We start from the raw sequence: 57,671 nt of genomic DNA on the forward strand, positions 1-57,671 counted from the left end.
CTGGAAAAAAACGAACGTCGGCACGAACAATCAGACTATTGAATTGGGAGAATTGTCGGCCGGAATTTATTTCCTCAAAGTGAAATTCGAAAAAGGTTCGAAAACGTTCAAATTGATACGACAATAAACGATTCAGATTTGTTTTAAAAGAAAGCGTCCGTTTGAAAATGGGCGCTTTTCGTTTTTGGAAAATTCGCATCGGCCAGGAAAAGAACTTTTATTCCTTTTCTTTACCTTTATCGAATCACAACAAAAGCTATGACGGAAATAACAATGTGGTCGATTTTGACTTTACTGGTTTTTGCGACCTTTTTGGCAATGTTGGTTCTCGGCTTCAAAAACAAAAACCGAAAAGTCATTAAAGTAGCGTTTTTGGCGCTTTTTTGTTCCCTTTCCTGCGCAATTTGGACGATCCATTTGAATGCGATCAAATCGTACAGCCAATTATCCAATGTTTTCACGCCGAGAACCGGAGACGAAATTTACAATGCGATGTTTGGGCAGCTCCGTTTCGATTGCGTAAAAGTTCTGAACTATCAGGATCGGGTGATACCGATGATCGACTCTGAAATCAAATTGCATTTCAAAACTTGCCCGCAAGAGATCAAAAAGATCCTGATTCCAAACACTTTCAAGGCAAAAATCATGGTTGCAAGCGAACTGGCACCTGGCGACGGATGGTTCAGACCGGAAACGTTGGGCGAAAGCATCCTGTTTTTTGAGGCCAAAGACAAAAAGGGAAACACGGTAAATATTTACGCTTCCCGAGACTGCACCAACTGTTTTGCCAGGATATTCTAGACGGACAGCAATCCTAAATTTATTGACATTTTTAAAGTGGGAAAGCTACTCTGTATTTTCGTACTGATTTTCATCGGATGCCAAAAATCGAAAACCGTCGAACGAATCGAAGTGCTCTCCTATTTCAACAACGCCAAAGATTTCAAAATTTACGCCACGTCCGACAAAATGGGCAAAACCGAAGTGCTGTTCAAATCGAAGACATCAGATTCGGTCGACAATTTCCACATGAAAATCGCGAAGACAGTTTGGGATTCGGTCGTCCATGAATCTGAAAATTGGAACCCTCAAAAATCCAAATTCGCAAATCCTGACAAATTCTGGTATTGCGGCGATCGGCATGGCATTGCAATCACCTATTCCGACGGGCAAAAACTGTACTTTCAATATCCGTTCGTCGACAAACACAACAAACAATTCAAGGCATTTCAACGCATTTTCAACCAAATTCAACGCGATTCGGCGAAAGCGCAAAGATGGAATTTTGCTAGCGTCGGAAAAATCCATCTCGAACAGAAGGAAATGTCGGCTCATTTTTTTAAAGTCGATTCCACACGGATTTCAGCCGTTGAAAAAGCCGGACTTTCCAAAAAACATTAATCGAATTCCGACAGATTTTACGCCCTGATGCAACCATCGGATTCAAAAACGAGTCTGTTCAATAAATCAGATCAACACAAACACAAATGCCAAAAGTCCTCAAATTGATTTTTCTGCTGTCGATCTGCGTATCGTGTCACGCCCAAAAGTTGACTGCAAAAGACAGTATTTCTATATTTTACGACAGATTTTTCTCGGTTTTAAAAACGGAGTATCTGTTAAAAAACGCAATCGATTGGAAAACAATAGAGTCCGAAACGAGGCAAAATATCTCGAAACACGAAACCTTCAAAAGTGCGCTGCAAGAAACCAGGATCGTGTTTGACAAGATTGGCGGCACGCATTGCAAAGTGATGTTCCAAAACGAGAATTATGGTGCGAAGATCGACATTCCGGCGCTCGAGAATTTCAGCGAACAATGGAAAGCCAAAAACGCCACAAAGCCCAGTTTCGAAGTCAAGGTGCTCGACGGTAAATACGGCTACATCTTATTGCCGTCCCTAAAATACAACGACTTCAGTCCGGCTTACACGCACAAGATCGCCCAGCCTTTGTACGACAAGATTCACGAGATCAAAACCAAGCACAAAATCGAAGGTTGGATACTTGACCTGCGTTTCAATCTGGGCGGAAACGACGCACCGATGCTGCTTGCACTTTACGATTTTCTGGGCGACAACGCTGTGTGGGGAACGCTCGACAGCGACAAAAAACCGTACGCAAAAACGCGATTGTCGAAAGGCAGATACTTCAGCGATTCCTACAAAGTCTCGCACATCAATCCAAAAGGTGAATCACTCGAAAAAGCGAAAGTGGCAGTTATCACCGGACTTTTGACAGCGAGTTCGGGTGAAGTCACGGCTTTGGCGTTCAAGGGCCGACCGAATTCGATTTTCATAGGCGAACCGACTTTGGGAATGACGACGGCAAATGTCGTAAAACCGATGCCCTTCGATGCGCTATTGGTTGTGAGCATCGCCTACGATTGCGATCGAAACGGCACTTATTACGAGAAGATCACGCCCGATATCGCCATTTCCAAAAAGGACAATTTCGACGATTTGCTGTTGGACGAAAACATTTTGCAAGCCATAAAATTCGTTTCCGGTACCTAAATCCAAACGCTTTTTCGATTTCTACAAATTCTTGGGTTCTTGGGCTTTACAACGCTAGGACGATTTCTCCAATTCGAAATAAGTTACGATATTCGGAAGGAAATCGCGTTTCAAAAAATGCGACACAACCAAAAAACAGCAGGCAAATGAAAAAACTACTACTCTTACTTGTGTTGATTTCGGCCAAATCGATCGGCCAGACAACGACTCGCTCCTTCCCGCTTCCGGCTTCTTCGACGAACTATTCGTTCGGAAGTTCGGCACCCATAAAACCTACGCCAGACGGCGGCTATCTGCTCAATTACAGTTATTCCTATCCAAATTGGGACGTCGCTCCGGGCTATCAATCTACCGTGATCAAGACCGATTCGAACTTCAATCCTTTGTGGAAGTCGCGACTTCCGGGCGGAAACGGCAAAAACACGATCTTGCTCGACGACGGCTCGTCCCTCTTTTTTACCGATTCGGGAAATTTGGTGAAACTCGCCGCAAACGGACAAACGATTTTCTCGATCGGAAATTTCGTGACCTATCCGGATCGCGTCAATATCACTGGAGCCGAACTTATCGGAACGACCATAAAAGCAGTCGGCAGCAAGGATACTTACAACGGTTTCGGCTATGTCACGACTTCGGTTCCCGTACTTATCGATTTTGATTCCGATGGAAATGTGGCAACGACTTTCACGTTGACCGGATCGCCCGCATTTGGCCGTCCGGCGAATATCACCAGTGACGCTTCCGGAAATTTTTACATTACGGGATACGTCGATGGCGGAAATTACATCTGCAAGATCGACGCTTCCAACAACGTGCAATGGTGCAGGAAATTCAAGGCTTCAAACAATGATAACAGTTCGCTTGGGGTAAACGCCATGACGATTTTACCAAACGGCGAAGTCTTGCTGGCCGGACGTTTCTACAATTACTCGACCTCTGCCGGGGCGCTTTTCATCTACCGACTTTCTGCCGACGGAAACCAGATCTCGGCCAAGACTATCGACACATACGAAAGCGGGATCACCAGTGTTTCTCGTTTGCCAAACTCCGAAATCGTTGCGACAGGAAGCCTGCGGGAAGATGTCGGTTCGATTGACCGAATGTTCAGTATGAAATTGAATTCCAACTGCGAATTCCTGTGGTTGAAGCGCTATAATTACGGCTTCGGCATGAGCGCGCCTTTCCAGAAAACCGATTCTAATTGGTACTATGCCGCATTTCACAACAATTACGCCTTCGACAACAATCCGATTCTGTTCAGCACTGACAGCGATGGCCAAACCGACTGCGACTATTCGAGCTTGAATTTGAATTTTGTCGATTTGCCGCTGTTTTTCAGCACGCTGAATCTAACCCTCACCGCGAATCCGACTTTGCTCGGGCCGCCTTCAACGATAAATCCGTTCGCTTCGGAAAACCAAACTTTCACTGATGCGTGCATTTCGCTTGGCGCGGATGAATTCCCGAGGAATGACAAACTTTCGGTTTTCCCGAATCCTTCAAAACGCGAAATCAACGTCGTTTGTGAATCTCAGATCAAGTCGATTGAAGTCTTCAACGCTTTGGGACAAAAAGTGAAAAACTACGATATCAATGCTCTTGAAACCTTGATTTCGATTGAAAAAGCCGGCGTTTATCTGCTTCAGGTCACGACCCAAAACGGCGTCAGGAACGCGAAGGTCGTCATCTCCGAATAAGACAGTCAAACCCAAATAAAATGAAACGGTATTTTGTCGCGATTTCGATAGTGTTGACACTTTTGTCATGTCAGAAACCAGAAAAACCGACCAAGCTTTTGTCGAATCGCGCGTTTTTGTCCCAAGTGAACGACAGTACGAAAACTACCAAAGCAATCCTAGATTCGATCTTGCCGAGCGTCCTCGAACTGTCAAAATCTGACACGGCAACTTTCTTTTTCGGACACGACGAATTCCTCGATGAGGAGCCATTTCGCGAAATCTTGATCGGAAGGTTTCTCGACAGATCGCAAGTGCTTGCCACCGAGGTTCATTTCAGGGATTCGACAATCAACTTTTACGCTTTGGCAGACCGAAAGTGGAACAAGACCGGAAGCGAAAAAACCGATTTTGCCATTTTCAGCATAGACTTCGACGATCTCGACAACGACGGCAAACCCGAAATCCTGACATCGAGCTCTCCAAACATGAACGGCAATCGCTGGCTGAACATCTATCGCTTCTCGAACAAGACCAAAACGATCAAGTACGCAGGCGCTTTCAACACAGATTACAAGATCAAAAAAAATGCGAAACAAATCGAGGAAACCTACGAAGGCAGCGCTTACATGGACAGTTGGAAAACGCTGTACGAATGGCGAGACGAGATGTTGGTTCCCGTAAAAAAAGTCGTTTTGGCTCACGAATTCCCGGTTAAAAACGACGATGAAAAACTGTTTTTCGACTATTACGAAAATGCTTCGAATGGCATTGATGGACTCGAACTCAAAAGGCGCGAAGTTTATGATGGAAATGAAAAGCAATCAGCGATTTGGGATACTTTTTTCACCGATAAATGATTCCGAAACGATATTGGTGTAACTTATCGGATTCAAACCACAAACATTTCCAAGTGCGCCAAAAAATCCAAACTTATCTCACCATCCTTTTCCTGATCCTGAATCTTGCCCCACTTTATTCACAGGATTTCTACGGAAGCGAAACCCGCCAAAATTGGCTCGCTGTCGCGGACGCTAACAAGCCCAAACTAGTCGAAACCGTAAAACGTGCAACGTCAATTGTTTCGATTTCACCCGATGCATCGGCGTTTCAAGGCTTCAAAGCGATCCAGACAGGAAAAACCGAAACCATATTTTCAGGATCGTTCAAGAAACAAAGCGGCGCCGTTCTGGATTTTGGCGAACATTGTACCGGATATTTTACGTTCGAAGTCAAAACGATCAACAGCGTGGCCGACGCGCCTTTGCGTTTCAAATTCACTTTTGGCGAAGTTGCGTCAGAAGTTGCCGTGCCTTTCGATCCTTACACCGGCGGATTGAGTCGGGCGTGGTTGCAGGACGAGATCGTTACGGTGATGGAACTTCCGGCCAAAATAACGATTCCGAGACGACTCGCTTTCCGATACGTCAAAATCGAGCTTTTGGGTAGTTCGCCTTATTTTGATTTTGCGCTTTCCGATGCTTTCGTGACCGCGACGACTTCGGCAATGCAAAAACCGGCTGACCTGAATTCCGATACCTCGAAAATCATTTCCGAAATCGACAAAATCGGGCTGGCAACGCTCAAAGAATGCATGCAGACGGTTTTCGAAGACGGCCCAAAACGCGACCGCAGGCTTTGGATTGGCGATGTTTATCTGCAAGCACAGGCAAGTACGTATTCGTTCAGGCAACACGATTTGACCAAACGCTGTCTTTATCTGTTAGCCGCGCTTTCGCAAAAAGACGGCTTTCTGCATTCGAACGTCTTTGAATCGCCACAGCCGCACGCCCAGGAAGGTTCGCCGTTTTTATTCGATTATGCGCTTTTGTACAACGTGCTTTTGAAAGATTATCTGGAGGCGACGCGCGACACCAAAACCGCTCAGGATTTGTGGCCTGTCGCCAAACGCCAAATGGACAACATCGAAAAATATCTCGATCGCAACGGACTTTTCGACGCGGACAAGGCAGCCAAAAACGGTTGGTGGCTATTCATCGACTGGAACGACAAGCTCGATCGTCAGGCGTCGCTTCAAGGTGTGATGATTTTCAGCATGAAACAAACGCTCGAATTGGCGAAATCGCTGCACAAGGAAAATGAGGTGAAACAACTTTCGGAATTGATTTCCAAGATGAATAAAGCGGCTATCTCGAAACTTTACGACAAAAAAAGCGGTCTTTTCAAAAGCGGATCGTCGAAGCAAATTTCGTACGCATCCCAATCTTGGCTTGTGCTCGCAAAAATTTTGCCGACAAAAGACGCCCAGAAAACATTACTGAATCTGCAAAAGGAAAAAAATGCCATAAAACCTGGCGGCCCGTATCTTTACCATTATTACGTCCAAGCGCTTATCGATTCAGGATTGCAGAACGAAGCCAGAAAAGTCGTCACCGAATACTGGGGCGGAATGGTCAAAAAAGGCGCGGACACCTTTTGGGAAGTGTACGATCCGAACGATGAAAAACTATCGCCTTACGGATTTTACCCAATCAACAGTTATTGCCACGCTTGGAGTTGCACGCCGGTTTACTTCATCCGAAAATATCCGGAGATCTTTCAGAAAAAATGATCTTACGGAATCATCGGGGCAAGTTCCAAAATCGTTTCAAATACCATTTTCGACCTGAACCAAAGGCAGTTCGATCACGAAAATCGCGCCTTTGCCAGAACTTCCGTGAGCCGAGATCGTTCCGCCGTGGCGTTCGACGATTTTCTTGCAAAGCGATAAACCCAGTCCGGTTCCTTCGTATTGGTCTTTGGAATGAAGCCGCGTGAACGTCTCGAAAATCTTTTGGGCGTGCGCTTCCCCGAACCCGATTCCGTTGTCGCTCACCGTGATTTTTGCCCGATTCTCACCGATTTCCGCGTTGATCGCTATTTCCGGGCAAACGTCGGCTTTGGCAAATTTGATCGAATTGTTTATCAGGTTGTAAAAAAGTTGGTAGAGCAAAACCGGCGCTCCTTCGAGCGTAGGCAAATTCGAAAATTGGATTTTTCCGCCCGTTTTCTGCAACGCCACTTCGAGATCGGTTTCGATATTTCGCATGACTTCGTTCAGGTCGACAGCTTCGGGTTGCTGCATTCCGGCGTTGATCGTCGAATAGGCCAAAACGCCGTCTATCATCGTGAACATGCGGTCTGTGGCGACGTGAATCCTGTCGATGAACTTGCTTGCCGAATCGTCGAGTTTGTCATCGATGTGATTCTCCAACCGACTCACGAATGTCTTGATCTTGCGAACAGGTTCTTTGAGATCGTGCGAAGCCACGTGCGCAAATTGCTGCAGATCTTCGTTCGAGCGCTGCAATTCCTGTGTTCTTTCGGCCACTTGGTGTTCCAAAGTTTCGGTCAGTAAACGATAGCGGTTCTCGCTTTCCCTTAACGCTATTTCGGCTTTCTTGGTCTCGGTCACGTCGCTTGCCGCCCCGAACCATTCCGAGATTTCGCCGTTTTCGTCGAGAATCGGGATCGCTCTTGAAAATGTCCAGCCAATGCCGCCTTCGGCATCAAAAACCTCGTGCTCGAGCTCGAAAGTGCTTTTGGCTTTTACGGCTTTGGCGACTTCGGCTTTCACCCTTTTGCTGTCGTTTTCGGGAATGTATTTGTCGATCCAATTGAACATCGGTTCGCTCGTATCCGACAAAAATCCGCGTCCTTCAAGATTCCGCATTACCGACCAATCGGCATTCATGCGATAGACGGCATCAGAAGTCGCATTGACCAAAGCCCTGAAATTGCGTTCACTTTCCTCGAGTTTCTTTCGGGACGTAACTTGTTCGGTCACGTCTATCGCGACTTGTATCATTCCCGTGATCTGTCCGTCCTCCACCAACGGACGATAGGCGATATTGTAATAATAAGTATGGAGTTCGCCCGTTCGTTTGTGGGAAACCTCGACCTCGAACTGGTCGAAATTCACGCCTTCGCGATACACCTTGAGCACCTGTTCCCAAATGTATTGGTCTTTGAGTTCGGGCATCAACTCGAGCAATGGCGTTCCCACGACTTCTTGCCCAAAACCGATCATCGCCAGCATCGTTTTATTGACTTGAGAGATTACGAGATCGTCTCCGCGAAGCACCAAAGTCGGAGCCGGCGTCTGGTCGATCATAGACATCAACCTGTTTTCGCTTTGTTGCAAATTTTCCTCGGCCCGCTTGAGTTCGGTGATGTCACGCGTCGTGCCGGCAATAGCTTCGACTTCGCCGTTTTCGTCGAAAATCGGGGTAAAAATATAGTCGTAGACGCGTTTCCCGAATTCGGCATGCGGAAAAGAGACCGTTCCTCGGATTGGCTTTTTCGTAGCTGCAACCTCATCGATTTCGCGTTCGTGCATCAACGCGTGCCATTCCTCGTATCCGTTGTCGCGTAAACCTTTGCCAATCGCGTCTTCGGCAGCTTTTCCCCACATTGTGAGCAGCGCTTTGTTCGCATAAGTGAAAATGTAGTCGAGACTGAACACATAAACCAAATCGGGCGTTGTGTTTATCACCGAATCGTACAATCTTCGTTGTTGGTCGGCGGTTTCGAGTGCTTTGTTCAGCGCGGCTTCGGCTTCCATCCTTTCGGAAATGTCTTCGGCCGTAACCACGATCAAATTCGATTGTTTCACCACCGTGAACCGAAACCAATGCCGCAATCCCGAGCCTTCGTAAAAACGCTCGAAATTCGCCGTAATGCCGCTTTCGGCAACTTCGATAAAACGCTGTAAAATTCCCGATCCGCTCAAATTCGGGAACAAATCCGTGGCTTTTTTGCCTTTGTAATCGATCTCGCCCAAGCGCGAAAGGGCAAATGTGTTGAGTAGCAAAATCGAGAAATCGACGCATTTTCCGTTCTCATCAAGAATCGGTTCCATTACTGCAATTGCGTTCGAAGCCGAATCGAAAACCGCCTGAAAAAGGTCTTTGTTGTGGGTAAATTCCATGTTGACACTATCCGAATCCAGCGTCCGATAACTTTTTCAGACCGCGTTCGGAACAAACTAATTTAGAAAAACCGAGTCAGATACGCAAAGCAGAAATGACATCCGATTCCCATTTGGACCAAGATTCGGCTGATTTTCATTTATCAAGGGCAGCCAAATACGCGTGAAAATTCTCGAATCCGTTGTTTTCCGGATGTTCCAGATCGATCATCTCACCCAAACCCGTATCGAAAATCTGCCAATGCATCGCACGCGAAATTCGAACGATCTCATAAAGCGCGTTTTCGTTATAAAGCGTGAGCATTTTGTTGCTTGCGGGCGCATCGTCCAGGAAAAAATTCAGCGCATAGTTTTCGTTTTCGACGTCTGCATTGTTGCCGTCGATTTTGATCGGATGCAGGTTTTCGAGAAGAGCCGAATCAAAATCGGTTTCAAAAAGCAAGTCTTCGTCAATATCTTCGACCGACCCGATTTTTTGCGTGGAATTAAAAAGCACGATGTCCCAACTCATGACGGTTCTTTTTTGGATTTGAATGTATCGGACGAAAATAGGTAAAAGAATCCCGTAAAATGCGCATCGGAACCTGCAATTGACTTTTTGTGAACATCGGTTTCCAACCTCTTAACGCAATCTGGCATCTATCCAAAAAACAAACAGTATGAAGACCTTTCCTAACCGACGCATTTTACATTCACTCGCCATTTTGTTTTTCAGCCTGACGCTTTCGGCCCAAAAACTTTCCGGAACGATCACGGACGAAGAAAAAGAACCGCTTCCAAAAACCGAGGTCACGAACCTTTCGAACCATTTTGTGACTTATTCCGACAAGAACGGCAACTTTTCGATCAAAGGAAAAAAAGGCGACAAACTCAAATTTTTCCATGCAAACAAACCGACTTTCGAAGTTGAGGCAAACGCTGACAACAAAGTGACATTCGCCGGAATAGCCGAAAAAATGATTGCGGAACGACAACGCCTCGCAACCGAAAAACCGAAGATCCAAAAAGCGGCCGTGACACATTCCAAAGGCGCGAATCCATACAAAAAAGCGATTATCGGACGTGTCAGCGATGCGAGCGGACCGCTTCCGGGCGCAACGGTCGTGGTTTTGGAAACCAAAGCCAAAACGATTACAGACGTGGACGGCTATTTCGGGATCGACGCGAAATTCGGCCAGACGCTCGTCGTATCGTTCGTGGGATTTCAGGAAGCCAGAATCAAGATCAAAAACAAGGTCGTGAACGTCAAACTCAAGGACGGCGGCATGGCTTTGGGCGAAGTCGTGGTCACAGCCCCGCTCACAGTTCGCAAAAAGGAAGTCGTGAGTTCTTCGACGGAAGCCGTAACGGTTGGTTACGCGTCCGCAAAAGATGCGAAGTTGACCGGAAAAGTTTCAGGACTCGCCGTTTCTGCCGACAAAGCCGTGGAAGCTGTTCCAAGAGCCGACAAATCCGAAGCGTTTGCCGCACGCGAAAAATCGAGTCAGAAAGCCGGCCAATTGACCGCGGGCGAAGTCAACGATTTCTCGAAATTCGAATATTGGACAGATATCGCTTCAGAACAATTGTCGACTTGGCAGCAGAAGTGGAAAATGCAACCGAAATTTCGATATTCGGTCGTGGCGGTAAACGACAAAAGCGCGCCGGTCGTGGGCAGGACTTTTTATCTCACGGACGATTCGGGTCTCAAGATCTGGACGGCCAAAACCGACAACAACGGACGCGCCGAGCTTTGGTTCCATCCGACGGAAGCCAAAAATCCGTCTTCGAAAATATCGATCCAGGACGAAAATCACAAGACGGTAATCGCCAACGCGGTCGAGTTCAGGAAAGGAATCAACACGGTAAAAATAAAGGCCGATTGCGTCTCGAAACCAAAAGTTGACATCGCGTTCATGGTCGACGCCACGGGATCGATGAGCGACGAAATCGAGTACCTGCAAGCCGAACTTTCTGATGTGATAAAACGCACGAGAGCCGAACTCGGGAACGCGGAAATCTCGCTTTCGAGCGTCTTCTATCGTGATCACGGAGACGAATATGTAGTCAAGGCTTTCGATTTCACCAAGGAAACCGAACAAGTCGTGGCATTTATCGAAAACCAGCAAGCTAACGGCGGAGGCGATTATCCCGAGGCCGTGACCGATGCTTTGGAAACATCGGTGAACGCACTTTCGTGGAATGAAGATGCGACCTCAAAACTGCTTTTCGTGCTGCTCGACGCTCCGGCTCACGACGATGAACAAAACGTGGCCAAGTTGCAGCGACTCGCCAAATCAGCGGCCGAAAAAGGCATTCGCGTGGTTCCGATCGCGGCCAGCGGAATGGACAAAAGTGCCGAATACCTGATGCGTTCGATCGCGTTGCAGACAAATGGGACGTATCTGTTCATCACGAACGACAGCGGAATCGGCAACGATCACATAAAACCAACCACGGACAATTACAGCGTCGAGATGCTGAACGACCTCATTTTGCGCGTAATCGTTCAGTTTTCGAGACTTTCGGGTTGTGCCGACAAAGAGGTTGCGACGAATAAGATCACCGAAAGACAAATCAGCGATTTCAAGTGGACTTATTTCCCGAATCCGGCCAAAGACATCGTGACGATCCGTTTGGAACAAGAGGCGAACGGCGTCGAGCTTTTCGACATAAACGGGAAATTGTTGTTTTCCAAAAACCACAGATCGTCTGACTATACTTTGGATTTGTCCGGACTTCCGAATGCGGTTTATTACTTGAAAGTCGCAACCGAAAAAGGAATTCTCACGGGAAAAATCGTGAAGGCGAATTGAGAATCCACATCTGACGAAAACAAAAAAGCAGCCCGTGAAAGCTGCTTTTTACTCGTTTTAAAAAAGTCTATCTTTTGACGAATCGGCTCACGAAGGTTTTGTCTGAGTTGCGCACTTCCACCAAATAACTTCCAACGGAAAGTCTGGAAACGTCTATTCCTTCAGAAAAATCAAAGTTTGTGACGCTTAACAGCAACATGCCCTGAAGATTGTAGATGTTGACGGACGATGCCGAATTCAGATCACCCATTTTCAAATGAAGTTTTTGGCTGGCCGGATTCGGATAAACCGTCAGGCGGATTTTGTCCACGTCCGGATTCGCCATCAATTGCTCTACGAAAGTCGACGCCGTGTTGGTTGCGATCGCCGGATTGTAATCGAAGAATATCGCAGCGGAATTCGTGAAATTGTCGCCGTAAGTAAGCGAATTCAATGTCTTGATCTTGAACACGAGATAACCGTCGTTGACCGCATCCTGATAAGGAAGGTTGATTGCGCCAAAGTAGAATTCGACTTTGTTGCCGTCTGTGATTCGCGTCGTGTAGGTGTGACTTCCCGTAAGCGGCGTCAAGGTAGTGATGTCGAATTTGGAAGTGTCGATGTTGTCGTGTACCGAAATGTTTTCGGCCGCGTAAGTGCCATTATTTTCGAATCTGATCATATAATGCACGTACTCGCCCACTTTTCCAATCGGAATCAAATTGCCTTCAAGACAGGTTTTGTCGTTCGGATCGTAGGAATTCACTACGGTTTGGTGCAACGTGAATTGGTTGTCGTCTGGCGTTTCATCCGCAACCGATGAAGAAATGCCCACCGTGTAATCAAGGACGCTTCCCGCATTCAACGACGGCACTTGTACCGGCGAATTCAACAACATGTTTATCGTTATCTCGCGTTTTTCCTGTGGATAAAGCGCAGAGAAATTCCAGTTTACCGAACCTGGCGAAGCAGTTCCAGCAGGAAAACTTGAGACGAAATCGCTTACCGTATCGTTGTACCCGAAGTTCACGCTACCCGAAAGCAATTGATTTCCTTTGTTGCGGTAGACGATTTTGTAGGTCGCCGAAAACCCCGGGCGAGCCGCGTCGATTGGAAGCACTACGACTTCGAGATCAGGATGTATTCCGACCGGAGTAACGCAGAAATTTTGCTGGCTGGGACTTTGCGTGGTAGGGAAGTTTACCGAAGTGGCTGTAGGCGAAGCACTGAAATAGGTCGGATTCTCGAATTGTGGCGTCAAGGTGTATTGTCCTTCGGTCACGCCGATGTTGAAATTCCCCGAAGAATCGGCGATGTAAGTGAACGAATCGCTGGAATTGGCAGCCGTAAACTGGTACTTGAGCCAAGGAAATACCGGATCGTTCGCCTGGCAACCGTTGTTATTGCTGTCGAGCCTGTTCTGGCCTTGTAAAAAATAAGTGGCGTCTCCGGCGACCAAACGCACCAATCCGTAAAGCTGACGGTCGTCGTACATCTTCATGCCGCGCAGGTAAAGGCTTCCGTCGTCTAACTTCGTGAAACGCGCTTCCCAGGAAACCGTCGGCGTGCTTGTAGTCGCCACCGAACCATCGGCGTTGAGCAACGAGAGTTTGTTCGCATAGATCGCGTTATCATAAAGGTTTATCGCGATTTTACCGTCTGCCAATACACACGCATCGTTGACGTAACTGTTGGCCGGCAGCGAAAAAGTGAAAGTGGAATCGAGGCTGCCGTCGGCATTTAGGCGCACGAGCGATTTGCTTTGTCCGCCAATCGTGAATTCGCCTACGACAAGAATCTTTCCGTCGTTCTGTAGCTCGATACGTGAGGCCGATCCTGCGCTGATTCCCGACGGAACCACAAATGTCGGATCGTAGTTGAAAGAGTTCGCGTTGAATCTCCTGATGCTTCCGCCGTTGTAGCCGAGCGCCAGCAACATTTTTTGGTCCGATTGGAATTTGACGTCGAATACGCGCGGATAGTAATCTGTGGCGTAGTTGATCGTCGCCCCGTTTGCGAACACCCGCATGAGTCCGTTCCCACTACTTCCGGTCTGATTGTTGAAACCGACCATTACGCCGCCGGCCGGATGAGGCACCATGACCTTGACCGAGCCCTGAGCTGAGAAATTCGGTTCGGTGCCGGCGTTCGAAACCGGAAAACTCGTGTCTTTCGAACCATTGGGATTCAACCTGATCATATTGCCACAATTCGCTCCGTTGAAGCGGTTGAAGTTGCCCGTCACATAGATTTTGCCATCAGCATCGACCACGGCTGCCGCGATCGACGGCTGGACGCCTGAAGTGCCGCTGAAGCCAAAGACGCCGCTGGCAAACGAATTATCTATCGAACCGTCGCTGTTCAGGCGCGCGATGAGTTGGTGGTGTTCGCCGTTATAAGTCCAGAAGTATCCGGCCACGATCAGTTTTCCGTCGGGTGTTTTGCAGACCGAATTCACAGCCTGGTTGTAGAAGCCTTTCGGATAATTCTGATAAGTCGGATCCCACGAACCGTCGGCATTGATTCTCACGATGTAAGGATTTTCGACCTCGAGGTAACCGTTCATTCCTGATACCAAAGCCTTTCCGTCAGGTAATTGCGTGATACAGGTGACATTCGAGATATTGGCGAACGAGGTGAGTTCGGGAAAACTCGTGTCGCGCGTGCCGTTGGCGTTGAGTCTGATAAAATCTTTTGCGGGCACGCCATTGAAATGCGTGAAAACGCCGCCCGCCAGAATTTTCCCGTCAGGCTGCACTTGGATGTCATTTACCGTGCAATACAAATAAGCCGTTGCGTAAAATCCTTCTCCTCCAAGAGAGAAAGAAGTGTCAAGACTTCCGTTTTGGTTTAGCTTGGCCAGACAAGAAGAACTCGTGCCACTGATTCCCGTAAAACGACCTGCTACCAGGATTTTCCCATCTGGAAGTGCGACGATTTTCTGGACGTTGGCACTTGAACCCGTCAGCCCACTGAAAGTAGCTGTCGCAAAACTGCTGTCGAAGGCGCCATTGGCAGTTAGTCTTGACACTTTATTCTTGTCGGAATAAAAACTGTTGTAAGTGTTATGGGTCGCCAGAATCGTTCCCGAGGGCTCGATTGCGATATTTTCCCAACGGTAGTTTGCGGGAGTGACGAACGAAGTATCGACCGTGCCGTTGGCGTTCAGGCGAATCAAGTTGTTGAAGATATTGCCGCCAGAATTAATGGCCGAATCGCCGATCACGAGAATCTTGCCGTCGGGTTGTTGGTAAATCTTTAGTACGCCGTAATTGTACATTGTTCCCAAAGGCGCGTCAAATGTGGTGTCTAGCGAGCCGTCGATGTTGAAACGGGCGAGTTTGTAACGCGTTACGCCGTCTATTTTGTTGAAATCTCCGCCCACGAGCAATTTCCCGTCGGGTTGCAGCAAAACGTCCTGGAAAATGGCCGCCTCCGTTCCGTTGAGGAAAACGTGCGGCACAAATGTATTGTCGAGTTGGTTGCCTACCATTCGCGTAAGGCTGGTTTCGTTGACGATGTAGATCTTTCCGTCGGGCCCGACGAGATGTTTCCTGATGTCGAGGTCGATGAAGTGATGGTTCGTAGGAAGATTGACCGCGTTGAAAGCAGCGTCAATTTGCAATGGATCAAGATTTTGGGCGATTCCCGATAGCGAAAGGCACGAAAACAGACAGAGTAGAATTCTATTCATTTGAGTTGTTTTATGGTCAGGCAAGTTAGCGATTATTGGCTACGAAAAACGAAGCCCGATTTTTCACTTTTTTTCGCACTGGAACGCCGACCAGCCCGGATGCGGTGAAAAATCCTTTTGCAGCCGACGAAGACGGTTTTCACGACAAAAACAGCGACCCCAGGAAGCTCGTTTTGGGCGTAGAAAACCGCGAGACGGCAAAAAAGATTGGAGCCGGCAGCCGGATTGGCTGGCCAAAAACGTAACTTAGCGAAAAACCAATGCTATGATTTTCGGCCAAGTTCCCAATCCCGGTGAAGTCGATTTTACGCTTCCGAAAGACGATTCGAAGACAAAGGAAATTCTCAACAAACACAAGAACGACGCGCCATTTGAGGTTTCGATCGGATGTGCGAAATGGAACAGGACTGACCTCAAAGGATTTTATCCGCGAGGCACGAAAGACGAATTGGCGTATTATTCGACCCAATTCAACTCGATCGAGCTCAACGCAACTTTCTACGGAATGCCGACCTGGCAACAAGTCGAAATCTGGAGAGACAAAACGCCGGACGATTTCAAATTTTTCCCAAAAATGACAAACACGGTTTCGCACTTCAAGCGCTTGATCGACGTAAAAGAACCGGTCGATGCTTTTTGCAATGCCGTGAGCAATTTCGGGGACAAATTGGGAATGTGCTTTTTGCAGCTGCACGACAATTTCAAACCGAAGGATTTTTCGAGGTTGGACAAAACGCTGCGGGAATTCCCGAAAGGTGTTCCGCTTGGACTTGAAGTTCGCAACAGCGAATGGTTCAGCGACGAAAAGGCCAAAAACGAGTACGAGAATTTGCTGGAAGATCTTGGAATGGCAAACATCATTGTCGATACGGCCGGCCGACGCGACATGTTGCACATGCGGCTCACGAGTCCGGTGGCTTTCGTAAGATATGTGGGCGCGAATCACGCCAGCGATTACAAGCGACTCGAGGATTGGGTCGAGCGCATCAAACTTTGGCGCAAAGAAGGTTTGCAGAAACTGTACTTTTTCGTGCACCAAAATATCGAACTCGAATCGCCTTTGCTGGCCGAGAAGTTCATCAACGACATCAACGAAGAGTTCAAACTTTCCTTGCCCGTCCCGGTTCGTCAGCCGACGCAGAAATCAATGTTCGACTAAGCAAGTTTCAACAACGACTCCGCGGCCAAAATCGCAGGTTCGCCAAAGAAAATGTTGTCGATTTTCTCGTATAGCAGTTTTTTGTCGATCGGTTTCGTGATGTAATCGTTTACTCCGAGCTCGAAAACGCGGTCTTTGCTTTCCAACGTCGTGTCGGCCGTTACCACGATTATCGGGATTTGCGTGTTCAGTTCTCCGGTTTTTCCCGCGCGGATCGCTTCCGTGGCTTCGTATCCGTCCATGACCGGCATCTGTAAATCCATCAGCACGAGGTCGAATTTTTCCTGCTTCATCTTTTCGAGACATTCGGATCCGTCGGCCGCGACCGAAAACTGCACGCCCAAAGTCTTGAGCATCATTTTGATCACCATCTGGTTCATGGCGTTGTCCTCGACGATCAGGATGTTTTTGTCTGAGTAGATTTTCTCGAGTGGTTTCGTTTCTTCGACCGCGATCGCAGCGATTGCCGCAATGTCGTAATCGAGCGTTATGATGCACGTCGTTCCTTTGTCGACTTCGCTTTCGAGCGCGATTTTTCCTTCGTGAAGATCGACGAGCGATTTTACGATGCTCAATCCGATGCCGAAACCGCCGAATTTGCGCTTATTGTCGAAATTGCTTTGGGAGAAAAGCCCGAAAACCGATTCGAGTTTTTTCTTCGGAATTCCGGCGCCCGTGTCGGCTATGATGATTTTGAGCTTGAGGTTTTGGTCGACTACTTTTCCTTCGATCCGGAACGAGATTTGGCCTTCGGAAGTGAATTTACAGGCATTGCCCAACAGATTGTACAGCATTTGCTCAAGTCTTACGGCGTCGCCAAAAACCGAAATTCCCGTGTCGATGTTGCTCGCGAATTCGAAATTGACGCCTTTGTCCTGGATTTGCTTGCGCATCGTACCTCGCAATTTGTCGAAAACCTCCTGGATCCTGAATTCGGTCCGGTCGAGTCGCAGCTCGCCTTTTTCGATGCGTGAAAAGTCCAGAATATCGTTCACGGACGAAATCAATCCATAAGACGCGTATCGGATAATCTCGCAATTGTAGCGGATTTTCTCGCTGTCGGTTTCTTCGTGCATCTGGCTTGCCAATCCCAAAATGGCGTTCAAAGGCGTGCGAAGTTCGTGGCTCATGTTCGAAAGGAAATACGATTTTACGTCGTTCATTTCCTCCGATTTCTGAAGCGCGACTTCCTGAAGTTCTTCCTTTTTGGTTTTCAGCAACTTGATTCTGTTGGCCATCGAAAGCGAAAGGGCAATGATTTCGAGTGCGATTCCGGGTTTTGTGATGTTGTCTGTCGAGAAATCGTCCGGGAAAATCCCGAAGTTCATCGAAACGGCGAGCGCCAGACAGAAAAACAGGATCAAAATACCACCGACGTAGAAGCGGTCAATCTCTTGTTTTCTCACAAATTTGGTGACTACCGTAGCGAAAATCAGCAAAATTCCCAAAAGTGTCATCAGGTTGATGAAAGGATACGCAAAGGCCAAAAACGACGGAAACGCGACAACCGCCGCGAATTCCACCGTAAGTATGGCGAACAAGACCTGATAGAATTTGTATAGCACCGGATTTTCGGTCTTGATCTCGAGCACGGTCACGCTATACCGTCCGAAGAAATAACAACTCAGGATTGCCGTAAGGATCACGACGTGGTTGTCGAGCCAGTTTCCGTTTCCGAAATATTGGTGGTAAAATCCGTCGAGGGCGAATTGGCACAAAGCCATGAAAATTACGTAAAGCGAATAATGCAGGAACGAGATTTCCCGCAACGCGAAATAGAAAAACAGGTAAGTGATTGCGATCACGGCCAAAATTCCGAAGAAAAGTCCCATCACCAACTGATCGTGATACGTGCTTTCGAGCAATTTCGAAGGCTTGATGAGCTTCAGCGGAAGGTTGTTTTTCTCACCGTCGTTGCGGACCTCCATGTAAGCGGTCAATTGCTGTCCGTTGTCGATCGAAATGTCGAAGACCGATTTACGGCTTCCGACGGCTCGCTCGCCCGATTTCAGTTTGTCGCCCGAATGTTGCACCTGCACTTTTCCGTCCGACGAAACCAGATACAAATCGACGTTGTCAGTCACCGGTTCGGCGGTTTCGAGATAATAGCGCACGGATTCGTCCAATCGATTTTCCAACTGGAATTTGACCCAATAAGTGTCTTTGGTGAAACCGAGGTTGCCGAGTCGGCCCGAGAGCGGTTTGAATTGGAGTTTTGCTTTTCCGCTGTAAACGTCCTTGAACGAAAATTCCTTTTGCTTGACATTGGCGATCGACGCTTTGTTCAAGATGGAAATTTCTTCCGGGAGATTGTTTTCCTGGAACACGAATTGGGAGTTCGCGACAAGGCAGCATAGAAAAAGTACTGCCGAAAGGAGTAATTTTTTCACGATAGTAGGTGTTTTTGGGACGGGAAACTTAGAAAACTCCGTTTAGAAATCCTACTCGATCGCAATAAATTTTGCGTACAAAGTGGTAATTGGTGCGCATTGCGAATAAATGTAACGTTCAACATTTCAATTTGTCATTTTTGGATGCCGCAATTTACGAGCAACACGCGATTTCGGTTTCCAAAAAGATTGCTTTTTTTTGAAGCGAAGGTAAAATTGAGGTGAAATTTGTCTTTATGTAGGTGAAGTTTACATCATTCACAGACTTGCACATTTGTTAAAAGGAAAGTACTTAACTTGTTTAAGCATTCCTCATTAACTATGAACATAAAGACGAAATTCAGCATAAAAGATCTTGAAAACCTTTCGGGAATCAAGGCGCATACGATCCGCATCTGGGAAAAAAGATACAATATCCTGCAACCGATGCGCACCGACACGAATATCCGTTTCTACGATTCGGACAATCTCAAAAAACTGCTTAACGTGGTTTTGCTGCACAAACACGGCTATAAAATCTCGAAGATCGGGACGATGGGCGATGAGAAAATTCCGCAAATGGTCGATCAGATCGTTTCCAGAAAAAGTGCGAAAAACCACGCCATCAATGCTTTCAAGCTTTCGATGATGAACTTTGACCAATCGCTGTTCTTCAAGACTTATGCGAGTTTGCTGGCCGAAAAATCGTTCGGGGAAGTTTTCTATGACGTCCTGCTTCCGCTTTTGGACGAAGTTGGAAGTTTGTGGCAAAGCGGTACGATCACGCCGGCCCACGAGCATTTCATTTGCAACTTGGTGAGACAGAAAGTTTTTTGCAACACCGAAGAAGTCCAAAGAAACGAACCCTCGAGAACCGATCGTACTTTCATCCTGTTTTTGCCACAATTCGAAATGCACGAAATGGGCTTGATGTACCTGCACTTCGAAATCACATCTCGCGGTTATCGCAGCATTTACCTGGGCGAAGGCATTCCGATTTCGAGCTTGAAAGGCATGAAAAAACTGTTTACAAATGTGACGTTCGCGACCTATTTTACGGTCGAGCCGAAAGTGGACGAAGTCAACAACTATGTCGAGGCGATCCAATCCCAGATCATGGACGGTGATTCCGAACTTTGGCTTTTTGGAAAACGCAGTTCGCAAGTCAACAATTCGCGTCCGCGGCTCACGGTTTTCAATTCGCTCAAGTCGGCGGTCGATTTATTGTAAAACAAAAAAAGCGCTCCAAAACAGAGCGCTTTCTTCTTTAAAAAATCGAATCGATCAACCTTTGTTTTTCATGAGCTGTTGTAGCGGTTTCAACTGTTCCATGTCGAAATTCGACTCTCGCAGCAATGCCATCATTTCCATGACCGAATTGGCGTTCATTTCGTCTCCGATGATCCTTACCACGACGAATCCATTTTCCTTGCGGTTGGCGAAAATCACGAATTCCTCGATGTGGTCGTCGTCTTTCCCGACAAAACTTATCGAACCGCCATCCTTGCCTGATCCGAAACTCATCAATTTCTGATACTTTTCGTCTTTTAGCAAAGCTTTGACCTTGGCCGATTCGGCTTTGTATTCGGCTTCGTTGTGCAAACTGTCTTTGATCGTGTAGGCCAAAACGTTGATCTTGTCGAACGTGTTCAGCGCTTTTCTCTGTTCGGGCGTCAAAGCGTCTTCCTTGACTTTCAACACTGATTGTCCGATGTCGAGCACGACGAAATTCGGTTTCTCCTGTTTCTCGACGAAATACTTCTGTAAAGTCGGTTCGGAACTGCACGAAGCCAGCGCCAAGGCGAACATCGCGACTAAAATGAATCGTTTCATGGTTTCTTATTTTGAGCCTTTGGCACCTTTACTCGCTTTTTTCAAGCCGTCGCCGCCTGGCAAATTCAATTTATCGGTAAGCATCGAAATGTCGTTCAGGTCGAAATCTCCCGTGAGTGACATCAACACGGTTTCGTTCTTGCCGCTGCCTTCGATAAACATCAGCAACTCGCGAACGTTCGTGTCAGACTTGCCTGATTTTACGAGGATTTTGATGTTCTGGCCTTTTTCGGTGACGCGCATCAGTTCTTCCAAACCGGCACTTTTCACGTATTTGTCAGATGTGGCTTTCATATCGCTCGTGACCCTTGAACTTTGGGTCGTGAAAACCCTGAGGTTGTCGAGCTTCGAGATCAGGTTCAGGTATTGTTGGTTTTCCTTGTTCTTGACGTCTCCCATCATTTTGAACATCTTTTTGGTGACTACTACCGCGGTCACGTCGTCTTGTCCGTCATATTTGTCGAATGCGGCGGTCTGGGCGAAAATCAGCGTCGGCATGAGCGCCAAGACGGCTGTAATTAGCAACTTTTTGAATGATTTCATGGTTTCTGGAAATTTACTTTTTAAAAACTTTGTCTTTTGATTGTTCGTACTCATTGATGTAATCGACGCTTTCCACGCCTTTGTTGACATGAGCGGCCAACATATCAAGCGCTTTTTGTGTTTGCTGGAAAGCGATTTCGGGATTTTCATACGTTCCCAACTCCTTTGGTGCCGTTGTGGGCGCATTGAGGTTGTTGTAAGCGAACGTTCCGATTCCCAAGAGCACAACGATAGAAGCGGCAACCGAAAGCCAAGCCACGCTCTTGCGTTTTCTGGGTTCTAAAGGCAAGGCACCGTCAAACCGTTGTTCTCTCTCTTTGACGAAATACCCGAACATCGAGCGGTATTGTTCCAAATGCTGCGCAACATTTGGCTGGGAAAAATACTCCTGCAATACGCGTTCTTCGGCCAGGGTCGTTTCCCCGTCAAAGTAGCTGTTTAGTAATGATTCTATTTTAGGCGATTCCATAGTTTTCTGTTTTTGTCATTTTGTCCCTCAATGTTTTTCTGGCTCTCGAAAGCGCGACTCGCACCGCGGTTTCATTCATTTCGAGCATTGAGGCGATTTCTTCATATTCATATTGTTCGACGTCACGCAATTGGACGATCAGTTTTTGTTGTTCCGGAAGGCTTTCCATCGCCTTTTCCATCCAAGCCCATCGGTCGCGATCTTCCACTTGCCTTTGTACCGATGCCGCGCTGTCGCTGTAATTGCTGTGCACGAGTTGCAGATTTCCGGCGCGTTTGCTCTTCAATTGGTCGAGACAATAATTCTTGGTCATCGTCATCGCGAGTGCTTCCACACTGTTGTATTGCGGCAGACTTTCGTTTTTCGTCCACAATTTGACCATCACTTCCTGGGTTGCGTCTTCGGCTTCCTCGGTGCTTACGAGCAATCGTTTGGCGAGCCGGAAGACTTTGTCCTTGAACGGGCTTATCGTTTTTATGAACTCAGATTGGTTCATGGTTTGTCGTTTATTAGGTCGGTTATATTGTGAAGACGAAGGTAGGTTTGTTTTGTAACAGCCTTTTCGAAAAAAATTTGCGAGTGGTTGAAAACTATGGCTTTCGCCGATTCATTCCTGTGGGACGATTTCTGATATTGCAACAAAAAACCAATGACCAGATTAGCGGTTTACGCAGTCGTCGGATTGTTCTTCGGAATTTGCTCCTGCCATAAATCCGACACAAAATCCGAACAAAAAATCGAAAAGCGAACGGTTGCTTCGGACACCATAAAATACCACAAAATCCGCAAACTTTCGATTACCGGCGATTTCGACGGAGACGGAAAGCAAGATGTTTTATCCGAACACTTCTACTCCAACGTCCAAAAACGCGAAATCTCCCAAACCGCCGATCCTTTCCAGGTCGAATGGGAAACGGTGATCAAGTGGTTTTACGATCAGGACGTGCAGCATTACATTGCGCTCGACAATCCGGCGAAGACCGAACTCAGACTCGGCAATACGCACGGCTTGCTTTGCCTGATAAACATCGGCGACGAAAATCGCGACGGAAAAGACGAAATCGCGCTCGTTCCAGACCTGCTTGATCACACGCGCTCGAACACCTGCACCATTTATTCGCTGTGCGACGGCAAATGGCAAACACTCAAGCAATTCGACATTTACGAAGGCGCGTTCGATTTTCAGGGCGTGCAACCCGTTTTCAATTCGGTTCCGGACTACCTCGAAAAACAAAACGGACGCTGGGTTTTCCACGATTACCACGCAGACTACGATAGCGCGCAAGACGTCGGGAAATTGTTGCCGTTAAAATTGGGAAAATGTAAATGATTTTCGGATTGGCGCAAAGTCTGACGAACCGATAATCGAAACCAGTACGGATTTCCGTAAACCACAAGTCCAATTTTTGAGTAATTTCGTAAATCATTGTAACTGACACTTTCACCGCTATGAAAAAGTTCCTGCTTGCTACGCTTTTATTGCTTTCAATCGGATTCACTCTTGAGTCTTGCCAACCTGACGATTCGAACTCCGTCCCGAAAGATCTGCGCATTTCAGATTTCGTCTGGAAAGGCATGAACCTGTATTATTTGTGGCAGGAAGACGTTCCGGATTTGGCTGACGACCGTTTCGCCAATCAGCAGGATCTGAATTTATGGCTGATGCAGAACAACGAACCGACCGCGCTTTTCAATCACTTGAGAGTCGACACTTCGATCGATCGGTTCAGTGTCATTTATTCGGATTATCGCGTGCTGGAAGGCATTCTTTCGGGCACGACAGGCAACAATGGTGTCGATTTCGGCCTGCGTTACAAAACCGGAAGCACGACCGAGATTTTTGGTTGGGTTCGCTATATTTTACCAAATTCCGATGCTTCGAACAAAGACATCGAACGCGGCGACCTTTTTTATGCCGTGAACGGAACGCCGCTTACCGTCAGCAATTACCAACAACTGCTTTCGGCCGAAACTTATACTTTGAACTTAGCCGATTTCGACAACGGAAACATCACGCCAAACGGACGATCGGTATCGCTGACGAAGACCGTCATTTCAGAGAATCCGGTTTATCTCGCCGATACTTTTCAGGTCGGAAGCCACAAAATCGGCTATTTGATGTACAACGGCTTCTATCCGAATTACGATACTGCGCTCAATAACGCTTTTGGAGAACTCAAATCCCAGAACATAAGCGATTTTGTGCTCGATTTGCGTTACAACTCCGGCGGATCGATTCAAACCGCAACGTATCTCGCAAGCATGATAACCGGACAATTCACCGGACAGACGTTCGCAAAAGAGCAATGGAATTCAAAACTCATGGACTATTGGAACGACAACAATCCCGAGACTTTGACCAACAAATTCACGAACCAGATTGGCGGAACGAACCTAAAAAGCCTCAATTTGACTACCGTTTACGTGCTGACCTCGCGAAGTACGGCTTCGGCCAGCGAATTGGTGATCAATTGCCTCAAACCTTATGTGAATGTGATTCAAATCGGAGACGTGACTACGGGCAAGAACGTCGGGTCGATCACGCTTTACGATTCTCCGTCTTTCGAAAAACGCGGCGCGGACAAAACCCATTTTTATGCCATGCAGCCAATCGTGCTGAAAGTCGTCGACAAAAACGGTTTCGGAGATTATTTCGAGGGCTTGCAACCCAATACTTCCTATGTGGAAAACCTTGGAAACCTTGGCGTTTTGGGCAATCCTGACGAGCCTTTGCTTTCGGCGGCGATTTCGATTATCACGGCAAACGGAAGACTGATGCCACAAAATTCCGAAAAGACCTTCAACCCATTCAAGGATTCGAAGTCGCTTGACGGTTTGCGCGACCAGATGTTTACCGATCGCATTCCTGCGAAGTGATTTTGTAATCAGAGAAAAAACGCCTCCGGACTCATAACCGGAATCTCGCTTCCTTTGAAATCCCTGACGTCGCGCGTGATTATCGCATCAATTCCCGTTATCGAAGAAGCACATACGATTTGGATCGCATCTTCGAAATCCTTGTGACTCGACCGCAATCCTCTTTTGATTACGTCGTCAGTTACCGGAATCACGGCAAGAAAATCGAGAAGATCGTACAGGATTTCCCTTAAGCTTTTTTCGTCCACATACTTTTTGAGGATGTTATGCGTCGTGGCGATCGCGTGAGACGAAGTGAATAACTGCAGTTCACTTTCCTCGGCAAGCTGGAACAATTTCGCAGCATATTTGCTGAACGGCTTTCTGTCGGCGATCAAATCGATGATGATATTCGTATCCAGAAAAACCTTTTTCATAGGTATTTCTTTTCCATTGCGGCTCTTAATTCTGCGTTTTCATCGAAATCGCTCGGAAGACTGACCGCGCCAATGATCTTTTTTAGTTTTGGGGACGGTTCATTCACAGCATTCTCGTTCGTGATCGATTCCAGGTAATTCTCAATAATTTCCGACAGGCTTCGCCCGGTACTTTTCGCATAAGACTTGGCCTTGTCGATTATCGACTTTTCGACCGTCAATGTTAACTTGGTTGTCATGACACGTGTGTTTAATTCAAAAATACGTATAAGCATTGAGGTTTCAAAATTACATGTTGGTAAATTAGTGAGAAGCTTACATTTCAAAGAAGTTGAAAGTCGCTAAATAATAGGCTTACAAAATTAAATGGCCTACTGAATCTGCGTTTACAGAAAATCTGTAAATTTTGTTAAAAGTTGGATTCACGTTTTAACTCTATTGATGTGATTTCGGAAATTTGTGAATATGTTTGTTCAAAACGCAACTATTTGGCTTTACCGTTAGGATTTTTTTTGACCTACTTTGCAATTAATGTCAGGTAACTTCCGTTAAAAACCTGACTGACCAAATCTTAGCATGAAAAAATCGATCAAACTTCTGGTGGCGATCGCTGCCGTTTCCGGATTGGCATTCATCGGAAAACCGAAACACGAAGATCCGAACAAAATTCACGTGGTAATCGACGCAGGACATGGCGGAAACGACTTCGGCGCCTCTTTCGAAAATCTGTCCGAAAAGGAAATCGTGTCCCAAATCACGCACAAGATCCAAAAACTAAACAAAAACCAGAATGTCGAGATCGTTTTGACGCGCGCATCGGACGAACCCGTCTCGCTGCAACAACGCACCAACGTAATCAATTCTGCCAAACCTGACCTGGTGATCTCGCTTCACGTCGCGGCCAGCAAGGATGTTGAAAAATCAGGCATCAGGCTTTATATCGCCAAGGAAAATGCTTCGAAAGAACGCGCTCTCGATCTGGCTTCGAAATTGTCGGCACGTTTCAAAAAGAACCATGCTTTCCACGTCTCGGAAATCCAGGAAGCGCCACTTTTTGTACTCCAGAATTCTCAGGCGCGCCGGCCATCGTGCTCGAACTTGGCTATCTCACCAACGGCGGGGATCGCGCATATCTCACCGATGAAAAACAACAATTCCGGATCGCGCGCACCATTCTCGAATGCGTGAACGACCTCAAATCGCAACCAATTTCCAACCCATAAAGCAACAACAATGAAAAAAAGTCCAGGATTTCTCACAGTCGCCGCGGCCGCGTTGTCGTTCTCATTCATGTCGCCAAAAGCGGATAAATTCGTAGTCGTGATCGATGCCGGACACGGCGGAAAAGACCATGGCGCGACACACGAGATGGCCACCGAAAAATCGATAACCGAAAATGTCGCCAGAAAAATAAAGGAATTGAACCTCGACAAGGAAGTCGAAATCCACCTCACAAGAGATTCGGATGAATTCATGGAGTTGAAGTCGCGCACTGATCTGATCAATTCGGTCGATGCCGATTTGGTTTTGTCGATCCACGTGCAAGCCAACAAGAACGTCGCGGCCAAAGGCGTCGAAATGTATGTGGGTAAAGACAATCCTCAAAAGGAAAAGTCGTTGGCATTCGCTCAAAAGCTCGGAGTGAAACTGCAAAAGAACCACGGTTTCAATTTGCGTCCAACGCAGGAAGCGCCGTTTTTTGTGCTGAAAAACTCGAAAGTTCCGGCAGTTTTGGTCGAACTTGGTTTTATCACGAATGCTGACGACTACAGGTATTTGACTTCGGAAGCCGAACAGCACAAAATTGCCGCCTCTATCGCTGAATTCGTTACTGAGGCGAAATAATGAAGTTCGCGAATTCGCGGCTTGTACTCCGAATCTGCCGAATACTTTATTTCGTACCTTCAATCCATGAAAGCCTCACTCCTATTTTTACCCGTAATTTTGCTGCTTTTTTCGGTCAAGCCCGATGAAAAACAATCGGACAATAAGAAACTGATTGTAGGAAAGTGGCAATCGGATACGATACAGAATGTGTCGGCGACGCTGGAATTCAAGGCCAATAGGTCGGGCTCGATCGAATGGAACGACAAAAAAGTGGTCGCTTTCCAGTATTCCATCGGAAAACACATCCTAAAGATCAAAACCGACAAAATCGAGGACAAACACCTGATCAACCAACTCGACGAAAAGGTTTTGGTGCTTGAAACCACTTGCCCTACTTGTGAGCAGATTCAGCTTCTGGACGAATTCCATTTCAGTCGTGTCAGTCGCTAATTTGCTTGGATCGTGTAATTTTTAAACCGCGAATTCGCGAATTCATCATTCGTTGTCAAGATGGAATTCGCGAATTCGCGGCTAAAAAACGGCGGCAATATTTAGCATTCGACGCTTCCGAAAAACAAAAAAAGCCGACAACAAAGTCGGCTTTCGTATTGAAATAAGTGGCGTTTAATTGAAGTAAAATCCATTCGGGCCAAGACCGACCGGAATCGACTGCACAAGCGCGCCATTGTTTTCGTTGTAAATGAAGACTTTTCCGTCAGATGTAAAATCTTCGGCCGCTTCAGAAATATAGATGCGCCCGTTTTCGACCGCGAATCCGTATCCGATGTAAGCAGAAGTCGAACCTGTCTCGATAAAAGCGGTATCGACAACCGAAGTCGCGTCAGGATTCGTTCGGTAGATTTTGGAACCTGCCGTGAAATACGCCAAGTGATCTTCGATGTCGAGGTTTTGCGCGTTCACGATCGTACTTGCAAAAGTCGTTTCCCCAAGAATCTCGTTGTTCGAAAGTTGGATTCTTACCAATTTGCTCGTTCCGCCAAACGTCGAACACAAAACATAAAGCACGCCGTTGTCTTCCTCGAGTGAATTTGGAGCTTCGCCAACATTGATCGTCGTTACGATCTGGTTGTTTGACGTATTGATTACCGTAATCACATCTCCGGCTCCGTAAAATCCGCCCGATACGTAAAGTTTTCCGTCTTCCTCTATCAGTTTCTCGGCTTGGTTGTTCACCGGAATCGTCGAAGTCACGGCCAAAGTGTTGATGTCGATCACCGCGATAAAATCGTCCGTCGCACTCGAGAACGAATTCGAATTGGTCACGTAAGCCTTTCCGTTGTGGACAACTCCATATCTTGGAACAGTCAAACCACTCGCGATTTCGCCCAACTTCTCGAAAGTATAGCGGTTCACGACCGTGATTTTGTTCGATCCGTTAGAGATGATGAACGCGCGGCTGTCGGCAAAAAATATCGACTGCGGAAATTGCCCAATGGTTTCGTCCTGTCCGTTCACGGCGGCAAAAATGTCCTGTTGCACGGTCTGCAAATCGTTCGAGATAAACGTCACGCCCGCGCCGCTTGTCGACCCGCCTTCGTTCAAGACCAAAAATCCGTTGTCGTAAGAGCCTTGTGGCGCGTTCGAATCGTCGTCGCTTGTACACGAGACGAAAAACAGCGAACCCGCAAAAAGCCCCAAAATGAGTTTGTTGAATTTCATGTTATATATGTAGTGTTAGTGTTACGAAATAATTGCGGCCGGGATTAGGCCTGCGTTCCATCGTTTGGTATTCGGAATCGAGTGTGTTGTTGACCTGGAATCCGATACGGTAAACGTTCGTGCGCCCAAAATCATAGCCGATTCCCGCATTCACGACGGCGTAAGCATCGAGATTGTAACGCGAATTGTTGTCGCTTCTAGTAAAAACTTCCCCGTTGAAAAGACTTTGGACGTTTGCCGAAAACTTTCGGTAATTGTAAGCAAGCGCGGCAGTCGCTTTGTGGTACGGAACGTAAATAAGTTGTTTTCCGGTTTTTTCGTTTTCCGAGATCGTGTAAGCATAAGTCGCGTTCAAGGCGAATTCGTGTCGTCCGAACGCTTTTTTCGCTTCGGCCAGAGCCTCGATCCCGTAAGATTCGACGCGGTTCACGTTAACCGGATTCCAACTCGCGCTTGTTCCGGGCAACCACTGGATCATGTCGCGGATTTTCATGTAATAACCGGTAACCGAAAACTTCGCGTTCGAAAACTGGAAGTCGTTCCCGATTTCGGCTTGATATGACGCTTCCGGTTTGAGATCGGGATTTCCGCCATCTGCCCAGTATAAATCGTTGAAAGTCGGGATTCGGAAGTTGCGCGATCCGTTGAATCTGACCGAATAAAACGAAAATGGCTTGTATTTGATGCCGCCCGAATACAAAAGCGGACTGTCGTAATTTTCGGTGATTTCCTGTCGGATGCCAAGTTCGTAATTGACTTTCGGACTGATTTTCTGCTTGAACAAAACCGTGCCTGATCCGATATTTCTTTGGTGGTTCGCGATATCGCTTCCGCGTCCGTTCGCCGATGTGTAATCGACGATCGCGTTGAGATAGATATCGGAACTGAAATTATAGGCGAAATCGTACTTCCCGATTACCGTTTCCACAGTAGCGAATCCGGACGCATCCGAAACCAGATTCTCGAAATACTGGTAATTCTCGTGCAAATAGGCCGCTTTCATCCGCGACACATAGTTGGCTCCGAGATTTGTCCATTCGACGAGATTCCTCGCATTGAAATCGCGGTATTTCGTCTTCGTATCGCTTGGCGTCAAAAGCGGAAAATGCCGCTGGCCATCGTAAACTTCGCCAAAATACTTGAGAAAATTCCGGGTCGAAATTTTACAAGCCGATGCGATGTTTATCCCGGAATTGTAATATTCGCCATTGAGGTTGTGGCGCGTCGAATTCGGGAAATCGTAGTTGTTCTGCGACCGATTGTGGAAAGCGATCACGTTCACGCCAAGTTTGTCCGACCCGAAATCAGCTTTGTAGCGATAGCGCTGCGTGTTGAAACTGCCGTAAGACGCGTCGATCGAATTTTTGAAATGGTTGCCGAAAGTCGGTTCGTTCGATAAATGCACGCTTCCGCCTATTGCCGAACTTCCGTAGATCACGCTTCCGCCGCCCGATCGCACCGAAATCGCATCGTAACCCGAAACCGCTACCGTGTTGAAATCGGTCTGTCCGTTCACTTGCGAATTGATGTTGATGCCGTTCCAGACAACCGCTGTCTGTTGTGCCGTCGTGCCTCGAAACGAAGCCGACGCGACGCCCGATCCGAGTCCGTTTTCCTTGAAATAAACGGGAGAATTGAATTGCAAAAGCGTGGTCAGCGACGAATTGTTGCGCCTCAAAACCGAATCGTTCAGCGAAAGCACGTTTTGCGAATCGGAGAATTTCCGGAACTGCGCATCGCCCACTACGACGTCCTTCAACGCAATGGAATCCTGTTGCGCCCAAACCATCGGACACAAAACCAAAAAGACGAAACAAAGGAGTTTTTTCGCTGTCATAAAAGCCGAAATCTTTTTCCCGAAGATTCGTTATTTTTGAAATCAGGCAGGTCTCCTGGCTCGCGTCCTTGTCGTTTGGCCTTCCCGATTTCGCAGTGGCAGCTTGGATAACGACAGTCTTTTAGCTTACAGTTGCGGGAACAGCTCGGAATTTGAATCCGATTCCCTTTTCATGCAAAATTGTTGCAACCTGAATTCGCGTGCAAATGTAGGCCAAAAAACCATTTCAAAATCGGGTTGAAAAAAAAATCGGTGTTCCGATTCGTTTCCGTTTATCTTTGCGCGAACCAATTTTTCCAGATGAAAACCCTTCGTTTTTCTTTCCTGCTGTTCGTTTTCGGACTCGTTTCCATCGGATGCAAAAAATCCGAAAGCACTGAAAACAAAACTATTGCCGTCCATAATTCGATCAAGTACGCAAAAGGACTTTCCATCTTCGATTATGGCGATTATTCGGTCGTGAAAGTGAACAACCCGTGGCCGAACGCCAACAAGGACTACACTTATATCTTGAGGGAAAACGGCGCGAAAATACCCGACAGTCTTGCGAAATTCACACAAGTGAACGTTCCCGTGAAAACGATTATCGCAACTTCCACGACGCATATTCCGTCTTTGGAAATGCTTGGCGTCGAAAATTCTTTGGTCGGATTTCCGAATCTCGATTACATTTCGTCCGAAAAAGTGCGCGCGTTGATCGACGCAAAAAAAATCCGGGAGCTCGGGCAAAACCAAAGTTTGAATACGGAAGTTATCATCGACCTGAATCCGGATATCATCATCGGATACGGTATCGACAACAACAACCCAACATTGGACAATTTGCAAAAAAGCGGCCTCAAAGTTTTGCTAAACGGCGATTGGAACGAACAGACTTCACTTGGAAAAGCCGAATGGATCAAGCTTTTCGGAACGCTTTACGGAGTCGAATCCAAAGCCGACAAAATCTTTTCGGACATTGAAAAAGCCTACAATTCGACGTTGGAACTCGTAAAATCGGCCAAATCAAAACCGACTGTTCTCGCCGGGGCGATGTGGGAAAACAAATGGTTTTTGCCCGAAGGAAACAGTTGGGGCGCGGCCTTGATCGCCCAAGCCGGCGGAACTTATCTTTGGTCAGATTCGAAAGGCACCGGCAGCTTGTCGTTGCCTTTTGAGGCCGTTCTCGATAAGGGAAAAGACGCGGAATTTTGGATCGGTCCGGGACAGTTTACCTCTTTGGCAGAAATGACTTCGGCCAATGCGCATTATGGGCAGTTCAAGGCTTATCAAGCGAAAAACGTGTATTCGTTCAGTTCAAAGAAGGGAAAAACCGGCGGCGTGATTTATTACGAGCTTGCGCCGAACCGACCTGATTTGGTTTTGAAGGATGTCGTGAAGATTTTGCATCCGGAGTTGTTGCCTGGGCACGAGCTTTTCTTTTTTGAGAAATTGAAGTGATTCGTTTTGAACGGTTTTTATTTGGTGCTGCCGATGAAACTTTAACAAAAAGTACATTTTTTCTGTATCCGGACTATTCGCGTTTCGGATAAATTTGATGGGTGGGCGGCGGTGGCATTTTTTCGGATGAACAAATTTCACGATCGGGAATTCTTCCGACACAAGTCAATCGAAAAGTGAAAATAGACGAAATTCAATTCTAGTAATCATTCGGGCAAGCCAGTTCCACCTTTCTCAACTAACTTACTTGTCCCGATTAAAAACGACTATGTCAAACCAAAAAACCAACAGTTTATTTGTAATCCTTGCACTGGCGGCGGTTTTCCTGTTCATTTTGGATTTGGCCTACGGACCGGTTTCGATTCCGATTGAAGACGTGGTCAAAAGTCTCTTCGGAGGAAAAGCGTCCAAAGAAACCTGGGATTACATCGTCGTAAATTACCGGTTGCCAAAAGCGATCACGGCAGTTTTGGCAGGAATGGGCTTGTCGATTTCGGGTTTGCTGATGCAGACTTTGTTCCGGAATCCGCTCGCCGGACCTTATGTCTTGGGCTTGAGTTCGGGATCGAGTCTTGGCGTGGCATTCGTCGTCATGGGCGCGGGCCTGATTCCGGGATTCCTGAGCGTTTGGATGTTGTCGTCATACGGAATAATTCTCGCGTCCTGCCTCGGAAGTTTCGCGGTTTTGATCGCAGTTTTGGCCGTTTCCCAAAGACTGCGCGACACGATGGCGATCTTGATCGTCGGATTGATGTTCGGAAGTTTCACCAGCGCGATCGTTAGCATTCTCACCTATTTTTCAACTGCCGAACAATTGCAGAAATACACATTTTGGGCGATGGGAAATCTCGGGAATTTATCGTGGCTTTCGATACTGATTTTGTCGGTTTGCGTTTCTGTCGGACTTTTGATCTCGATATTTTGCATCAAGTCTTTGGACGCACTTTTATTAGGAGAGAATTACGCCAAAAGTCTCGGATTGAATTACAGAAAAGCGAGATTCCTGATCATAATCGCCACGAGCTTATTGGCCGGAAGCATCACTGCCTTCGCCGGACCGATCGCATTCGTCGGACTCGCCGTTCCGCACATGGCCAAACTTCTGTTCCGCACGAGCAATCATAAAATCCTGTTTTTCGCAACATTGCTTTTCGGGGCAATCATTTTGTTGGTTTGCGACATTTTGTGCCAATTTCCGGGTAGCGACGTGACTTTGCCGATTAACGCGATCACATCCTTGATTGGCGCGCCAGTCGTGATTTGGCTGCTGATGCGAAAACGAAACGCTTTCGACTGATGGAAAACAAATTCCTGCATACCAAAAATCTCAGCATCGGCTACCAATCGAAAAAGCAATCGATTGTGGTCGCTTCGGACATTTCCATTTCTTTGGAAAAAGGAAAACTGATTTCGATGATCGGCGCCAACGGAATCGGGAAATCGACGTTGTTGCGCACCTTGACGGGAATCCAGAAACCGATTTCGGGCGAAGTTTTTCTTGAGAACAAATCGGTCTCCGATTTTTCGCCATCGGAATTGTCCCAAAAACTGGCTTTGGTCCTGACCGAAAAATTGCCGCCAAGCAATCTGACGGTTTTCGAATTGGTCGCGCTCGGACGCCAACCTTACACGAATTGGATCGGCAAACTCACGCCAGACGACGTCCTCAAAGTCAACGAGGCGCTACACCAAACCCGAACTTTTCACCTTTCGGCCAAAAAACACTTCCAAATTTCCGACGGACAACTCCAAAACGTGCTCATAGCGCGCGCCCTTGCCCAAGACACGCCTTTGATCGTGCTCGATGAACCAACGACCCACCTTGATCTGCAACACAAAGCCACGCTTTTCAAACTGCTGAAGACCTTGAGTTCGGAAACCGGAAAATGCATCCTGTTTTCAACCCACGACGTGGAAATGGCAATCCAGCTTTCGGATGAAATCATTGTGATGAACAACCGAAAAGTCACACAGGATTCGCCTCAAAACCTGATCGATTCCGGTCATTTCGACAAACTTTTTCCGGATGAAAGCATCGTTTTCGACAAGATCAAAAGGCAGTTCGTATTTCGTGATTTTTGAGAAAGTCTTGTGATTTTTTCACGTGCGGGTTCGCTATATTTGGGTAAGACACGACTTTTATGAAAAACTGCTACCTCTTTTTTCTGCTTTTCCTCTTCGGAACGGTTTCTGCCCAGATCAAACTCGAATTGACGCCTCAGGGATTTGCTTCCCAAAACATTCCGCGACCTCAGGTTCTCGATGAAAAACTGATGGAATCGGTTCGGAATTGGGTTGCGACCTACAACGAAAAAAACGAGTACGGCTACGACATTTCAGACGTTTCAAGCAATGGAATGACGATCGACGCTTACAAAAGGAACGCTTTCTATTACACGAACAAAGGCGAAGTTTTCCAACACAGGATTCGCTATCGCATGCGTCTCGATTTTACGAACCAGACTATAAAAGTACAGTTTTCGGTCACCGAAATCTATGCCCAAAAGAACTTGCTGACGTTGAAAATCTCTGATTTTTTCCTGCCTGACGGACGTTTGAAAGAAGATTATCGCGACGCAAAACCGTCTCTCGAGAAAACGACGAACGCCATCCTGAACAATTTCGCCGAGTTTATGGCGAGAGTATGATCAGACCAATTTTTCAACTTCCGCGACTTGTCCGGGTTGCAGGTTTTCGAGCCACGTTTCCCCTATTCGTACGCGAACCAACCGCAAAGTCGGAAATCCGACGGCCGCCGTCATTTTTCGCACCTGACGGAATTTGCCTTCGGTGAGCGTGATCGAAACCCAACTCATCGGGCCGTGTCTTTCATCGCGTACTTTGCGAAAAGGCAAATTTGGCGTCTCAATCAATTTTGCCTGGCAGTTTTTTGTGAGGTAACGCGTTCCTTTCACTCCGATTTCCACACCTTTTTCCAGCAGATTCACGGCTTCTTGCGTGATAATTCCGTCCACTTGGGCGAAATATTCCTTTTCCATGTGCTTTCCGCGCACGATTTCTGACATCATTCCATCTGTCGTAAGAAACAACAAACCTTCCGAATCTTCGTCCAGACGTCCTATCGCCATCGTTCCGACAGGAAAGTCGAAAAGCTCGCCGAGCAATTTCTTGTGGCGCTTCTTTTCATAGATGAACTGGCTCAAATAACCGAACGGTTTGTAGATGTGGAAATGGCGATGCATCCGACAAAGATAAAGCGATGTTAAACCTTGGGCAAGACCAAAATTTAAGCCGTAAATTTCTGTAAACACACGAAAAAATGGACACGACACACAACAAAGACCTGGGCGACAAAACAATCAACAACCAACAAAAAAAAGGCGACCTGAACGAAGGTTTCAGCGGGGAAAACATTCCCGAAGATTACAATCCGGCCAAGCACGTCAAGGAAAAGGAAACCGATGCATCGGGCAATGAAAAAACGGTCGATCGTGCGAGAAATGCCGATGCCACGACCGAAGCAGAAGGCAACTACAAGGAATCGGGTTCGCTCAAAAAAAGTGATCTGTCGAAAGAAAAAATCGACGGAAAAGAAGACCAGAATTACGATTCTGCCAAACGAAATCAGTAATTTAGGCCCGAAGCAACGCAAATCGAATGCTTTGAACCTAATAAAACACCGATGGATAAAAACGCTTACGAAAAAACCTTCACGGAAGACGACGCCGTGGGCTGGCTCGCGATCGACGCGGCTTTGGAAAAAATTTATGGAGAAAAGGAATCGCGCCATTACGGCCCGTTGTGCGGAGTGCATTTCGTGGCCGGCGGAACCGATCCGATAGACGGCGCTAGTATTTACGACTCCGAAAAACAGGAATTTCACCACCATATCGTGAGCTACGGAATGAGCGAACTTTATTACGATCCTGAAAAAGCCGAGGGCGAATTCAGCAAATGGGGATTCGAGTTCACTATGCGGATCAAGCCGTTCGAGGACGACAAGACCGACCCGCTTTGGGCTGTTCAGGTCATGAACAATCTGGCGAGATATGTGTACGACAGCGGAAAATGGTTCGAAGAAAACCATTTCATCCCGGCAAATGGCCCAATCCGTCTAAACACCGAAACCGAAATCACGGGATTGGTTTTCGCCCAGGATCCGGAGTTGGGCAAGATCGAGACGCCTCACGGGGAAGTTTCTTTTTTGCAGCTCGTCGGGATTACTTCAAATGAAGTCGAGCGCTTGAAGGCGAATCGTACTCAGGACGAGGTCGCGAAATTGATTGCGGAGTTGCGCGTTGGGAATCCTTTGTTGATTACTGATTTGGGTAGGAAATAGTTTAGTCGCAGGAGTAAACCAAAATAGGTGGTTTTTTTTTACCATTAAGGACGTTAAGTTCATTAAGGCTTTTTGAATCCGCATATAAAAGTTTTTTGAACCATTAAGGACATTAAGTTCATTAAGGCTTTTTGAATCCGCATATAAAAGTTTTTTGAACCATTAAGGACATTAAGTTCATTAAGGCCTTTTGAATCCGCATATAAAATTTTTTGAACCATTAAGGACATTAAGTTCATTAAGGCTATTTGAATCCGCATATAAAAGTTTTTTGAACATTAAGGACATTAACATTAAGTTCATTAAGGCTTTTTGAATCCGCATATAAAAGTTTTTTGAACCATTAAGGAAATTAAGTTCATTAAGGCTTTTTGAATTCAGCATAAGGTTCTTTGAACCATTAAGGACATTAAGTTCATTAAGGCTTTTTGAATTCAGCATAAAGTTCTTTGAAAAATTAAGGACATTAAGTTCATTAAGGCTTTTTGAATTCGGCATAAAGTTCTTTGAATCATTAAGAAATTAAGATTAGTCAATATTCGATGCAATCTTAACTGTCCTTAAACTTCTTAATTGTTATTTCTTTCAAGATTTACGTTCACTATCTTAATGACCTTAATGCTCTTAACGCTCTTAATGTTTCAAAATATAAAAAAAAGCAAAACCTTACTTTTTAGCTTTAGAACGTCTGGCAAATAAAACCTCAGCATCACGCAAATTCTTCTCAAAAAAGTCCGAACCGTATTTACCTCGCAACAAATCTTTCATCGCGTCAGAATAACATTTCTTGTCCTCGAAAACCACGCAACCCTGATGTGAAAAGTCAACCGAGTACTTTTTCATCATGTACTTGCGATAGAAATCTGCAAAGCCAACTTTGGTTTCAACCGTAAATCCGAAAGAATACACCTTATAAATTCCGTTTCCGAAGTCGGTTTTGGCAAGTTTCTGTCCGTCTTTGCACGAAGGAAAATACAGCGAATCGGCTTTAAGTGCACTGTCGGCAACCTGGGAAAATGCATCTGGAATCACGAACAAAATTCCGATTGTCATCAACAAATAAATCCTGCACCGAATCATTCCTTCTTGACAAACTGAATGTTAGCGGCGAGTTTCACGTCTTCGCCCAAAACAAGTCCGCCGCCTTCCGTAATTCCGTCATAAACGATGCCGAAATCGTGCCGTTTTATTGTTCCGCTTACTTCAAAGCCAGCGCGGTATCGGCCAAAACCATCTTTTAGTTCGCCTCCGAAAAGCACTTGGAGCGCGATTGATTTCGTTGTGCCTTTAAGCGTCAAATCGCCCAAAAGTTCGTATTCGTCTCCCTTTTTGTGTCGGAAAGAAGTCGATTTGAAATTGATTTCCGGGAATTGGTCGGCGTCGAAAAACTCCGGCGATTTCAAGTGTTCGTCCCGGTCGGTTTCGTTTGTATCAATCGAATAGGTGTCAATCGTGAGCTCGATTTTCGCATTGTCGAAATTCTCCTGATCGTTGGTTTCGAGTTGTCCGCGAAAAATCCGGAAAGCGCCCGTGACGGTAGAAATCACAAGGTGTTTGATCTTGAAATGTATTTCGGAATGCGCCGGATCTATTTCCCAAAAAGTAGTTTTCATACAGATAAGTTTGGTTGGATTAGTGAATTCCTAAAGTTACTCCCAAATCTGGCTTTCGGCAAGCGATTGGGAAAAATTTGTCTTTTTTAACCCCGTGAATTTGCGCAAACACAAGGTTTGATTTTGCCTTCTCTTGTTTAACTTTACCCAAAGTTTCGCCGATATTTCTATTCCTTCACAAATCGGCAAACGAATATCCGAATCATGTCGCAAAGCACGTCTTCCCAAAAAATAGCAACTTTTTTCTCGCTCGTCAAACGTTCCATAAAAGGCGAGCACACTGATCTTACCAAAGGAAGCATCCGCGTTTCGGTGATTTTGTTGGCCATTCCGATGATGTTGGAAATGGCGATGGAATCGGTCTTTGCGTTGGTCGATTTGTATTTCGTCGGACATTTGGAACACAGCAGTTTCGCGATCCAGGCCGTCGGATTGACCGAATCTGTCTTGACGATAATCTATTCGCTTGCCATAGGAATCAGCATGGCGGCAACCGCCGTCGTCTCGAGAAGAATCGGCGAGAAAAACCCCGAGGCCGCCGCCAAAGCCGGAATTCAGGCCGTCGTAATGGCTTTCGTGTTTTGCCTTGTCATCAGTATCTTGGGATTCATTTTCGCAACTGACATTTTACTCATCATGGGCGCGTCACCCGCGGCCGCAATCTACGGAACGCCGTTCGTGAGAATCATGATGGCCTCGAGCCTGATCATCGTTTGCCTGTTCTTGTTCAACGGCATTTTCCGTGGCGCCGGAAACGCGTCGATCGCGATGAAAAGCTTGTTCGTGGCCAACTTGGTCAACATTGTCCTTTGCCCGTTATTGGTAGGTTTCAAAGGTTTTGAGAGTTTCGGACTGATTGGAGCCGCGATAGCGACAACCATCGGAAGAAGTATTGGCGTACTCTACCAATTGTACCATCTGTTCAACGGAAAAAACGTGATCGTCGCCCAACTGGACTATTTCCTTCCCGATTGGAAACAGATCAAAGCCTTGCTCAAAATCTCGGCTCCCGCGGTTGGACAATTCGTGATCGCTTCCTGCAGTTGGATTTTCCTTGCGAATTTGGTCGCGACAACGGGCGGAGATGTCGGATCGGCCGGTTATCAGACTTCATTGCGACTCATGATGTTCTTTATGCTTCCGGCTTGGGGATTGAGTGGCGCGGCCGCTACTTTGGTGGGACAGAATCTCGGAGCCAAACAGGTCGAAAGAGCCGAGCGTTCGGTTTTGGTCACGGCGCGTTTCAATGCGATCTACATGGGAAGCGTGATGCTTTTATCGCTGTTCGGAGCGCATTGGCTGGCCGGGATTTTCAGCAACGATCCGGCGGTTCGCGAAGTCGGGACACAAGCGGTTCGCATCATGGCTTGCGGCTATATTTTCTACGGAATCGGAATGGTGATGATAAACGCTTTTAACGGCTCGGGCGATACGAAAACACCAACCTGGATCAACGTTTTCGGGTTTTGGTTTTTGCAGATTCCACTCGCTTATGTTCTGTCGATCGTTCTTGAAATGGGTCCGACGGGCGTTTTTATCGCGATTCCGGTCTCGGAAACCGCCATTACCATTGCCGGCGTTATCTTGTTCAGGCGCGGGCGTTGGAAGACGATTCAGGTTTGACACTTCTGGTTGACAAGCAATTCGTTGTTCAACGTTCGTTGTTCGTTGTTCGTTGTTCGTTGTTCGTTGTTCAAAATTAATCTCACCCGCATTTGATCCGACGAAACTCGGTTCAAAGTCGTCGAAACCTCATATAAGCATCGCGTTTCAAAACCAAATAATGGACGATTTTCGAATTTTGAGGTTCAAAAACCTATTTTACAGCGAATTAGAAATGTTAAAGTCAATAATGTAACTCTATCTTAAAATTATGTAAAAATTCAAAACGGTCGAAAAAGTAATTTAGCATCAAGGAAATCAGGAAAAAGGTTTCTCCATAAAGTTCACTCATCGATAACCTAAATAACAATAGTCATGAAATCAGTATCCTTTATCATCTCGGCCTTGGCACTGGTTGCTTCCATCTACTTTTTCACAGTTGATTTCAGATTATCTTCCGAATCAAACTACCTGATCTACATGGGAATGTTGCTAACGCTTATTTTCATCTCGATTTTGGGAATCGTCGTCAGCTTGCCGCTGGCCAAGATCGGACGTCCGAAAACACGCTCATTTTCTTACAACAGCTATTCGAGAGAGCGCATCCGAAACAAAACATTCGACTCTCAGTTTGGCATGTCATAATATAAATCTCCATAGATTTTGCCTGAATGGTCTGTGTAATGCGGACCATTTTTTATTTGCAAGTTCAGATTTGCGGATGATCTGACAATTCGAAAATCCTGCGTAAATCGAACTTTCCCTACATTTACGGAATGAATCCCAATCTCTTACTCGTACTGGCGTGTGGCGCGGCGCTTCTCATCGGATTTCTCGTCGGAAAACTGATCGCTTCGGGCAAAGCCAAGACAGATGCCGCGGCGTTGAACGGAAGATTGCTGTCGGCGAATTCGCAACTGGAACTCGTCCAGAAACAGCAACTGTCAGAACGGATCAATCTCGAAAAAACTATCGAGCGCCATCTTTCGGAAATCGCGAACCTTCGTGTGGAAAAAGAGGCGTTTGCGATCCAACTCACCAAAAGAGAAGCCGATTACGCCAATCTGTACGAAAAGCACCGCGAGCAAAAATTCGAGGTCGAGCAATTGCAGCAAAAGTTCACCAAGGAATTCGAGAATCTGGCCAACAAAATTTTGGACGAGAAGTCGCTAAAATTCACCGAACAGAACAAAACCAACCTGTCGAACATCTTGTCGCCTTTGCACGAAAAGATCCAGTTGTTCGAGAAAAAAGTCGAGGATACGCACAAGGAATCGATTGATTATCACGCGGCGCTTCGCCAGCAGATTCTGGGTTTGCGAGAAATGAACGAACAAATGAGCCGCGAGACGGTGAATTTGACCAAAGCGCTCAAAGGCGATTCCAAAATGCAGGGAAATTGGGGCGAACTGGTGCTGGAACGCGTGCTCGAAAAGTCGGGTCTCGAAAAAGGTCGCGAATACGAAGTGCAGCAAAGTTTCATGAATGAGTTCGGACAGCGCGTGCTTCCTGACGTCGTTGTGAATCTGCCCGACGGAAAAAAAATGGTGATCGATTCCAAAGTATCGCTTGTCGCTTATGAAAAATTTAGCAATGAGGAAGACGATTCGCTTCGGATTTCACATCTCAAAGAACACGTTGCGTCAATAAAACGCCACGTCGAGCAGCTCGGAGACAAAAACTATCACGATCTGTATCAGATGGAAAGCCCAGATTTCGTGCTGCTTTTCATCCCGATCGAACCTGCATTCGCGATCGCATTGAACGAAGACACGACTTTGTACAACCGCGCTTTCGAAAAAAATATCGTCATCGTCACGCCCTCGACTTTGCTTGCGACCTTGCGCACGATCGATTCGATGTGGACAAACCAGAAACAACAGGAAAACGCTTACGAAATTGCGCGTCAGGCAGGCGCTTTGTACGACAAATTCGTCGGTTTGGTGCTCGATTTGGAAAAGGTCGGAAAGCGCATCAAGGAAAGCAACGACGAGTACGAGAATGCGATCAACAAACTTTCGGAAGGGAAAGGCAACTTGATTACGAGCGTCGAACGGCTCAAGAAAATGGGCGCGAAAGCCAAAAAAGCGTTACCCGAAAACATATTGCGTCGCGCGGACGCCGAAATGGACAAACTTTTAGAGGAATAAATGGAATTCAAGACAGTCAAGGCTTCACACATAACGATCTCGGAACTCATGTTGCCGAGCCATTCCAACTTTTCGGGAAAAATCCACGGTGGATACATTCTTTCGCTCATGGACCAAATCGCGTTCGCCTGCGCGAGCAAATTCTCGGGACATTACTGCGTCACGGCTTCGGTCGATACGGTCGATTTCCTGAATCCGATAGAGATCGGGGAACTCGTTACCTTGAAGGCTTCGGTCAATTATGTGGGAAAAAGTTCGATGGTCATAGGAATCAGGGTCGAATCGCAAAACATTCAGACCGGCGTGACAAAACACTGCAATTCTTCCTATTTCACGATGGTCGCCAAGGATAAATTTGGTCAAAACGTCGCCGTTCCGGGATTGATTTTGCGCAACGATCACGATTTGAGGCGCTTCTTTAAATCAGTGAGGAGAATTTCTGACAAAAAGGCGCACAGGAATCATGAGGAAACTTTCGACTTCAAATCTGTTGAAGCCTTGTCACAATTGGAAAACTACAACGTGAGGCTCGAGAATTATTAAGAGTTTTCGTGACGATTCAGAAGTAATTCCAAATCTTTCTTACCAGATGTGAAAGGAATGGCGATTGATTCAAAATATTTTATATTTTTGGAGCTTTCCCAAAATTCCATGAAAAAAAATTACTTACTGCTTTGTTTTATTGCCATTGTATCAGCCGCAGGCGTTTTTGTTTCTTGTAACCGAGACGAGGATGAAGACGAATATTTGCCGGTTTCGCCCGTCGTTCTTGACATTACGCAAGTTCCTTATGCCAAACTCTCGGACTACCACTTTTTTGACGAAGGCGAACTCAAGGAACTCAAGCCGTCTTATAAAGTACTTCCTTATAAGCCTGCAAGCGAACTTTTTACAGATTACGCTCACAAAAAACGTTTTGTCTGGATGCCAAATGGCGTGAAAGCGACGTTCAACGGAAACGACAATACGCTCGAATTTCCCGTCGGAGCGGTTCTGGTCAAAAATTTCTACTACGACGACGTACTTCCTAACCACGAAACCAAAATCATCGAGACTCGCATCATGATCAAAAAGCGTGAAGCCGTCCAAGATCCGCAAGGAAATACGACAGATTCCGGTTGGGAACCATACGTTTACATCTGGAACGACGAACAAACCGAAGCTTTCCTGGACACCGAACTTCAAGGCAGTTTCATCCCGTTGAGTTTCATGCACAACGGACAACAAAAAGATGCTTACTACAAGATTCCAGCCGATACCGAATGCCGCACTTGCCACAAACTCAATCCTAACGGCGTGCTTAACGGCGAGGTCGTGGTGCCAATCGGAACAAAGCCACAAAACCTGAATTACACTTATAACTACGGAACTTCCCAGCGCAACCAACTCGAAAAATGGGTTGCCGAAGGTTATCTCGATGCCAACATTCCGGCCTCGATCGTTTCTACCGTAGATTACAACGACACCAGCAAATCACTCGAAATGAGAGCGCGCTCTTATATCGACATCAATTGTGCGCATTGTCACCGCGCCGGTGGACATTGTGCTTACGTAGACGTGCGTTTCAATTTCAGCAACACCGATCCTCAAGTGGGAGGAATCTGTATGACGCCGCTTTTCAACGTAGAAAATCTTCCCTACATCATGAGTGCCGGAGACGCCGCGAATTCTGAATTGATCTACAGGATCAATTCTACCGACGGATCTGTGATGATGCCTTACATCGGGCGATCCATCGTTCACGAAGAAGGCGTCCAACTCATGTCAGATTGGATCAATTCCATGCAAAACCATTGCGAATAACTATAAACTACTAAAAAAACCGTAAAATGAAAAAACTTTACTTTTTTATGGCGATATGCTCACTGCCCGCGGCTGCTCAGGTTCCGAGCTTCACGCAACAAGCTTTGGGCTCGAGCGTTGCCTACAATCCGTGTACGGTCGACATGGATGGCGATCACCTCGACGACATCGTCGCCATTGCAAATGGTCAGCTAAAGGTTTGGAAACAACTTCCTGCCGGCGGCTTCAACCTCGTTTCTTATCCCGTTACCGGACTTGGAGTCGGAAACGCCACTCCAGATTGGAGTATCGCCGCGGGTGACATCGACGGAAATGGCTTCACCGACCTTGTGCTAGGAAACGGAAGCCGTGTGTCTTTGCTCAAAGCCAACGCGACCGGAACGACTTTCGCCTTGTCGACTTATCCGCAAAACATCTTTACGCAACGCACGAATTTCGTCGACATCAACAACGATGGCGACCTCGATTTGTGGGCTTGCCACGACGTTGCCCAAAGCCACGCCTATCGCAACGACGGAAACGGAAACCTCAATTTTGACATTTCGCTTATGCCGACTTTGGCCGTTGGAGGAAACTACGCCTCGATCTGGACCGATTACAACAACGACGGCTTTGTAGACATGTACCTTGCCAAATGCCGCAGTTCGGCGCCGGCTGGAGATCCGCAGCGCATCAACTTGTTGTACAAAAACAACGGAAACGGAACTTTCACCGAAGTCGGAGCCGCAGCTGGCGTCAACGACGGAGCGCAATCTTGGTCAACAGCTGTCGAGGATTTCGACAACGACGGTGATTTCGACATGATCGTTTCCAATATTTCCGATCAAAACCGCTACTACAGAAACAACGGCGACGGAACATTCACTGACATTTACGCAACTTCCGGAATCGCTGCGCAAGTAGGTTCGTGGGAACTTCAGGCTGCCGATTTCAACAACGACGGCTGGGTCGATTTCCTTTGGGAAAACGGGAAAGAATTGTATCTGAACGACGGTGACGGCACTTTTACGGGCTACGATCTTCCGTTCGGACAAGGCGGAATCGCCGATTTGAACAACGACGGTTTCCTCGACGTACAATCTGGATCGAACATCTGGATGAACAACGGAAACGCCAACAAATGGGTTAAAGTCACGCTTCAAGGCGTAGCGAGCAACCGCAACGGAATTGGAGCACGCGTCGAGATCGTTGGCGCTTGGGGCAAACAAAGCCGCGAAATCCGCAGCGGACAAGGTTTCTCGAACATGAGCACGATGAACGCACACTTCGGTATCGGAGCGGCGACGTCGATTCCCGTGGTTCGCGTGATCTGGCCTTCGGGAACGATTGACGAATTGTACAATGTTTCGACCAACTCTACCCAATTCGTTTTGGAAGGCTCGCATCCGGCTTTGGCTGTGAACGATCCGTCGGCTTCGAAATTCACGGTTTCCCCGAATCCTGCCAAAGACGTGATCAACGTGACCTTCGGAAACACTTCGACCCAATTGAAATCGGCTCAGGTTTTCGACATGACGGGAAGAAAAGTTTTGGACGCCGACGCATCGGTAAACCAAGTATCGGTCAAATCATTGACAAACGGTTCTTACGTATTGTTGTTGACAGACGTAAACGGAAAAACGTACTCCCAAAAATTCATCAAGGGATAATTTCCTTTCACCAAATAAAAAATCCCGTTTTGATTCGATTCAAGACGGGATTTTTTTTGGGATTATCCGATTTGCAGATTTGCGGATTTTTGGAATTTCGGACGGACAGACGACGAACGAAATCCGGTCAGTTATAAAAACCGACTGCACTTAATGTCCTTAATGGTTCAAAATTGCAAAGTCCAGTAAACAATTTCAGAAGCGCCTAACTCCAGAGTCACGAAAATTCCATCGGTCAAAGACAAAATCCAATCGGCATTCTCAAAAAAAACCAGCACCGTTTTCGGAATCTAAAGTCTTCCAAAACCGGCTCCACTTAATGAACTTAATGCTCTTAATGCTCTTAATGCTCTTAATGGTTAAAAAATTAAAGGTAGAAACATCCGAAACAATCAATAAGGAAGTTCGGCTTTGCGGAAAGAATCCAACCTATCCAAATGTAAAATAGTCCGCGTATTGGATTCATTCTCAGAATACATAATATCGAACTTGGCGCCATAAACGATTTCGTCGAACATATAAGAAGTCCTCGTGGCGACGGTCGCGCTGAACATGTCGTCGAACGCTTTGGCGTAAACGATCACTTCGCCTTCGAGGTTTGCAAAATCCTGTTCGGAAAAGTCGTGAAACGGACTGTTTTCGTCAATGGCGTGAACGACTGTCCAACTCAAGGCCAAAGCCGTGATGCGATCCAACTCAAGTTCGAGCCTGAAGAATTTGTTGACCATCTCGCCCTCTTCCTCGACAATCATTCCAAGCGTGGCACGCACTTCGGCTTCAAAAAGATTCGTATTCTTGAACGGCGACAGGCGAAACATCAAAGCCTTTCCATTTTTGTAAGGAGCGATCAAGGCGTTCTGCGAAAATCGGATGAACGCTTTCGGCTTGCTGAATCGGCCGTAAAACAAACCTGTAGCAATCGCGAAACTGAGCAGTCCGCACAAAGCTTCGGTCGCGGCCAATGCGCTTGTCAAAACGCCGTTCGGGCTTATGTGGCCGTATCCGACAGTCGTAAAAGTCTGGGCCGAAAAGAAATACGCCTTCCCGAATTTCACCATTTCCGAACCGGTTTGCCCGATTCCGTCTAGATATTCAACGCCGATAGCGTAATAAAGACAGGCGAAAACGAAATTGATTCCGGTGTAAAAAACGCAAAGCACGACCAGGAATTTCCAAGTCGGAAGATTCAGCATCGTATGGAACCAACTGATGCGGTCGAGATAACTTCCTCCGCGACGGGAAACGTTCGAAGAACCGTCTTTGTTGATGAAACGTCCGCCATAATTCTCCGGATTCGTTCCAAAGCCAGAGGAATCGGTAGTCGTCGCCTTCGAATTGACTTTCCTGAAAAGTGCCATTATTGCTTGACTATCGTTAGTGTTTTCGTGGCTTTCGCCGATGAGATCCTGACCAGGTAAACGCCTTGGTTCAAGCTTGAAGCGTCGATCTGGACGTTGTCTGACGCGGCCGGAACTTGTTTTACGGATCGTCCCAAAGCATCGAAAATCTCGACATTGTCAATAGTAGCCGAACCCGAAACAGTGAACGTATTTTTAACCGGATTCGGATACAGCACGAGCGAAGTCGCGGCCAAATCCTGCGTTCCCAAACTGCTCGAAGACGCTATCCAACTCGAAGCCAAAGCGTTGTCGAGCGACGTGTTTGTCAGTTGCAGATACGATCCGTTTCCGTCGGCGTTTGGCCATGGCGCGTCGTCGTCGTATTCCACAAGATCGATCACATTTCCCCAAGCGTCGGATAGCACAAGCTTTTGCGTGCTGTTCGACAGATTGCGCGTGAATTGCCCGAAAGCAGCGATTCCATATCTATTTTGGAAAGTAGCCGAATTACTCGCGATGTACGCGCTTTGTCCGGCTGAAAGCGTGGCGTTGTTCGCAAATTGGTACGAAATCCCAAGTTGGCTAAAGTAAATTCCGGTCAGGTCGACAGTCGTCGTTCCGGCGTTTTTGATCTCGATGAATTCCTGGTCGTTGCTCACGGGAAATTGTCCCGAAGTTCCGGGATTATAGTTGATTTTGTTGATGACAAGATTCGGAACGGCCACATTGCTGCAAGCCGTATACGATCCCAAATTCGTCGTCATCCAGTTGATTCTGTTGAGCAGCCACGATTTCATGGCCGTAACTTTCAGATTCCAGTTTCCGATCGAGTTCCAGCGTTGGGCTTCTCGAACTTCGGCCTCCGAAATCAACGCCACGGTATTGTCGATCAGAGTGACGATATTTTGGTGGCGCAAAGGTTGTCCGGCCTGCGTCAAATCGTGGAAACGCTTGGCGAGATAACACTTGAAAGTGGCATTGCTGAACATATCTTTCCAGTATTTCGAACCTGTGTTGTCGCCGTTGTCGAATTGCCAAACATTGAACTGGCTTCTTCCGGGCGAAACCAGATCGTTTCCGTACGTGAGGTTGTAATCCCAAATTGGGCCGGCCCGCAATTTTCCGTTTCGGTCTTTGTGGAAATAAGTGCTGAATTGATAAGAATCGACGTTCGAGGCAAGTTCGCTGCCGATCATAAAATCGACAAATGTCGGAATATCTATTTTCGACGGAAATCCTGTGGCAATACTCACATTGTTCGCCGAAGCCATCGTCTGCAAAGTCGTGAATTCGCCCATGATGTAAGAATTTTGGGCGGTCGTCACGTTTTCGGGTTTGGGCAGATCGTGGATGTAATCGACGCCTCCGTTGTAAGACGCCATCGACCAAGCCACCGGATCGTCTCCGGTCGTTTTGTCGGCTTTGGTGATATAACCGCCTGTCAGATTCGCTCCCGAATTGTCGGCATCGGTGATCTTGACGATATTCACGCGATTCGAATCGGCCTTTATTTTCTCCTGAAGCAGATAAATCCCGCGATAATTGCCGTTCACGACGACTTCGCAGTATTCGGTTCTGGGCGCATAATTGCCCATCGAACGCGCCAGATTGTAAGAAATGTAGTCACGCATCAACGTCGCATCGAATGCAAAACTGTTCAAAACCCAATCGTTTTCGCTCGGCATTCCAAGCAGACTCACATTGTTGTTCGAGACGTTATCGGGCAAAAGCGTCGTCAGTCCGTAAGGTTTTTTCTCTAGGCTTTGCGAAGTCGATCCGCGAATTTCAATGCTGATTCTTCCGTTGTAATTGAGGTAAGCCGCCGTGTTTTGATCTGATATGTAATTGCGCGAGCCGTCGGGATGTCTGATGACTTTCATCGTGGCCAAAACGCGCGGATCATCGGGGATTTCGAAAGGTTGTCCGGTGTTCGGATCGACATCTGTCGCGATGATCACGATTGGCAGATTACTGTCCGTGAACGTCTGCGCAAGGCCTTTCCACATCGGACAAATCGCCAAAAACAGCAATAAAACCGACACTTTGAATTTGGGGTAAAGCTGGCTCATTTTTAGGAATTTAGATTCGGCAAATGTAGTCAGAAAGTCACGGAATTCGTTAGGCTGAAAATAAAGTAAATGCATCGCGACCAATTTGAAAATCGGCAACCTGTGTTAATAACAAAATAGTGCGAGAACTTGCACACCGATACCAAACCCTATTTTTGAAAAAACAACTACAAGTGAGGAAATTTTTACTTCTTTTTTTTATTGGCTGGCAAGCTTGTTTTTCCCAAACCTGGAACGCGAGCGAAAATCTTTGTCCGACCTACACAAATGCTTTTTTCTTTGACTTACAGAACGGATTCGTATACGGAGACGGGTATATCAACTCGACGAACGACTCGGGCGTAACGTGGACGAAACAATCCTTTACAAACGCAAGTTCAATCGGCTTACAGGTAGAGAAATTGGACGACAACACGGCCATCGTATTTGGAAAAAATGGAAATTATTGCAGAACCACAGACAAAGGCGCCAGCTGGACTTTATCTACACTTGGTTTTTCGGGCAACGAGGACGTCTATTCAGTAAGTTTTTCAGATGCGCTGAACGGCTTCGTAAGCGGAAAATTGAATCCTCCGAACAATCCATTTTTGGCAAAAACGGTAGACGGCGGATTGACTTGGACAATTGTAAGTCCGAATATTCCGATAGCTTACAGTTTTGGGGTTAAGTATTTGACGCCTAGCGTAGGATTCATGCTGCACGATATTTTTAAAAGAACCACAGATGGAGGTATTTCATGGACAAATGTAACATCTGGAATTTCCGGTACTATCTCCAGAATCGAAATTGCCGAAAATGGTACGTTATGCGCATATGGATCGGAAAAAATTTACAGGTCATCCGATAATGGAATCACGTGGACGCTACTATCCGATCTTACCCCTTCAAACAACATCTACCTCAATTCCGAGAGATTCGCTATCCGTTCCAATCATTTGCTTACTACTGCGATAACAAACACAAACCAACGGATTTTCGTTGATTACGACCTTACCACCGGTGCAATGGAAATTACTCCGAACACACTTGATGGTTATCTTGGAGTATACAACACAGATACGGAGAATGCAATTGCGGTCAAGTACAGCATCTCGTTTTCCGGGCTTGAAATCCTTAGAAGCAGTAATGGTGGAAGCACCTGGCAGATTATCCGATCGTCATTCACAGGATCAGGCTCGCACAACCTATTGACCTTCGAAGCGAATCCGAACAATCTTGTCTTTGGGGCAGTCGACGGAAACCTCACCAAATTCAGCGTGGTTGCCAGCGATTCGAATGGAACGTCTTGGCAAACCAAACTTTCTGTTCCCGCATATAATGGAAAATTGTTGAGAGCGCATGACAACTACATCGCTGCAATCATCCAGGAATTATCGGCCTTTTCATTTTCTTACAAAGAATCGTTCGACGCTGGAAACACTTGGAATTCTTACACTGTAAACGACATCAACTTCACGTCACCAATGCATTCAGATTTGTCAGATTTGCTGACAAAGGTGAGAATCTATGACATTAATGCCCATCTGATTTACCAAACGTCAATTACCGCTTCCAACAATCAAATTTCCGGGCTTTCATCAGTGAGTAGAGGTACTTACTTTCTCGTAGTTGGTGAAAGCGGCAACCAAAAAATCTCCAAAATTATCAAAAAATAGAGCGCAACCCGGAATTTCCAAGTGCGCCACAAACTTTTGCAAACTCCAGTCAAGTCGCCGAAGCCCGTCTTCCTGTATTGTTCGGATTGTACGAAATTCGCTGCTGCACTTTTCCCGTCTTGAGTTGGATCGTGAGCGACGCATTGGCATTTTTGGCTTCCTGACGCGCTTTTTTGACGGCTTCAGATTTGGAATCGAACTTCGCTTCTACCGTTTTGTGGCCTTCGACTTTGATCGCCCAATGGTTTTCGTACGGAATCACATAGCGATCCTGTCCGTGCCGCTTGACGTCGGTGGTTTTGGATTTCTCTCGGTTTTCGGTCTTTTTGCCGCGGTTGGCCGCCCAATCTTTGGCGCGACTGATTCCCGTGGCGATCGCGATGCCGTCCTGCATACTTTTTTCACCCAACATGGCGTTGGCGATCTCGATGGCTTTGTTGCGAACTGCCGCCGGCAAATTCTTCATCGAGTCCGGATAATTCGTTTTGTCCCAAGGCATGATTTCCAGATTTTTGAGATTTGCCGAAAGTTACTTCAACACAATATTTAGCGCGTTACAGCCTTTTTATCGACGCTTGTACTTTTCACGAAAAAGCCCCGGCAAAAACCGAGGCTTGATTATCATGATAGTTCCGATTTGGAATTTGTCCCGATAGCTATCGGGATGGAATTTGGAATTTGGAATTTGGAATTTGGGATTTGAGATTTGAGATTTTACGACCTACAACTTGTACTTAATCCCGCCGCTAAAGACAAATCCCTCGGTATGGTTCCAGATATCGTCGAAAGTCGGATTCGTTCTTGGGCCGTTCACGACGCCTTTGTACTTGCTTTGGCGCTCGTCCGTAAAGTTTTCGAGGTTGACGTAAATCGAGAATTTTCCGAAATATTTCTCGGCCGAAAACCCGAATTCCCAATACGATGGCGTGGCGAATCCGTCGTACAGATATTGTTTGTCGGTGTAATAACCTTCCAATCCGAACTTGAAATTCTCGTGTCTTTCATACAACAATACCAGATTCACCCGATTTTTTGCCGTCAGCGGAAGCGTTTGATTGCCCGATAAATAACCGGCCTTCGCATCGGTAAATGTGTAACCCGCGAACAATTTGTAATCGTCCCTGAAAATAAATTTCACATTCGTCTCGAAACCTTTCGAATCGACGTTCTCGTCTGAACTCACAAAAAACAGGTCGCCCGCATTTTCCTGCAAAACCAATGGATTGCTGAGTTTCGTGTAGAAAAACATCTGGTTCAGGCTTACCGACAGATCGCCGAAACGCTTTTTGTAATTCACGTCGAAAGTCCCGCCGACCGACCGTTCGGTTTTCACGTCGACCAACGGCAACACATTCCTGTATTGCTCGCTTTCGGTCTGTTCGGTGAAAACGGTTGGGATTTTGTAGCCCAGACCGCCGCCGAGACGCATCGAAAGATCGGGCGTCGTTTTGTAAAGAGCCGAAATCCGCGGCAGTGCAAACGTTCTGTTTTCGTTGAAATTCACGTTCTTGAACTGTACGTTGTCCAGGCGAAATCCGCCTTCGAGGATGACTTTTGACGAAACGTCCCAAGTGTCCTGCACGTAAATTCCGGTCGTGAACGATCTGTTTCCAAGGTCGACAGCCGAATAATTCTCCTTTTGCCAAAACTTGTCGTAAACCAGATTCAGTCCGCCAATGATCGAATGTTTCTCGCGTTTCAACGCATAACTCGCATCGGTAAACGCATTGGTATTCAATCCCGAAAACACAAAATTCGGAACCAGGATCTCGCGGTCGAAAAGACTCAAACTCTGCTTGAGCTTGAAACTGTTTCCTGTGGCAGATTTTTGCTCGTACTCGAAAGTCGTGATGTTCCGGATCGTGTTGTTCTTTTCGTAATAGACGCGATTTTCATCGGAGTGTCCGTCGATCACGCTCATGTCGCCTCCAAAATTGCGTCCCATCGTAAAACTGTTGCCCAGCATGAAATAGGAGTTTTTGTTCGGATAATAGAAAAGACGCGGGTTGACGGTGAAATTTCGCGACTCGGGCAATTCCGAAAATCCGTCATTATCGACATCGTATTCGTTTTGCAGATTGACCAATCCGAGGAAAGTGTACCCGAATTTTTCGCCTTTTTTGGACGCGTATCCGCCAAAATTGGTCTGCCCGACATGCGATTGGTTGATCAGGAAGTTGTACTCGCCTTTTTCGGACGGATTTTTGGACACGAAATTCACGACGCCCGCAATTGCGCCGCCTCCGTACAAAGTCGAAGCCGGACCTTTTATGACCTCGACCTGTTTGAGATCGAGAGGCGGAATCTCGAGAATGCTGAGTCCGTTTGCGAAATTGCCAAAATTCGGGTAACCGTCTTTCAACAATTGCGAATAGCGGCCGTCGAGTCCTTGAATCCTGATGCTCGAATTGGCCGAAGTCGCCGAAGTTTGCTGCACTTGGATTCCCGTCGATTCGTGCAAGACCATCGACACGTTGGCCGGTCGCATGTTGGCTTTTTCCTCGAGTTCTTCGGCATCGATCGTCTCGACGCGCGTAGGTGTATTTTTTATGGTTCGGCTGGTGCGCGTCGAGGTGATCGTGATTTCCTCGAGTTCTTCGGTTTTGGTGGAATCCTGAACCGGTTCCTGCGCCCAAGCCACGCAAATTTGCAGCGATAATGCGATCGCCGCCAGATATTTTTTCATGGTGGAATTTTATAAGTTAAGAATCATATTTCCTGTAGAGGACAAAGAAATCTCAGCTTATTTTGGGCGGTTGCCAGATGGCACGCGAAATCGCGTTGGGAAAAACGAAAGCGTAAAAAGAAGGTTTCTGTTTGGTGATTGCATCCGATCGATTTTGGGTCGGAAGTACCACTGGCGCGATCTGGACGATTTGTACGCCGCAACACGCGCAGGTGCAAAACGGCGGACATTGCTCTTTGTCCGATCCGTGATTTTTGTGGTCGGTGACTTTTTCGGCATTCGATTCGCTGCATTCTACGCTGTCGTGACAAGGCATCACGGCCAGGCACGAAATGTAGAAAGCAAAAAGTGCTACCAAAAATCTCATGGCGTAAAAGTAACGGTTTTTGTCGATTTGAAGGAAGTGTTCATAAGATTCCGCTTTCGGCAACTTTCAGCATCTGCCAAAAAAGTACATTTAATGTTTCGGACAAATTTCCAATTCCGAAAATCTGAAAATCTGAAAATCTTCAAAGCAATCAAAAAATGTCTGCAAAAGAATCCCTGATCCAAAAAGCTTACGAAAATTTCAACGCGAGAAACATCCCGCAAATCCTGGAAACCATGACACCCGACGTGCATTGGCCAAAGGCGTTCGAAGGCGATTTCGTCACCGGAAAAGAGCAGGTGAGCCAATATTGGACGCGTCAATGGAGCGAGATAAACCCAATAGTGATCCCGACAAAAATCACCGAAAATCCCGACGGTTCGTTTCTCGTCGAAATCCATCAGACGGTAAAAGATCTCAGAGGCGAAATCCTGTTCGACGGCACGGTTTTCCACACCTATTTTTTTGAGAACGGCCTGATCCAAAAGATGGAAATCAGCGCGAACTAATCTAGGAAAGACAAGTAAATGAAACCGATTATCGGCAGTATCGTCTCGTTTTGTGTTTGTTTTATCACACTTCCTTTGGCGATTTTTCCGGTTATCCAAGCCAACGCAGTAAGTTCTCGTGGCATTTATCGCTTCGTCAAAACGGTTGTGGTAAACCAAAGTTCGCCCACAAAATGCGAAGCTGAAATCATTTGGACCTGCGCCATCGATTTGGCAATTGCACTTTTGGTAACTGGACTCACTTTCTATTTTCTGCTGAGGAAAAACACGCGTTTGGAAAAAATCGAAACGTCGCTTCTTTTGGTTTTGATGTGTTTCCTGTTCTATCATCTACAAACGCCGTTCTTTATTTTCGAGGTCGGAACCAACTACAATTGCGTTTCTGATGGACAAACGGGAATGGCCGTACTGTCGAGTTCGCCAAAAGTGAGTTTCGCGATCGCGTTCGTCGGAATTTTTTACGATGTATTGAAATCGCGAATGCAAAAGCGAATCGGCTAAAATAAAATTCGTTTTTTATTACCTTTAGCCAAGTTGCAAACAGCATTTACAGCCCATGAGAAATTTATTCTTTGCCCTTTTCGGATTCGTTTCTTTCCTGGTTTCGGCACAGGTGAAATCGGAAAAACCCAATTACGACAAAATCGAGAAAGCGATCGCCGACAAAACTTCGGAGTTCTATTACCCAACAATGTTCGGACGGTTCAAGAAAGGCGACACGACACTTACGATCCAGCAAAAACGACACCTTTACTACGGCTTCCAGTTTCAGCCGAATTACAATCCTTATGGCGTTCCCAAAGAAATGGAAGAATTGCGCCCGCTGCTGAAAAACCGCGAAATGAGCGACGCCGATGCGTTGAAAGTCTCGACACTTGTCCAAAAAATACTTGCCAAAAATCCGTTCGACATAAAAATGATGAACGTTTTGCTGTATGCGACAGAAAAAACCAAGGAAACGGCCGTTTTTAACGCCACGCTCAACCAGATGGCGATGGTCATAGATGCGCTCGGAAGTTCGGGAGACGGCAAGACCAAACAGACCGCTTTTTACGTGATCTCGGTCTCGGACGAATACCAACTCCTGGCAGTCCTCAAATTGCAACCCGCCGGAAAACAAAGTCTTGTCGAGCATTACGACTATCTCGAAGTGGCCGCAAATCCTGACAATATCAAAGGCTTGTATTTTGACGTCACGGCCAGCATGGGCGCGATGGTAAAATCTGTGAAAGACAAAAAGTAGTCGCAATCGAGCCCGCGATTTGTCGTTTTTGCGCCTTATGCAATCTGGACTTCGAAACTAACTTTGTGTGACAATCCAAAACAACGAATCATGGAAACTTCAAACCACGCCATCACGATCAAAACCACTGTAAACGCGCCAATCGCCAAAGTCTGGAACTTTTGGAGCGAACCCGACCACGTCAGGAACTGGAACAATGCCTCTCCCGATTGGCACACGCCAAAAGCCGAAAACGACCTGCGCGAAGGCGGCAAATTCAGCTTCACGATGGCCGCGAAAGACGGTTCGTTCAGTTTCGATTTCGGTGGCGAATACACCCAAGTCGTCGCGCACAAAACGATTGCCTACGTGTTGGAAGACGCGCGAAAAGTGACTGTCGTTTTTGAAGAAAAAGGCGATTCGGTCGAAATTACTGAGACTTTCGATCCCGAAAACCAGAATGACCCTGAATTTCAGCGGCAGGGATGGCAGGCGATTCTTGATAATTTTAAAAAATATATTGAAGGTAATTGATTTTTTTTTTTGAGCTTTTTCCGGGTAACTGGCACTAGCTTTTTTAAAAAAACCAGTTTTTCTAGAGGTTGCAACGAGCTTCCTTCGGTCGCTGTTGCAACCTAAGAAAAAGTTGGTTTTTTCTGCAAAAGGCTAGTTGCCGTTATCCGGGCTAATTCTTTTAGCCACAAAATCCTTTTCTCCACAATTTTCTGTGAAACCGGATCTTTCTTACTCTCGAGCCGCAAAGAACGAGCTTCGCTCGTTTGGTGATTTTCGCCGGCTGCGCCGTCGCTTGCTTTGATTTTCTTTCGTCGCCTATCCGGCGGGGAGTTCTTTTGTCTGGCAACAAAAGAACCAAAAATGCCTTGCGGCTGAACCAAAAACGCGACCTGACATCCCCAAAAATTCGGAAATGAAAAAAACTCGCCGGAAACTGCTTTTTCGCCGGAAACTCTTTTCTGGCTCAAACAGTTTTTCATTTCAGCGAATTTTCGTGACGTCAGGTGCCCGCGTTTTGTGCTTAGGCCGCGACTAAGCGGAAAGTGTCTATTGACATTTTCCTCCGCTGTCGCTTTGGAAAAATGTGTCTCCGAAACACCTTGCTTGTTCAATAGCCGGAATCGTTTCCATAACGTCGTCGCCGGAAACTTTCGGTGTTAAAGCCTGTGCACCTTACAACTTTTTTTGTTGAGATTAGTGGGCGATGAAGCTTGGGAGTTCGCTGTTTGAAAAGCCGTGAGATACAACGTGTGGCAAAACCGACTGCCATGCTCTGGCTTCGGCTCCGCAGGTCTGACCCAAATTCAGATTATTCGACGTCATAGTCCCAAAACTCTTCCCATCTAACCACCGCAAAACCCTGATCGGTAATTGTTGCGACCGCCGAATCGAGATTGTAGCCCGGTGCGAATCCGTACGTGGATTCGACAAAGAAATCGTCGGTTTCGAGGTTTGTCGTTGTTTTGAAAATGCGCGAAAAATTAGGTGTGTCGGCGTGCGCGACATATTCTGTCCATATTGTCTTGAGGATGTTGAATCCGGCGTCAAAATCTTGTTTGTTTATATCTACTTCATCGGGAAATTTCGGACCCTTTTTTTTGAGCGATCTGTCGTAGATGAAGAATGGCGAATCGGAAACGGTTTTGGAAAAGTTGTAGACCGACATTCCGTACCTTTCAAAGAATTCCGACAGGTAAAAAACCAATATTGCCGGTCTATCGTCGTCTTGCGCGGGCTGCAATTGCCATTCGCCCTCGTCGCCGATTCTGTAGTGCGCTCTTCTACTAAATTTCAGCGTGTTTTCGGGAAGTGCAAAATCGGTGTCGCCCCAAGCTGTTCGCGGTACCGATGGCAAGAACCAGAAGAATTCCGAAAAACCCGAAACGGTCGATTGGAAAACGTCGAAATAAACCGGGCTACTGTTGTTCATGCCCAGATAGAAGATAAATCCTTTAAGAAAATCGTCGTTCTTCACTTTAAAACGCGTTTTCTCGAACATGAGTTTTTCGACCTCGTGATGGGCGAGCATCTGGAGAATTTTCCCGAACCAACCTTCCTCGTAAACATGGGCTTCGTCGAGGATTCCATTCTTGACTTTTTCGGCAGCTTCCAGATAGATCGCTTTCGCCTCGTTTTTGTTTTCGGCCGATTCCATCTGATCTTTGAATTCTTTTATGTCGAAATAATTCTGCACCAGACTTCCTATGAAAGTCACTATCGTTTGGCATTCCTGCTCGTCGAGTCTGGAAAGCGAAATGACTTCGTCGGTAAAATGCCGATCGCCAAACAACTCGACTTCCTTGCGCGTCAATGCTGCTTCCGCGAAACTATCGATTCCCGCATTTTCCGAAACTCTGGCTTTTATGAACTGGCCGTATCGCTTTTCGGCTTTCGCCCGGAACTCAGAATTGGCTTGCAAGGCTTCAAGTGCTTTTCCGACTTTTGCCTCACTGTGAGATTCGAGAAATTCATAAATGTTCTCGAGTTTGGATGCATCGAGCGCAAGGTCTTCGTTGACCTCATATAATTCGGTAAGCCCCGGAATCGCGGGTGATGTCCTGATGATAGCTTCGTCGGGAGAAACCATGGCGTAAACGAACTTGAGTTTTTCGTCGAGCGCGTGGAAAGCGGCTCTGGCAAAATCAGAGATC

General features: G+C 46.7%; 53 protein-coding genes and 1 riboswitch (2 of these 54 running past the window's edge). Of the genes, 32 read left to right on the plus strand and 21 right to left on the minus strand.

Translation table 11 applies throughout. From position 1 onward, the window contains the following. The 7 genes from EOO49_RS08935 to EOO49_RS08965 form a co-directional block, all read left to right on the plus strand. Positions 1-127 carry the 3' portion of a CotH kinase family protein gene (locus EOO49_RS08935; protein ID WP_290844805.1) on the plus strand. The gene continues 4,094 nt to the left of window position 1, outside the view, so 127 of the gene's 4,221 nt are visible here — the last part of the coding sequence; its start codon lies off the left edge, out of view; the stop codon is at positions 125-127. A 131-nt stretch (positions 128-258) separates the two neighbouring features. Further along, positions 259-801 (plus strand): hypothetical protein, encoded by a 543-nt coding sequence (locus tag EOO49_RS08940; RefSeq protein ID WP_290844807.1) that lies wholly within the window; start codon positions 259-261, stop codon positions 799-801. A gap of 36 nt (positions 802-837) precedes the next feature. Further along, complete coding sequence (locus EOO49_RS08945; protein WP_290844809.1) at positions 838-1,401, plus strand: hypothetical protein; 564 nt, start codon at positions 838-840, stop codon at positions 1,399-1,401. Between the two features lie 86 nt (positions 1,402-1,487). Further along, a complete protein-coding gene (locus EOO49_RS08950) occupies positions 1,488-2,516 on the plus strand; it encodes a S41 family peptidase (RefSeq protein WP_290844811.1) in 1,029 nt (342 codons plus the stop codon). Between the two features lie 146 nt (positions 2,517-2,662). Then, on the plus strand, positions 2,663-4,213 hold the full coding sequence (locus EOO49_RS08955; RefSeq protein WP_290844813.1) for a T9SS type A sorting domain-containing protein: 1,551 nt from the start codon (positions 2,663-2,665) through the stop codon (positions 4,211-4,213). Positions 4,214-4,233: 20 nt separating this feature from the next. Further along, the gene (locus tag EOO49_RS08960; RefSeq protein ID WP_290844815.1) at positions 4,234-5,052 is read left to right on the plus strand and encodes a hypothetical protein; all 819 of its coding nucleotides are present in this window, start codon (positions 4,234-4,236) and stop codon (positions 5,050-5,052) included. A 53-nt stretch (positions 5,053-5,105) separates the two neighbouring features. Beyond that, on the plus strand, positions 5,106-6,764 hold the full coding sequence (locus tag EOO49_RS08965; RefSeq protein WP_290844817.1) for a glycoside hydrolase: 1,659 nt from the start codon (positions 5,106-5,108) through the stop codon (positions 6,762-6,764). 36 nt (positions 6,765-6,800) lie between these two features. Here EOO49_RS08965 and EOO49_RS08970 read toward each other — a convergent pair whose 3' ends face one another. Then, entirely contained in the window at positions 6,801-9,122 is a 2,322-nt protein-coding gene (locus EOO49_RS08970; RefSeq protein WP_290844819.1) for a PAS domain-containing protein, read from the minus strand. Between the two features lie 136 nt (positions 9,123-9,258). Then, positions 9,259-9,633, minus strand: coding sequence for a hypothetical protein (locus EOO49_RS08975; protein WP_290844821.1), 375 nt, complete (start codon positions 9,631-9,633; stop codon positions 9,259-9,261). A 148-nt stretch (positions 9,634-9,781) separates the two neighbouring features. Between EOO49_RS08975 and EOO49_RS08980 the strand changes: the two genes are divergently transcribed. Then, complete coding sequence (locus EOO49_RS08980) at positions 9,782-11,917, plus strand: carboxypeptidase-like regulatory domain-containing protein (protein WP_290844823.1); 2,136 nt, start codon at positions 9,782-9,784, stop codon at positions 11,915-11,917. 67 nt (positions 11,918-11,984) lie between these two features. Here EOO49_RS08980 and EOO49_RS08985 read toward each other — a convergent pair whose 3' ends face one another. Further along, the gene (locus EOO49_RS08985; protein WP_290844825.1) at positions 11,985-15,590 is read right to left on the minus strand and encodes a T9SS type A sorting domain-containing protein; all 3,606 of its coding nucleotides are present in this window, start codon (positions 15,588-15,590) and stop codon (positions 11,985-11,987) included. A gap of 265 nt (positions 15,591-15,855) precedes the next feature. Between EOO49_RS08985 and EOO49_RS08990 the strand changes: the two genes are divergently transcribed. Next, positions 15,856-16,749: a DUF72 domain-containing protein gene (locus EOO49_RS08990; protein ID WP_290844827.1), complete on the plus strand. Its 894-nt coding sequence runs from the start codon at positions 15,856-15,858 to the stop codon at positions 16,747-16,749. On the opposite strand, the gene EOO49_RS08995 is transcribed toward EOO49_RS08990, so the two are convergent. Beyond that, positions 16,746-19,139, minus strand: coding sequence for a hybrid sensor histidine kinase/response regulator (locus EOO49_RS08995; RefSeq protein WP_290844829.1), 2,394 nt, complete (start codon positions 19,137-19,139; stop codon positions 16,746-16,748). The two genes, EOO49_RS08990 and EOO49_RS08995, sit on opposite strands and share 4 nt — an antisense overlap. A gap of 321 nt (positions 19,140-19,460) precedes the next feature. Between EOO49_RS08995 and EOO49_RS09000 the strand changes: the two genes are divergently transcribed. Then, positions 19,461-20,348: a MerR family transcriptional regulator gene (locus EOO49_RS09000; RefSeq protein WP_290844831.1), complete on the plus strand. Its 888-nt coding sequence runs from the start codon at positions 19,461-19,463 to the stop codon at positions 20,346-20,348. A 54-nt stretch (positions 20,349-20,402) separates the two neighbouring features. Here the strand turns inward: EOO49_RS09000 and EOO49_RS09005 are convergent, their stop codons facing one another. From EOO49_RS09005 to EOO49_RS09020, 4 genes are read right to left on the minus strand one after another with little or no spacing between them, the layout of a single operon-like run. Continuing rightward, positions 20,403-20,951: a DUF4252 domain-containing protein gene (locus EOO49_RS09005; protein ID WP_290844833.1), complete on the minus strand. Its 549-nt coding sequence runs from the start codon at positions 20,949-20,951 to the stop codon at positions 20,403-20,405. 6 nt (positions 20,952-20,957) lie between these two features. Then, on the minus strand, positions 20,958-21,494 hold the full coding sequence (locus tag EOO49_RS09010; RefSeq protein WP_290844835.1) for a DUF4252 domain-containing protein: 537 nt from the start codon (positions 21,492-21,494) through the stop codon (positions 20,958-20,960). 13 nt (positions 21,495-21,507) lie between these two features. Further along, a complete protein-coding gene (locus tag EOO49_RS09015) occupies positions 21,508-21,963 on the minus strand; it encodes a hypothetical protein (protein WP_290844837.1) in 456 nt (151 codons plus the stop codon). Further along, complete coding sequence (locus EOO49_RS09020) at positions 21,950-22,459, minus strand: RNA polymerase sigma factor (protein ID WP_290844839.1); 510 nt, start codon at positions 22,457-22,459, stop codon at positions 21,950-21,952. Before EOO49_RS09020 ends, EOO49_RS09015 begins: the two co-directional genes overlap by 14 nt. Before the next feature lie 153 nt (positions 22,460-22,612). On the opposite strand from EOO49_RS09020, the gene EOO49_RS09025 reads away from it, so the two are divergent. Both EOO49_RS09025 and EOO49_RS09030 read left to right on the plus strand, forming a co-directional pair. Beyond that, positions 22,613-23,293 (plus strand): hypothetical protein, encoded by a 681-nt coding sequence (locus EOO49_RS09025; RefSeq protein ID WP_290844841.1) that lies wholly within the window; start codon positions 22,613-22,615, stop codon positions 23,291-23,293. A 119-nt stretch (positions 23,294-23,412) separates the two neighbouring features. After that, entirely contained in the window at positions 23,413-24,840 is a 1,428-nt protein-coding gene (locus tag EOO49_RS09030) for a S41 family peptidase (protein ID WP_290844843.1), read from the plus strand. Between the two features lie 8 nt (positions 24,841-24,848). Here EOO49_RS09030 and EOO49_RS09035 read toward each other — a convergent pair whose 3' ends face one another. Together EOO49_RS09035 and EOO49_RS09040 are read right to left on the minus strand one after the other, a co-directional pair. Further along, entirely contained in the window at positions 24,849-25,256 is a 408-nt protein-coding gene (locus EOO49_RS09035; RefSeq protein WP_290844845.1) for a PIN domain-containing protein, read from the minus strand. Then, positions 25,253-25,495, minus strand: a complete 243-nt coding sequence (locus EOO49_RS09040) for a DUF6364 family protein (RefSeq protein ID WP_290844847.1) — start codon at positions 25,493-25,495, stop codon at positions 25,253-25,255. The genes EOO49_RS09035 and EOO49_RS09040 overlap by 4 nt, the downstream gene beginning before the upstream one ends. Before the next feature lie 337 nt (positions 25,496-25,832). On the opposite strand from EOO49_RS09040, the gene EOO49_RS09045 reads away from it, so the two are divergent. The 3 genes from EOO49_RS09045 (at position 25,833) to EOO49_RS09055 (ending at position 27,533) form a co-directional block, all read left to right on the plus strand. Continuing rightward, complete coding sequence (locus EOO49_RS09045) at positions 25,833-26,444, plus strand: N-acetylmuramoyl-L-alanine amidase (protein ID WP_290844849.1); 612 nt, start codon at positions 25,833-25,835, stop codon at positions 26,442-26,444. A gap of 45 nt (positions 26,445-26,489) precedes the next feature. Continuing rightward, positions 26,490-27,101, plus strand: coding sequence for an N-acetylmuramoyl-L-alanine amidase (locus EOO49_RS09050; protein WP_290844851.1), 612 nt, complete (start codon positions 26,490-26,492; stop codon positions 27,099-27,101). 66 nt (positions 27,102-27,167) lie between these two features. Beyond that, positions 27,168-27,533, plus strand: coding sequence for a hypothetical protein (locus EOO49_RS09055; RefSeq protein WP_290844853.1), 366 nt, complete (start codon positions 27,168-27,170; stop codon positions 27,531-27,533). 174 nt (positions 27,534-27,707) lie between these two features. Here EOO49_RS09055 and EOO49_RS09060 read toward each other — a convergent pair whose 3' ends face one another. Both EOO49_RS09060 and EOO49_RS09065 read right to left on the minus strand, forming a co-directional pair. Next, complete coding sequence (locus EOO49_RS09060; RefSeq protein ID WP_290844855.1) at positions 27,708-28,763, minus strand: DUF5074 domain-containing protein; 1,056 nt, start codon at positions 28,761-28,763, stop codon at positions 27,708-27,710. A 1-nt stretch (position 28,764) separates the two neighbouring features. After that, entirely contained in the window at positions 28,765-30,600 is a 1,836-nt protein-coding gene (locus tag EOO49_RS09065; RefSeq protein ID WP_290844857.1) for a TonB-dependent siderophore receptor, read from the minus strand. Positions 30,601-30,627: 27 nt separating this feature from the next. Further along, positions 30,628-30,809, minus strand: a riboswitch (cobalamin riboswitch). Positions 30,810-30,900: 91 nt separating this feature from the next. Here EOO49_RS09065 and EOO49_RS09070 point away from each other — a divergent pair. From EOO49_RS09070 to EOO49_RS09085, 4 genes are all read left to right on the plus strand, one after another. Then, complete coding sequence (locus tag EOO49_RS09070) at positions 30,901-32,040, plus strand: ABC transporter substrate-binding protein (protein WP_290844859.1); 1,140 nt, start codon at positions 30,901-30,903, stop codon at positions 32,038-32,040. Between the two features lie 268 nt (positions 32,041-32,308). Further along, complete coding sequence (locus EOO49_RS09075; protein WP_290844861.1) at positions 32,309-33,337, plus strand: iron ABC transporter permease; 1,029 nt, start codon at positions 32,309-32,311, stop codon at positions 33,335-33,337. Further along, complete coding sequence (locus tag EOO49_RS09080; RefSeq protein ID WP_290844863.1) at positions 33,337-34,122, plus strand: ABC transporter ATP-binding protein; 786 nt, start codon at positions 33,337-33,339, stop codon at positions 34,120-34,122. The genes EOO49_RS09075 and EOO49_RS09080 overlap by 1 nt, the downstream gene beginning before the upstream one ends. 59 nt (positions 34,123-34,181) lie before the next feature. After that, positions 34,182-34,688, plus strand: coding sequence for a hypothetical protein (locus tag EOO49_RS09085; RefSeq protein WP_290844865.1), 507 nt, complete (start codon positions 34,182-34,184; stop codon positions 34,686-34,688). Here the strand turns inward: EOO49_RS09085 and EOO49_RS09090 are convergent, their stop codons facing one another. After that, positions 34,689-35,243, minus strand: a complete 555-nt coding sequence (locus EOO49_RS09090; protein WP_290844867.1) for a pseudouridine synthase — start codon at positions 35,241-35,243, stop codon at positions 34,689-34,691. A gap of 77 nt (positions 35,244-35,320) precedes the next feature. Between EOO49_RS09090 and EOO49_RS09095 the strand changes: the two genes are divergently transcribed. Beyond that, complete coding sequence (locus EOO49_RS09095) at positions 35,321-35,632, plus strand: hypothetical protein (protein WP_290844869.1); 312 nt, start codon at positions 35,321-35,323, stop codon at positions 35,630-35,632. Positions 35,633-35,683: 51 nt separating this feature from the next. Next, the gene (locus tag EOO49_RS09100) at positions 35,684-36,340 is read left to right on the plus strand and encodes a suppressor of fused domain protein (RefSeq protein ID WP_290844870.1); all 657 of its coding nucleotides are present in this window, start codon (positions 35,684-35,686) and stop codon (positions 36,338-36,340) included. 666 nt (positions 36,341-37,006) lie between these two features. On the opposite strand, the gene EOO49_RS09105 is transcribed toward EOO49_RS09100, so the two are convergent. Continuing rightward, positions 37,007-37,393 carry a hypothetical protein gene (locus tag EOO49_RS09105; protein WP_290844872.1) on the minus strand — a complete coding sequence of 129 codons (387 nt, stop codon included), beginning with the start codon at positions 37,391-37,393 and terminating at the stop codon, positions 37,007-37,009. Between the two features lie 23 nt (positions 37,394-37,416). Further along, a complete protein-coding gene (locus tag EOO49_RS09110; protein ID WP_290844874.1) occupies positions 37,417-37,953 on the minus strand; it encodes a YceI family protein in 537 nt (178 codons plus the stop codon). A gap of 204 nt (positions 37,954-38,157) precedes the next feature. Here EOO49_RS09110 and EOO49_RS09115 point away from each other — a divergent pair, with 204 nt between their 5' ends. The 6 genes from EOO49_RS09115 (at position 38,158) to EOO49_RS09140 (ending at position 45,157) form a co-directional block, all read left to right on the plus strand. Continuing rightward, positions 38,158-39,576 (plus strand): MATE family efflux transporter, encoded by a 1,419-nt coding sequence (locus tag EOO49_RS09115; protein WP_290844875.1) that lies wholly within the window; start codon positions 38,158-38,160, stop codon positions 39,574-39,576. A gap of 354 nt (positions 39,577-39,930) precedes the next feature. After that, complete coding sequence (locus EOO49_RS09120) at positions 39,931-40,200, plus strand: hypothetical protein (RefSeq protein ID WP_290844877.1); 270 nt, start codon at positions 39,931-39,933, stop codon at positions 40,198-40,200. A gap of 131 nt (positions 40,201-40,331) precedes the next feature. Next, entirely contained in the window at positions 40,332-41,705 is a 1,374-nt protein-coding gene (gene rmuC / locus EOO49_RS09125; RefSeq protein ID WP_290844879.1) for a DNA recombination protein RmuC, read from the plus strand. Then, positions 41,706-42,248 carry an acyl-CoA thioesterase gene (locus EOO49_RS09130; protein ID WP_290844881.1) on the plus strand — a complete coding sequence of 181 codons (543 nt, stop codon included), beginning with the start codon at positions 41,706-41,708 and terminating at the stop codon, positions 42,246-42,248. It begins immediately after the preceding gene. A gap of 108 nt (positions 42,249-42,356) precedes the next feature. After that, a complete protein-coding gene (locus tag EOO49_RS09135; RefSeq protein WP_290844883.1) occupies positions 42,357-43,508 on the plus strand; it encodes a hypothetical protein in 1,152 nt (383 codons plus the stop codon). Between the two features lie 26 nt (positions 43,509-43,534). Next, positions 43,535-45,157 carry an FG-GAP-like repeat-containing protein gene (locus EOO49_RS09140; RefSeq protein WP_290844886.1) on the plus strand — a complete coding sequence of 541 codons (1,623 nt, stop codon included), beginning with the start codon at positions 43,535-43,537 and terminating at the stop codon, positions 45,155-45,157. A gap of 392 nt (positions 45,158-45,549) precedes the next feature. Here EOO49_RS09140 and EOO49_RS09145 read toward each other — a convergent pair whose 3' ends face one another. Both EOO49_RS09145 and EOO49_RS09150 read right to left on the minus strand, forming a co-directional pair. Further along, positions 45,550-46,515: an ion channel gene (locus tag EOO49_RS09145; protein WP_290844888.1), complete on the minus strand. Its 966-nt coding sequence runs from the start codon at positions 46,513-46,515 to the stop codon at positions 45,550-45,552. Continuing rightward, positions 46,515-48,566, minus strand: a complete 2,052-nt coding sequence (locus EOO49_RS09150) for a CotH kinase family protein (RefSeq protein WP_290844890.1) — start codon at positions 48,564-48,566, stop codon at positions 46,515-46,517. The genes EOO49_RS09145 and EOO49_RS09150 overlap by 1 nt, the downstream gene beginning before the upstream one ends. A gap of 173 nt (positions 48,567-48,739) precedes the next feature. Between EOO49_RS09150 and EOO49_RS09155 the strand changes: the two genes are divergently transcribed. After that, positions 48,740-50,221 (plus strand): T9SS type A sorting domain-containing protein, encoded by a 1,482-nt coding sequence (locus tag EOO49_RS09155; RefSeq protein ID WP_290844892.1) that lies wholly within the window; start codon positions 48,740-48,742, stop codon positions 50,219-50,221. A 49-nt stretch (positions 50,222-50,270) separates the two neighbouring features. Here EOO49_RS09155 and EOO49_RS09160 read toward each other — a convergent pair whose 3' ends face one another. The 3 genes from EOO49_RS09160 to EOO49_RS09170 form a co-directional block, all read right to left on the minus strand. Continuing rightward, positions 50,271-50,720: a DUF2188 domain-containing protein gene (locus EOO49_RS09160; RefSeq protein ID WP_290844894.1), complete on the minus strand. Its 450-nt coding sequence runs from the start codon at positions 50,718-50,720 to the stop codon at positions 50,271-50,273. Between the two features lie 222 nt (positions 50,721-50,942). Next, entirely contained in the window at positions 50,943-52,907 is a 1,965-nt protein-coding gene (locus EOO49_RS09165) for a TonB-dependent siderophore receptor (RefSeq protein ID WP_290844895.1), read from the minus strand. 52 nt (positions 52,908-52,959) lie between these two features. Beyond that, positions 52,960-53,274 carry a DUF6660 family protein gene (locus tag EOO49_RS09170; protein WP_290844897.1) on the minus strand — a complete coding sequence of 105 codons (315 nt, stop codon included), beginning with the start codon at positions 53,272-53,274 and terminating at the stop codon, positions 52,960-52,962. Between the two features lie 158 nt (positions 53,275-53,432). Between EOO49_RS09170 and EOO49_RS09175 the strand changes: the two genes are divergently transcribed. From EOO49_RS09175 to EOO49_RS09190, 4 genes are all read left to right on the plus strand, one after another. Next, positions 53,433-53,783 carry a nuclear transport factor 2 family protein gene (locus EOO49_RS09175; RefSeq protein ID WP_290844899.1) on the plus strand — a complete coding sequence of 117 codons (351 nt, stop codon included), beginning with the start codon at positions 53,433-53,435 and terminating at the stop codon, positions 53,781-53,783. 18 nt (positions 53,784-53,801) lie between these two features. After that, positions 53,802-54,284 carry a hypothetical protein gene (locus tag EOO49_RS09180; RefSeq protein ID WP_290844901.1) on the plus strand — a complete coding sequence of 161 codons (483 nt, stop codon included), beginning with the start codon at positions 53,802-53,804 and terminating at the stop codon, positions 54,282-54,284. Positions 54,285-54,339: 55 nt separating this feature from the next. Next, positions 54,340-55,026, plus strand: coding sequence for a DUF4919 domain-containing protein (locus EOO49_RS09185; protein ID WP_290844903.1), 687 nt, complete (start codon positions 54,340-54,342; stop codon positions 55,024-55,026). Positions 55,027-55,116: 90 nt separating this feature from the next. After that, a complete protein-coding gene (locus tag EOO49_RS09190) occupies positions 55,117-55,539 on the plus strand; it encodes an SRPBCC family protein (protein WP_290844905.1) in 423 nt (140 codons plus the stop codon). 790 nt (positions 55,540-56,329) lie between these two features. Here EOO49_RS09190 and EOO49_RS09195 read toward each other — a convergent pair. After that, positions 56,330-57,671, minus strand: the 3' portion of a protein-coding gene (locus EOO49_RS09195; protein WP_290844907.1) for a hypothetical protein. 497 nt of this gene lie beyond the right edge of the window; the window shows 1,342 of its 1,839 coding nt (coding positions 498-1,839); the start codon falls outside the window, past its right edge — the gene reads right to left on this strand; the stop codon is at positions 56,330-56,332.

Origin of the sequence: Flavobacterium sp., assembly GCF_004295795.1 — a bacterium.
GTDB lineage: Bacteria > Bacteroidota > Bacteroidia > Flavobacteriales > Flavobacteriaceae > Flavobacterium.

Excerpts from the sequence above, each read along its gene's own strand:
- EOO49_RS09020 (WP_290844839.1), bottom strand. The coding sequence starts at position 22,459 with ATGAACCAATCTGAGTTCATAAAAACGATAAGCCCGTTCAAGGACAAA.
- EOO49_RS09165 (WP_290844895.1), bottom strand. The coding sequence starts at position 52,907 with ATGAAAAAATATCTGGCGGCGATCGCATTATCGCTGCAAATTTGCGTG.
- EOO49_RS08960 (WP_290844815.1), top strand. The coding sequence starts at position 4,234 with ATGAAACGGTATTTTGTCGCGATTTCGATAGTGTTGACACTTTTGTCA.
- EOO49_RS09010 (WP_290844835.1), bottom strand. The coding sequence starts at position 21,494 with ATGAAATCATTCAAAAAGTTGCTAATTACAGCCGTCTTGGCGCTCATG.
- EOO49_RS09180 (WP_290844901.1), top strand. The coding sequence starts at position 53,802 with ATGAAACCGATTATCGGCAGTATCGTCTCGTTTTGTGTTTGTTTTATC.
- rmuC (WP_290844879.1), top strand. The coding sequence starts at position 40,332 with ATGAATCCCAATCTCTTACTCGTACTGGCGTGTGGCGCGGCGCTTCTC.
- EOO49_RS09065 (WP_290844857.1), bottom strand. The coding sequence starts at position 30,600 with ATGACAGCGAAAAAACTCCTTTGTTTCGTCTTTTTGGTTTTGTGTCCG.
- EOO49_RS09160 (WP_290844894.1), bottom strand. The coding sequence starts at position 50,720 with ATGCCTTGGGACAAAACGAATTATCCGGACTCGATGAAGAATTTGCCG.
- EOO49_RS09040 (WP_290844847.1), bottom strand. The coding sequence starts at position 25,495 with ATGACAACCAAGTTAACATTGACGGTCGAAAAGTCGATAATCGACAAG.
- EOO49_RS08950 (WP_290844811.1), top strand. The coding sequence starts at position 1,488 with ATGCCAAAAGTCCTCAAATTGATTTTTCTGCTGTCGATCTGCGTATCG.
- EOO49_RS09170 (WP_290844897.1), bottom strand. The coding sequence starts at position 53,274 with ATGAGATTTTTGGTAGCACTTTTTGCTTTCTACATTTCGTGCCTGGCC.
- EOO49_RS09070 (WP_290844859.1), top strand. The coding sequence starts at position 30,901 with ATGAAAACCCTTCGTTTTTCTTTCCTGCTGTTCGTTTTCGGACTCGTT.
- EOO49_RS09105 (WP_290844872.1), bottom strand. The coding sequence starts at position 37,393 with ATGACAATCGGAATTTTGTTCGTGATTCCAGATGCATTTTCCCAGGTT.
- EOO49_RS08955 (WP_290844813.1), top strand. The coding sequence starts at position 2,663 with ATGAAAAAACTACTACTCTTACTTGTGTTGATTTCGGCCAAATCGATC.
- EOO49_RS09060 (WP_290844855.1), bottom strand. The coding sequence starts at position 28,763 with ATGAAATTCAACAAACTCATTTTGGGGCTTTTTGCGGGTTCGCTGTTT.
- EOO49_RS09120 (WP_290844877.1), top strand. The coding sequence starts at position 39,931 with ATGAAATCAGTATCCTTTATCATCTCGGCCTTGGCACTGGTTGCTTCC.
- EOO49_RS09045 (WP_290844849.1), top strand. The coding sequence starts at position 25,833 with ATGAAAAAATCGATCAAACTTCTGGTGGCGATCGCTGCCGTTTCCGGA.
- EOO49_RS08990 (WP_290844827.1), top strand. The coding sequence starts at position 15,856 with ATGATTTTCGGCCAAGTTCCCAATCCCGGTGAAGTCGATTTTACGCTT.
- EOO49_RS09115 (WP_290844875.1), top strand. The coding sequence starts at position 38,158 with ATGTCGCAAAGCACGTCTTCCCAAAAAATAGCAACTTTTTTCTCGCTC.
- EOO49_RS09100 (WP_290844870.1), top strand. The coding sequence starts at position 35,684 with ATGGATAAAAACGCTTACGAAAAAACCTTCACGGAAGACGACGCCGTG.
- EOO49_RS08970 (WP_290844819.1), bottom strand. The coding sequence starts at position 9,122 with ATGGAATTTACCCACAACAAAGACCTTTTTCAGGCGGTTTTCGATTCG.
- EOO49_RS08985 (WP_290844825.1), bottom strand. The coding sequence starts at position 15,590 with ATGAATAGAATTCTACTCTGTCTGTTTTCGTGCCTTTCGCTATCGGGA.
- EOO49_RS09095 (WP_290844869.1), top strand. The coding sequence starts at position 35,321 with ATGGACACGACACACAACAAAGACCTGGGCGACAAAACAATCAACAAC.
- EOO49_RS09055 (WP_290844853.1), top strand. The coding sequence starts at position 27,168 with ATGAAAGCCTCACTCCTATTTTTACCCGTAATTTTGCTGCTTTTTTCG.
- EOO49_RS09110 (WP_290844874.1), bottom strand. The coding sequence starts at position 37,953 with ATGAAAACTACTTTTTGGGAAATAGATCCGGCGCATTCCGAAATACAT.
- EOO49_RS09080 (WP_290844863.1), top strand. The coding sequence starts at position 33,337 with ATGGAAAACAAATTCCTGCATACCAAAAATCTCAGCATCGGCTACCAA.
- EOO49_RS09140 (WP_290844886.1), top strand. The coding sequence starts at position 43,535 with ATGAAAAAACTTTACTTTTTTATGGCGATATGCTCACTGCCCGCGGCT.
- EOO49_RS09185 (WP_290844903.1), top strand. The coding sequence starts at position 54,340 with ATGAGAAATTTATTCTTTGCCCTTTTCGGATTCGTTTCTTTCCTGGTT.
- EOO49_RS08940 (WP_290844807.1), top strand. The coding sequence starts at position 259 with ATGACGGAAATAACAATGTGGTCGATTTTGACTTTACTGGTTTTTGCG.
- EOO49_RS08975 (WP_290844821.1), bottom strand. The coding sequence starts at position 9,633 with ATGAGTTGGGACATCGTGCTTTTTAATTCCACGCAAAAAATCGGGTCG.
- EOO49_RS09190 (WP_290844905.1), top strand. The coding sequence starts at position 55,117 with ATGGAAACTTCAAACCACGCCATCACGATCAAAACCACTGTAAACGCG.
- EOO49_RS09135 (WP_290844883.1), top strand. The coding sequence starts at position 42,357 with ATGAAAAAAAATTACTTACTGCTTTGTTTTATTGCCATTGTATCAGCC.
- EOO49_RS09130 (WP_290844881.1), top strand. The coding sequence starts at position 41,706 with ATGGAATTCAAGACAGTCAAGGCTTCACACATAACGATCTCGGAACTC.
- EOO49_RS09075 (WP_290844861.1), top strand. The coding sequence starts at position 32,309 with ATGTCAAACCAAAAAACCAACAGTTTATTTGTAATCCTTGCACTGGCG.
- EOO49_RS09030 (WP_290844843.1), top strand. The coding sequence starts at position 23,413 with ATGAAAAAGTTCCTGCTTGCTACGCTTTTATTGCTTTCAATCGGATTC.
- EOO49_RS09175 (WP_290844899.1), top strand. The coding sequence starts at position 53,433 with ATGTCTGCAAAAGAATCCCTGATCCAAAAAGCTTACGAAAATTTCAAC.
- EOO49_RS09015 (WP_290844837.1), bottom strand. The coding sequence starts at position 21,963 with ATGGAATCGCCTAAAATAGAATCATTACTAAACAGCTACTTTGACGGG.
- EOO49_RS09000 (WP_290844831.1), top strand. The coding sequence starts at position 19,461 with ATGAACATAAAGACGAAATTCAGCATAAAAGATCTTGAAAACCTTTCG.
- EOO49_RS09150 (WP_290844890.1), bottom strand. The coding sequence starts at position 48,566 with ATGAGCCAGCTTTACCCCAAATTCAAAGTGTCGGTTTTATTGCTGTTT.
- EOO49_RS08980 (WP_290844823.1), top strand. The coding sequence starts at position 9,782 with ATGAAGACCTTTCCTAACCGACGCATTTTACATTCACTCGCCATTTTG.
- EOO49_RS09035 (WP_290844845.1), bottom strand. The coding sequence starts at position 25,256 with ATGAAAAAGGTTTTTCTGGATACGAATATCATCATCGATTTGATCGCC.
- EOO49_RS09025 (WP_290844841.1), top strand. The coding sequence starts at position 22,613 with ATGACCAGATTAGCGGTTTACGCAGTCGTCGGATTGTTCTTCGGAATT.
- EOO49_RS09050 (WP_290844851.1), top strand. The coding sequence starts at position 26,490 with ATGAAAAAAAGTCCAGGATTTCTCACAGTCGCCGCGGCCGCGTTGTCG.
- EOO49_RS09085 (WP_290844865.1), top strand. The coding sequence starts at position 34,182 with ATGAAAAACTGCTACCTCTTTTTTCTGCTTTTCCTCTTCGGAACGGTT.
- EOO49_RS09090 (WP_290844867.1), bottom strand. The coding sequence starts at position 35,243 with ATGCATCGCCATTTCCACATCTACAAACCGTTCGGTTATTTGAGCCAG.
- EOO49_RS09145 (WP_290844888.1), bottom strand. The coding sequence starts at position 46,515 with ATGGCACTTTTCAGGAAAGTCAATTCGAAGGCGACGACTACCGATTCC.
- EOO49_RS09005 (WP_290844833.1), bottom strand. The coding sequence starts at position 20,951 with ATGAAACGATTCATTTTAGTCGCGATGTTCGCCTTGGCGCTGGCTTCG.